60 protein-coding genes (1 of these 60 running past the window's edge) are annotated in these 57,671 nt (G+C 32.6%); 17 read left to right on the top strand and 43 right to left on the bottom strand.

Going from position 1 to position 57,671, the window contains the following annotated elements:
• The 3 genes in view from ABDW27_RS00655 to ABDW27_RS00645 are tightly spaced (at most 50 nt apart) and all read right to left on the bottom strand, a layout consistent with a single transcriptional unit that may run on beyond the window.
• Positions 1-910, bottom strand: partial view of an NAD(P)/FAD-dependent oxidoreductase gene (locus ABDW27_RS00655; protein ID WP_343694143.1) — the 5' portion only. The gene continues 221 nt to the left of window position 1, outside the view; 910 of the gene's 1,131 nt are visible here — the first part of the coding sequence; its start codon is at positions 908-910; its stop codon lies beyond the left edge, outside the window.
• 50 nt (positions 911-960) lie between these two features.
• A complete protein-coding gene (locus ABDW27_RS00650) occupies positions 961-1,725 on the bottom strand; it encodes an AraC family transcriptional regulator (RefSeq protein ID WP_343694142.1) in 765 nt (254 codons plus the stop codon).
• Between the two features lie 50 nt (positions 1,726-1,775).
• Positions 1,776-2,735 (bottom strand): AraC family transcriptional regulator, encoded by a 960-nt coding sequence (locus ABDW27_RS00645; protein ID WP_343694141.1) that lies wholly within the window; start codon positions 2,733-2,735, stop codon positions 1,776-1,778.
• 94 nt (positions 2,736-2,829) lie between these two features.
• Here ABDW27_RS00645 and ABDW27_RS00640 point away from each other — a divergent pair, with 94 nt between their 5' ends.
• A complete protein-coding gene (locus ABDW27_RS00640; protein ID WP_343694140.1) occupies positions 2,830-3,993 on the top strand; it encodes an NAD(P)/FAD-dependent oxidoreductase in 1,164 nt (387 codons plus the stop codon).
• A gap of 86 nt (positions 3,994-4,079) precedes the next feature.
• Here the strand turns inward: ABDW27_RS00640 and ABDW27_RS00635 are convergent, their stop codons facing one another.
• From ABDW27_RS00635 to ABDW27_RS00625, 3 genes are read right to left on the bottom strand one after another with little or no spacing between them, the layout of a single operon-like run.
• Positions 4,080-4,451, bottom strand: coding sequence for a DoxX family protein (locus ABDW27_RS00635; RefSeq protein ID WP_343694139.1), 372 nt, complete (start codon positions 4,449-4,451; stop codon positions 4,080-4,082).
• A 6-nt stretch (positions 4,452-4,457) separates the two neighbouring features.
• Entirely contained in the window at positions 4,458-4,925 is a 468-nt protein-coding gene (locus tag ABDW27_RS00630) for an SRPBCC domain-containing protein (RefSeq protein ID WP_343694138.1), read from the bottom strand.
• A 3-nt stretch (positions 4,926-4,928) separates the two neighbouring features.
• A complete protein-coding gene (locus ABDW27_RS00625) occupies positions 4,929-5,255 on the bottom strand; it encodes a metalloregulator ArsR/SmtB family transcription factor (protein ID WP_343694137.1) in 327 nt (108 codons plus the stop codon).
• 142 nt (positions 5,256-5,397) lie between these two features.
• On the opposite strand from ABDW27_RS00625, the gene ABDW27_RS00620 reads away from it, so the two are divergent.
• The gene (locus ABDW27_RS00620) at positions 5,398-5,748 is read left to right on the top strand and encodes a DUF2200 domain-containing protein (RefSeq protein WP_343694136.1); all 351 of its coding nucleotides are present in this window, start codon (positions 5,398-5,400) and stop codon (positions 5,746-5,748) included.
• 49 nt (positions 5,749-5,797) lie between these two features.
• Here the strand turns inward: ABDW27_RS00620 and ABDW27_RS00615 are convergent, their stop codons facing one another.
• The 10 genes from ABDW27_RS00615 to ABDW27_RS00570 all read right to left on the bottom strand — a co-directional run bounded on the left by ABDW27_RS00615 (position 5,798) and on the right by ABDW27_RS00570 (position 13,097).
• On the bottom strand, positions 5,798-6,853 hold the full coding sequence (locus ABDW27_RS00615) for a linear amide C-N hydrolase (protein WP_343694135.1): 1,056 nt from the start codon (positions 6,851-6,853) through the stop codon (positions 5,798-5,800).
• An 89-nt stretch (positions 6,854-6,942) separates the two neighbouring features.
• The gene (locus tag ABDW27_RS00610; RefSeq protein WP_343694134.1) at positions 6,943-7,314 is read right to left on the bottom strand and encodes a hypothetical protein; all 372 of its coding nucleotides are present in this window, start codon (positions 7,312-7,314) and stop codon (positions 6,943-6,945) included.
• A 127-nt stretch (positions 7,315-7,441) separates the two neighbouring features.
• Positions 7,442-8,374, bottom strand: a complete 933-nt coding sequence (locus tag ABDW27_RS00605) for a transglutaminase (protein ID WP_343694133.1) — start codon at positions 8,372-8,374, stop codon at positions 7,442-7,444.
• Positions 8,375-8,393: 19 nt separating this feature from the next.
• The gene (locus ABDW27_RS00600; RefSeq protein WP_343694132.1) at positions 8,394-9,245 is read right to left on the bottom strand and encodes a substrate-binding domain-containing protein; all 852 of its coding nucleotides are present in this window, start codon (positions 9,243-9,245) and stop codon (positions 8,394-8,396) included.
• Positions 9,246-9,297: 52 nt separating this feature from the next.
• Positions 9,298-9,771 carry a DUF4265 domain-containing protein gene (locus tag ABDW27_RS00595; protein ID WP_343694131.1) on the bottom strand — a complete coding sequence of 158 codons (474 nt, stop codon included), beginning with the start codon at positions 9,769-9,771 and terminating at the stop codon, positions 9,298-9,300.
• Positions 9,771-10,163 (bottom strand): VOC family protein, encoded by a 393-nt coding sequence (locus ABDW27_RS00590; RefSeq protein WP_343694130.1) that lies wholly within the window; start codon positions 10,161-10,163, stop codon positions 9,771-9,773. The genes ABDW27_RS00595 and ABDW27_RS00590 overlap by 1 nt, the downstream gene beginning before the upstream one ends.
• A 3-nt stretch (positions 10,164-10,166) precedes the next feature.
• Positions 10,167-10,607 (bottom strand): DinB family protein, encoded by a 441-nt coding sequence (locus ABDW27_RS00585; protein ID WP_343694129.1) that lies wholly within the window; start codon positions 10,605-10,607, stop codon positions 10,167-10,169.
• The gene (locus ABDW27_RS00580) at positions 10,608-11,477 is read right to left on the bottom strand and encodes a nucleoside phosphorylase (protein ID WP_343694128.1); all 870 of its coding nucleotides are present in this window, start codon (positions 11,475-11,477) and stop codon (positions 10,608-10,610) included.
• 233 nt (positions 11,478-11,710) lie between these two features.
• A complete protein-coding gene (locus ABDW27_RS00575) occupies positions 11,711-12,043 on the bottom strand; it encodes a translation initiation factor (RefSeq protein WP_343694127.1) in 333 nt (110 codons plus the stop codon).
• Positions 12,044-12,146: 103 nt separating this feature from the next.
• Entirely contained in the window at positions 12,147-13,097 is a 951-nt protein-coding gene (locus ABDW27_RS00570; RefSeq protein ID WP_343694126.1) for a 2-oxoglutarate and iron-dependent oxygenase domain-containing protein, read from the bottom strand.
• 366 nt (positions 13,098-13,463) lie between these two features.
• Between ABDW27_RS00570 and ABDW27_RS00565 the strand changes: the two genes are divergently transcribed.
• The gene (locus ABDW27_RS00565; protein ID WP_343694125.1) at positions 13,464-15,440 is read left to right on the top strand and encodes a dehydrogenase E1 component subunit alpha/beta; all 1,977 of its coding nucleotides are present in this window, start codon (positions 13,464-13,466) and stop codon (positions 15,438-15,440) included.
• Positions 15,441-15,600: 160 nt separating this feature from the next.
• Here ABDW27_RS00565 and ABDW27_RS00560 read toward each other — a convergent pair whose 3' ends face one another.
• The 4 genes from ABDW27_RS00560 to ABDW27_RS00545 all read right to left on the bottom strand — a co-directional run bounded on the left by ABDW27_RS00560 (position 15,601) and on the right by ABDW27_RS00545 (position 18,544).
• Positions 15,601-16,572 (bottom strand): zinc-binding alcohol dehydrogenase family protein, encoded by a 972-nt coding sequence (locus tag ABDW27_RS00560; protein WP_343695261.1) that lies wholly within the window; start codon positions 16,570-16,572, stop codon positions 15,601-15,603.
• Between the two features lie 87 nt (positions 16,573-16,659).
• Entirely contained in the window at positions 16,660-17,235 is a 576-nt protein-coding gene (locus ABDW27_RS00555; protein WP_343694124.1) for a Crp/Fnr family transcriptional regulator, read from the bottom strand.
• Between the two features lies 1 nt (position 17,236).
• On the bottom strand, positions 17,237-18,112 hold the full coding sequence (locus tag ABDW27_RS00550) for a DUF4238 domain-containing protein (protein WP_343694123.1): 876 nt from the start codon (positions 18,110-18,112) through the stop codon (positions 17,237-17,239).
• A 24-nt stretch (positions 18,113-18,136) separates the two neighbouring features.
• Positions 18,137-18,544: a glyoxalase gene (locus tag ABDW27_RS00545; RefSeq protein WP_343694122.1), complete on the bottom strand. Its 408-nt coding sequence runs from the start codon at positions 18,542-18,544 to the stop codon at positions 18,137-18,139.
• Between the two features lie 79 nt (positions 18,545-18,623).
• Between ABDW27_RS00545 and ABDW27_RS00540 the strand changes: the two genes are divergently transcribed.
• Together ABDW27_RS00540 and ABDW27_RS00535 are read left to right on the top strand one after the other, a co-directional pair.
• The gene (locus tag ABDW27_RS00540; protein ID WP_343694121.1) at positions 18,624-18,803 is read left to right on the top strand and encodes a hypothetical protein; all 180 of its coding nucleotides are present in this window, start codon (positions 18,624-18,626) and stop codon (positions 18,801-18,803) included.
• Positions 18,804-18,827: 24 nt separating this feature from the next.
• Positions 18,828-19,256 carry a hypothetical protein gene (locus ABDW27_RS00535; protein WP_343694120.1) on the top strand — a complete coding sequence of 143 codons (429 nt, stop codon included), beginning with the start codon at positions 18,828-18,830 and terminating at the stop codon, positions 19,254-19,256.
• Positions 19,257-19,459: 203 nt separating this feature from the next.
• On the opposite strand, the gene ABDW27_RS00530 is transcribed toward ABDW27_RS00535, so the two are convergent.
• Both ABDW27_RS00530 and ABDW27_RS00525 read right to left on the bottom strand, forming a co-directional pair.
• Positions 19,460-20,719 carry a mechanosensitive ion channel domain-containing protein gene (locus ABDW27_RS00530; RefSeq protein ID WP_343694119.1) on the bottom strand — a complete coding sequence of 420 codons (1,260 nt, stop codon included), beginning with the start codon at positions 20,717-20,719 and terminating at the stop codon, positions 19,460-19,462.
• A complete protein-coding gene (locus ABDW27_RS00525; protein ID WP_343694118.1) occupies positions 20,712-21,005 on the bottom strand; it encodes a DUF3817 domain-containing protein in 294 nt (97 codons plus the stop codon). Before ABDW27_RS00525 ends, ABDW27_RS00530 begins: the two co-directional genes overlap by 8 nt.
• Before the next feature lie 103 nt (positions 21,006-21,108).
• On the opposite strand from ABDW27_RS00525, the gene ABDW27_RS00520 reads away from it, so the two are divergent.
• The 5 genes from ABDW27_RS00520 to ABDW27_RS00500 all read left to right on the top strand — a co-directional run bounded on the left by ABDW27_RS00520 (position 21,109) and on the right by ABDW27_RS00500 (position 26,805).
• Positions 21,109-21,642 carry a DUF6155 family protein gene (locus ABDW27_RS00520; RefSeq protein WP_343694117.1) on the top strand — a complete coding sequence of 178 codons (534 nt, stop codon included), beginning with the start codon at positions 21,109-21,111 and terminating at the stop codon, positions 21,640-21,642.
• A 109-nt stretch (positions 21,643-21,751) separates the two neighbouring features.
• Positions 21,752-23,290, top strand: a complete 1,539-nt coding sequence (locus tag ABDW27_RS00515) for a DEAD/DEAH box helicase (protein WP_343694116.1) — start codon at positions 21,752-21,754, stop codon at positions 23,288-23,290.
• A gap of 201 nt (positions 23,291-23,491) precedes the next feature.
• Positions 23,492-24,826 carry a DEAD/DEAH box helicase gene (locus ABDW27_RS00510; protein WP_343694115.1) on the top strand — a complete coding sequence of 445 codons (1,335 nt, stop codon included), beginning with the start codon at positions 23,492-23,494 and terminating at the stop codon, positions 24,824-24,826.
• A 79-nt stretch (positions 24,827-24,905) separates the two neighbouring features.
• Positions 24,906-25,430: a GNAT family N-acetyltransferase gene (locus ABDW27_RS00505; protein WP_343694114.1), complete on the top strand. Its 525-nt coding sequence runs from the start codon at positions 24,906-24,908 to the stop codon at positions 25,428-25,430.
• A gap of 106 nt (positions 25,431-25,536) precedes the next feature.
• On the top strand, positions 25,537-26,805 hold the full coding sequence (locus ABDW27_RS00500) for an NAD(P)/FAD-dependent oxidoreductase (protein ID WP_343694113.1): 1,269 nt from the start codon (positions 25,537-25,539) through the stop codon (positions 26,803-26,805).
• A 125-nt stretch (positions 26,806-26,930) separates the two neighbouring features.
• On the opposite strand, the gene ABDW27_RS00495 is transcribed toward ABDW27_RS00500, so the two are convergent.
• A complete protein-coding gene (locus ABDW27_RS00495) occupies positions 26,931-28,160 on the bottom strand; it encodes a multidrug effflux MFS transporter (protein ID WP_343694112.1) in 1,230 nt (409 codons plus the stop codon).
• A gap of 115 nt (positions 28,161-28,275) precedes the next feature.
• Here ABDW27_RS00495 and ABDW27_RS00490 point away from each other — a divergent pair, with 115 nt between their 5' ends.
• A complete protein-coding gene (locus ABDW27_RS00490; protein ID WP_343694111.1) occupies positions 28,276-28,695 on the top strand; it encodes a hypothetical protein in 420 nt (139 codons plus the stop codon).
• Between the two features lie 92 nt (positions 28,696-28,787).
• Positions 28,788-29,171, top strand: a complete 384-nt coding sequence (locus ABDW27_RS00485; RefSeq protein ID WP_343694110.1) for a hypothetical protein — start codon at positions 28,788-28,790, stop codon at positions 29,169-29,171.
• Between the two features lie 180 nt (positions 29,172-29,351).
• Here ABDW27_RS00485 and ABDW27_RS00480 read toward each other — a convergent pair whose 3' ends face one another.
• Entirely contained in the window at positions 29,352-29,912 is a 561-nt protein-coding gene (locus tag ABDW27_RS00480; protein WP_343694109.1) for a hypothetical protein, read from the bottom strand.
• A 152-nt stretch (positions 29,913-30,064) separates the two neighbouring features.
• Between ABDW27_RS00480 and ABDW27_RS00475 the strand changes: the two genes are divergently transcribed.
• Complete coding sequence (locus tag ABDW27_RS00475; RefSeq protein ID WP_343694108.1) at positions 30,065-30,313, top strand: hypothetical protein; 249 nt, start codon at positions 30,065-30,067, stop codon at positions 30,311-30,313.
• A gap of 228 nt (positions 30,314-30,541) precedes the next feature.
• Here ABDW27_RS00475 and ABDW27_RS00470 read toward each other — a convergent pair whose 3' ends face one another.
• The 9 genes from ABDW27_RS00470 to ABDW27_RS00430 form a co-directional block, all read right to left on the bottom strand.
• Complete coding sequence (locus ABDW27_RS00470) at positions 30,542-31,393, bottom strand: hypothetical protein (protein WP_343694107.1); 852 nt, start codon at positions 31,391-31,393, stop codon at positions 30,542-30,544.
• A gap of 6 nt (positions 31,394-31,399) precedes the next feature.
• The gene (locus tag ABDW27_RS00465) at positions 31,400-31,921 is read right to left on the bottom strand and encodes a hypothetical protein (RefSeq protein WP_343694106.1); all 522 of its coding nucleotides are present in this window, start codon (positions 31,919-31,921) and stop codon (positions 31,400-31,402) included.
• Between the two features lie 157 nt (positions 31,922-32,078).
• The gene (locus ABDW27_RS00460; protein ID WP_343694105.1) at positions 32,079-32,633 is read right to left on the bottom strand and encodes a hypothetical protein; all 555 of its coding nucleotides are present in this window, start codon (positions 32,631-32,633) and stop codon (positions 32,079-32,081) included.
• Positions 32,626-32,802, bottom strand: coding sequence for a hypothetical protein (locus tag ABDW27_RS00455; RefSeq protein ID WP_343694104.1), 177 nt, complete (start codon positions 32,800-32,802; stop codon positions 32,626-32,628). Before ABDW27_RS00455 ends, ABDW27_RS00460 begins: the two co-directional genes overlap by 8 nt.
• A 103-nt stretch (positions 32,803-32,905) precedes the next feature.
• Entirely contained in the window at positions 32,906-33,298 is a 393-nt protein-coding gene (locus ABDW27_RS00450) for a hypothetical protein (protein ID WP_343694103.1), read from the bottom strand.
• Between the two features lie 114 nt (positions 33,299-33,412).
• Positions 33,413-33,919 carry a hypothetical protein gene (locus ABDW27_RS00445; RefSeq protein WP_343694102.1) on the bottom strand — a complete coding sequence of 169 codons (507 nt, stop codon included), beginning with the start codon at positions 33,917-33,919 and terminating at the stop codon, positions 33,413-33,415.
• A 3-nt stretch (positions 33,920-33,922) separates the two neighbouring features.
• The gene (locus ABDW27_RS00440) at positions 33,923-34,642 is read right to left on the bottom strand and encodes a hypothetical protein (RefSeq protein ID WP_343694101.1); all 720 of its coding nucleotides are present in this window, start codon (positions 34,640-34,642) and stop codon (positions 33,923-33,925) included.
• Positions 34,643-34,927: 285 nt separating this feature from the next.
• Entirely contained in the window at positions 34,928-36,121 is a 1,194-nt protein-coding gene (locus ABDW27_RS00435) for a hypothetical protein (protein WP_343694100.1), read from the bottom strand.
• Between the two features lie 83 nt (positions 36,122-36,204).
• On the bottom strand, positions 36,205-36,531 hold the full coding sequence (locus tag ABDW27_RS00430) for a hypothetical protein (RefSeq protein WP_166924145.1): 327 nt from the start codon (positions 36,529-36,531) through the stop codon (positions 36,205-36,207).
• Positions 36,532-37,227: 696 nt separating this feature from the next.
• Between ABDW27_RS00430 and ABDW27_RS00425 the strand changes: the two genes are divergently transcribed.
• Together ABDW27_RS00425 and ABDW27_RS00420 are read left to right on the top strand one after the other, a co-directional pair.
• Positions 37,228-39,141, top strand: coding sequence for a DUF294 nucleotidyltransferase-like domain-containing protein (locus ABDW27_RS00425; protein ID WP_343694099.1), 1,914 nt, complete (start codon positions 37,228-37,230; stop codon positions 39,139-39,141).
• Between the two features lie 2 nt (positions 39,142-39,143).
• On the top strand, positions 39,144-39,740 hold the full coding sequence (locus ABDW27_RS00420; protein WP_343694098.1) for a 3'-5' exonuclease: 597 nt from the start codon (positions 39,144-39,146) through the stop codon (positions 39,738-39,740).
• Between the two features lie 110 nt (positions 39,741-39,850).
• On the opposite strand, the gene acs is transcribed toward ABDW27_RS00420, so the two are convergent.
• The 7 genes from acs to ABDW27_RS00385 form a co-directional block, all read right to left on the bottom strand.
• Entirely contained in the window at positions 39,851-41,761 is a 1,911-nt protein-coding gene (gene acs, locus ABDW27_RS00415) for an acetate--CoA ligase (RefSeq protein WP_343694097.1), read from the bottom strand.
• Positions 41,762-42,266: 505 nt separating this feature from the next.
• Positions 42,267-43,736: a ketol-acid reductoisomerase gene (ilvC, locus tag ABDW27_RS00410; protein WP_343694096.1), complete on the bottom strand. Its 1,470-nt coding sequence runs from the start codon at positions 43,734-43,736 to the stop codon at positions 42,267-42,269.
• Positions 43,737-43,823: 87 nt separating this feature from the next.
• Complete coding sequence (gene ilvN / locus ABDW27_RS00405; protein ID WP_343694095.1) at positions 43,824-44,345, bottom strand: acetolactate synthase small subunit; 522 nt, start codon at positions 44,343-44,345, stop codon at positions 43,824-43,826.
• 118 nt (positions 44,346-44,463) lie between these two features.
• Complete coding sequence (ilvB, locus tag ABDW27_RS00400) at positions 44,464-46,158, bottom strand: biosynthetic-type acetolactate synthase large subunit (protein WP_343694094.1); 1,695 nt, start codon at positions 46,156-46,158, stop codon at positions 44,464-44,466.
• Positions 46,159-46,218: 60 nt separating this feature from the next.
• The gene (gene ilvD / locus ABDW27_RS00395; protein WP_343694093.1) at positions 46,219-47,892 is read right to left on the bottom strand and encodes a dihydroxy-acid dehydratase; all 1,674 of its coding nucleotides are present in this window, start codon (positions 47,890-47,892) and stop codon (positions 46,219-46,221) included.
• Between the two features lie 269 nt (positions 47,893-48,161).
• Complete coding sequence (leuB, locus tag ABDW27_RS00390; RefSeq protein ID WP_343694092.1) at positions 48,162-49,280, bottom strand: 3-isopropylmalate dehydrogenase; 1,119 nt, start codon at positions 49,278-49,280, stop codon at positions 48,162-48,164.
• Positions 49,281-49,355: 75 nt separating this feature from the next.
• Positions 49,356-50,531 carry a 2-isopropylmalate synthase gene (locus tag ABDW27_RS00385; RefSeq protein WP_343694091.1) on the bottom strand — a complete coding sequence of 392 codons (1,176 nt, stop codon included), beginning with the start codon at positions 50,529-50,531 and terminating at the stop codon, positions 49,356-49,358.
• 155 nt (positions 50,532-50,686) lie between these two features.
• Between ABDW27_RS00385 and ABDW27_RS00380 the strand changes: the two genes are divergently transcribed.
• Positions 50,687-52,231, top strand: coding sequence for a hypothetical protein (locus ABDW27_RS00380; RefSeq protein WP_073417315.1), 1,545 nt, complete (start codon positions 50,687-50,689; stop codon positions 52,229-52,231).
• Between the two features lie 358 nt (positions 52,232-52,589).
• On the opposite strand, the gene ABDW27_RS00375 is transcribed toward ABDW27_RS00380, so the two are convergent.
• Positions 52,590-54,245, bottom strand: coding sequence for a M1 family metallopeptidase (locus ABDW27_RS00375; protein WP_343694090.1), 1,656 nt, complete (start codon positions 54,243-54,245; stop codon positions 52,590-52,592).
• 142 nt (positions 54,246-54,387) lie between these two features.
• A complete protein-coding gene (locus ABDW27_RS00370) occupies positions 54,388-56,043 on the bottom strand; it encodes a M1 family metallopeptidase (protein WP_343694089.1) in 1,656 nt (551 codons plus the stop codon).
• 118 nt (positions 56,044-56,161) lie between these two features.
• Between ABDW27_RS00370 and ABDW27_RS00365 the strand changes: the two genes are divergently transcribed.
• The gene (locus tag ABDW27_RS00365; RefSeq protein WP_343694088.1) at positions 56,162-56,860 is read left to right on the top strand and encodes a carbohydrate-binding family 9-like protein; all 699 of its coding nucleotides are present in this window, start codon (positions 56,162-56,164) and stop codon (positions 56,858-56,860) included.
• Between the two features lie 27 nt (positions 56,861-56,887).
• Here ABDW27_RS00365 and ABDW27_RS00360 read toward each other — a convergent pair whose 3' ends face one another.
• Complete coding sequence (locus ABDW27_RS00360; RefSeq protein WP_343694087.1) at positions 56,888-57,466, bottom strand: hypothetical protein; 579 nt, start codon at positions 57,464-57,466, stop codon at positions 56,888-56,890.
• Positions 57,467-57,671: the final 205 nt, after the last annotated feature.

Here is a 57,671-nt window from a genome sequence, read left to right as displayed (position 1 = left end):
AATGCGCAGCGTCGCCAATAAGCGTAAGAGGCAAGGGGCGATTGTTCTTCCACGGTTCTTCAACAGAAATCTTTTTAGTAGGCAATCCGGCGTAGAAAGAAGTTGAACTGAATAAATCTTTATAAATTTCTCCCCAATTCGAGAATGTGTTCAGCAAAAATTGTGTTATACTTTCTGTATTTCTAAAATCCAGATTTATGTTTTCCGGCATTTTAAAAATTACATTATAGCTTAGAGCATTGTTATTTTTAGGATTTGCAACTAATGAACAGCCATTATGAGATGTCATAAGAATTTTTCCATCGCAAAATTGATAAAATTCCGGGTTATTTATTTGTGGTTTAGCAACTTCACCCTGAATCATATAAGTTCCCGTAAGTTCAACTTCGGCATTGGTAAGATATTTTCTAATAGCCGTCATTCCGCCGTTTGCGCCAATAACAAAATCAGCTGAAGCCGTATTTCCGTTTTCAAAATGCAAAAGCCATTCCTCATTTTGTGGCTCAATATCAATCAATTTTCGATCCCAAATAACCGTATCTTTTTCAAGACTGTGGATTAATAAAGTTCTCAAATCGTTTCGGTTAATTTCGGGACCGTCATAAATTTCTTCTGCCGAAATTTCCTTGCTAAATACTATATTTCCCTGAAAATCGGCCATGATTCTTCCCATCGGAATGGCTTTGTCATAATATTTTTGCAGTAATCCGGCTTTCTGCATTGCATTCTGACCAGAGCCTTTGTGTAAATCCAGAGTTCCGCCCCAAATTCTGGCTTCGGGATTTTGATCTCTTTCATAAACAGTGACATCAACGCCTTTTTGCTGTAATAATCTCGCCATTGTTAAACCAACAGGTCCAGCACCAATAATGGCAATTCTTTTATTTGTAAGTAACATAATTTTAGTCATTAAATTAGGTTACAAAATTGAGAAAGTCTTACAAGCAGAAATAGTAAAAATCAGTCGTTTTTTGAATTCGCTTTTATTATCGCGACAATATCCATAAAACGATTGTCTTTGTTTTTGCTTAATTCTTTTGGCGTAACGCCGGAGTATTTTTTGATTTGTTTTATGAAATGATTCTGGTCTGTAAAATTTTGTTCGGGATAAAGTTTTCCTTTGCTTATGTGTTTAAATGAAGAGCCAAAACGCAGAATATTACAATAGCCTTTTAGCGAAATCCCGAATTGCTGATTAAAGTAACGATTGATCTGACGACTGCTCCAAAACACATTTTCAGATAATTCCGTTACTGTTACAGAACCTTCTGCAGAATAAATCATTTCAAAGAGTTTCTTTTTTCGGATATCTATTTCTTCAATAAAAATACTTTTAATGATTTCTGCTGCTTTAAAACAAAAGTTTTCGAAAGTATCTAAATCTGATTTTTTGAACTGCCAGATTGTATCAGAAATAATTTTTCCGTCGTTTAAAACATCTTTAATAGAATCTCCAAATAAATATTCGACAGCCAATAATTTAAATCCTATAGAATACATTTTTGCATCAATAGGAATATTCACTTCACTGGGTACTGTATCTAAGCCTCTTATAGATATTTCCCAATTATCAGCATCAATATTCATGACAGCCAAATCGACCATTCCGTTTGGTAAAAGGGTAGACGGAATTTCTTTTCCAGTGTTGTTTTCCAACATCCAAAAGCTGTGAACAAAATGAGAAATCGCAATATCCGGTAAAGCTGACTGAATTATTAAACTCATTTTATGATCTATTTTTATTCAAGTTTCTTCTGTAAAATTAAATAATCAAACTAAGAGACTGAATATTTCTTAGGTTTTAACCCGATATGTTCTTCAAAAACTCTTGAAAAATGACTCAAATTGGTAAATCCTAACTGATATCCAACTTCTGAAACCGACAAATGTTTTTCTTTTAAAAGTCTTGCTGCTTCCTGAATTCTCATAAACTGATAATATTCAAAAATGCCTTTTCCGAATGTTTGTTTGAATAATTTTCGAAGTTTGGGTTCGCTCATTCCGGCCTCTTTTGCTAATGAAGCAATATTGGGCGCTTTATCAAGATTAGACTGCAAATGGAATTTTATAGCATAAAGTGATTTAATATCTTTTATATGAATTCCGCTTGCAGGCGTTTCTTCACGCTGCAATAACACAGCAAAAATATGACACAGCAGCTCTTCACATTTTAGTTTATGATAATGATTTTCTAAACTTTCGGGAACAGTTTGATTAATCATTTCGCTTGCCGTTGTAATCATAGCCGGAGAAACGCCAATTTCATAAACAAAATTATCTTTAGAAGAAATAATGTTCGCCGCGACAGGATGTTTTAATTCTCCAAACAACTCTTTTAAATAGGATCTTGACGCAGAAATAGTTATACTTCTAAAATAAGTATTTTCAGGCATTGCAATTACAGATGAAACGGATTGCATACCAATAAAAACGCTGGGCTGTTCGACTGAAATTTTTTCTTGTTCAATAGTACTATCAAAAATCCCGTTTAAAAAAAAGATGACATTTTCTTGTCCTTCAGGCAATTCGTTTTTACGTTCGAGTACAATTTCTTCATTGATATAATAATTCCGAATCATCATTCGCAAATCATTTCCCCAGGTAAATCCGGTCATATAACCTTCTCCCAGCTTTTCAGGAATATCAATAAAACGTCCGCGAACCGAGGCGCCAATAGCATCAGCAAACTTATGGAGAATTCCGGAACCGTTTTTATCTACAACTTCAATTTTCATTTACGACTATTTTAATATTAAAATAAGATATTTTACCTATAAAGATACCAATAATTTTGTAATGAAAATTTAAACAAATAAAAAAGAATAGATTATGTTACTAGATAATAAAAAAGTAGCCATTATTGGCGGCGGACCCGGCGGATTGACCTTAGCTCGTTTGTTGCAAGAAAAAGGCGTTGATGTAAAAGTGTATGAAAGGGACGAAAACCGAGAAGTTCGCCAGCAGGGTTCTACACTTGATTTGCATGATGATACAGGTTTAAAAGCCATAAATAAAGCCGGATTGATAGATGAATTTAAAAAATACTATCGCCCAGGAGCTGATACAATGAAAATTACAGATCGTGATATGAATATCGTTTACGACGATCACAAGGAAAAACCGGAAGAAGATTTTGGTAATGAACATTTTAGACCTGAAATTGATCGCGGTCCTTTGCGTGATTTGTTAATTGCTTCTTTAAAAGAAGAAAATGTAATCTGGGGTTCAAAATTTACTGAAATGAAACCTTGCGGAGAGGGCTGGGAAATTTTGTTTGAAAATGGAACTACGGCCTATGCTGATTTTGTAATTGCTTCAGATGGAGCTAATTCACGCGTTAGAAAATATATTACGGAGATTCAGCCTATATTTTCTGGAGTTACGGCTATTGAAATCAATGTTTACAATGCGGAAAAAAATGCGCCAAAACTCTGGAAATTGGTAAACGGAGGAAAAATTTTTGCTCTTGAACAAGGAAAAACGGTTTTGTTTAGTGCCAAAGGTGATGGAACTTTAACTGTTTTACTCGGATTAAAAACCGAACAAAACTGGCTGATAAACTCCGGAATTGATTTTAAAAACAAAAAATCGGTACTGGAATGGTTCAAAAAAGATTTTGCCGAATGGAGCAGAGACTGGCAGGAATTATTTAAAGGAGATGAAATTTCGATAATTCCGAGAACTATGTATCATTTTCCATTAAATCAATCGTGGAAACCGCTGCCAAATCTAACTATGATTGGTGATGCAGCGCATCGTATGCCTCCGTATGCAGGAGAAGGAGCGAATCAGGCTTTGGCAGATGCTTTAGAATTATATGAAGTTTTGACTTCTAATTTGTTTCAAAAAATGGAAGACGCAATTGGTTTCTTCGAGAAAAAAATGTGCGCAAGAACTTCAGAAATCACCGAAATTACGCTGCAGCAAACTGAAGCAATGCATGATGAAAATAATCTACAGCTTTTGTTAAATTTCTTTAATGAAGTTGTTTAAGTTTTCAGTCTCAGTTTTTAGTTTTCAGTCTCAGTTTACAGTTAATACTAATGTCGTAAACTGAGACTAAAAACTGTGACTGTAAACTAAACTACTCTACGTTCAGCTGGTCTAAAATACCATGAAAGCACTGTTAAAACCAATAATAACGAAGGTCCGAAATAGGCAATACCAGAATCTCCAACTGCTAAATGAGAAAAAACAGCGCCGCTCATGGCAAAAAAGAAACCAGCGTATGTCCACTCTTTTAATAAAGGATATTTCGGAATTAAAATAGCGATAACACCTAATATCTTCCAAACTCCTAAAATGGTTAAAAAATAAAGCGGATAACCTAAATGTGCCATCATTTCGGTTTCTTCTTTCATTTTTAAAATTTGCACAATTCCTGTTGAAGTCATTCCTAAAGCCAGCCAAATGGTAGCAATCCAGTAAATAATTTTGTTTCTTTTGCTCATGATGATTTATTTTAATTGTTTTACGATTTCTTCTAAACGATTGTGTGCCATATTCAACCCTTGCGAAAAAGGTAATTTTAACTGATAATCTCTATGTTCAACCGATTTATATATTGTCTGAATAGTTAATTTACTAGTTGAATCGGTTAACTTTTCAAATTCTAAAAACTCTAATTGAGGTGCAAAATTGGCATTGTCCATTTCAAATGTTCTCACAATTCTTTTATCGGGAACAAAATCATGAATGACACCATTAGCACTAAAAACTACATTTCCATTTGGATCTTTGGTTTCAAACTGCCAGCCTCCGTATTTTTTATTTTCTAATTTTAAAACTTTTGTTCCCATCCATTGTTCTACAATTTCGGCTTCGACATAAGCTTTAAAAAGCAATTCAAGCGGAATATCAAATTCTCTTGTAATCAGAATTTCCTGCTGGCCATTTTCGGCACTGATTTTTGTTTTACGTTCCATGGGTTAGTCGTTTTTTGGTTTATAATTTTTCATTATGCTTTCTAGTTTATTAAAGCGATCATCCCACATTTGGCGGAAAGGCTCAATAAAATCAGCAACTTCTTTTATTTTTTTTGCATTTATGTAATAATAAATCTCTCTGCCGTTTTGCTGCTGGTCAAGCAATTCACACTCAGTAAGAATCTTTATATGTTTTGAAATCGTTTGTCTCGACGAGTCAAAATTATCTGCTATTGTACCGGGTGTCATGGCTTGTATCGCAACCAGATTTAAAATAGCTCTTCGCGTTGGGTCGGCAATTGCCTGAAAAACATCTCTACGTATTTCCATTGTGCAGTTATTTGACTGCAAATATAATGCAGTTATTTGACTGCGCAATATTTTTTTGAAGAAAATTTTGATATTTTTTAAAATTCTGAGGAAATACGGACGATTTTTTATACTTTTAAATTCAACACAAAAAGAAGAAATCATGAATAATACAAAAGTTTTTGGGTATTCATTTGCAAGTATTTACAGATTGTACAAAGAAAAAGTAGAGAAGAAGGGACGTACCGCAGAAGAAGTAGATACTGTTATTCTTTGGCTTACGGGTTACAACGAAAAACAATTTAGAGACCAAATTGAAAAGAAAGCCGATTTACAGACATTTTTTAATGAAGCTCCTAATTTGAACCCAAATGCATCTAAAATTACGGGTGTGATCTGCGGATATAGAATCGAAGACATTGAAGATCCGATGATGCAAAAGATACGCTATATGGATAAATTGGTTGATGAGTTGGCGAAAGGAAAGAAAATGGAAAAAATTCTGCGTGAATAATACAAAACCCTCTAAATATAATCTTTTAGAGGGTTTAATATTTTAAGATTTAATCTAAACCGGCAAATACAAATGATGCTGTAGGTTTAAAATTCATAGACGATTCGCCAGAATAATTTTCATTATTTGAAAGGCTTAATTTTTTTATTTTTCCTTTTTCGCTAAAATCAAGTTTATTGAATTCAACCCAAACTACATTAGGATTCAGTACGTTATCAAAATAATACACTAAATTCTTTTGATCCGCAACAGTTCTCCATCGGGTAGAAGAGATGTTAGGTTCTGTTTCTGAAGAAATTCCAAGTGGAACAGAACAATTTCTGATTACTCCAAAAACGCTAGATAATGCAGTTCTAATATTATCCGTTTTCGGAATAGCATGAATATAATACGAAGCTCTCACAAAACGGTCGGCCGCGCGATTTGTTCCCGGCAGCATTATAGTTCCCGGAATACTTTCCCAATAGGTATTAATAGCCAGCTGATGATCGAAAATAGGAGAGTTGGTCATCGCGACATATTTTCTGTCATGATGAATTACCAAATTCCCGTCTATATATTCAAAAATGGCATTGTCGCCTGTAGAATCTGATAAAGACAAATGCACGGTGGCAAAAATATTCGTTCCCGGAATATGTGAAGAAGTTACCACAAAATCCTTTTTTTCAAGTGCACTTACAGCTTCGGCAACGGTAGCGTAATTATCTAAAACATATTGCAGCCATAAAGAAACGGCGAGACCTTTTACCGGGCCGTCTTTCACAAATTTTGGATAAGTAGATTCTACCAGCCATAAAAGATTACCAACGAGCCCTTTTTCGTTCATTCCGTCAGAAGAAGCAATATCCCAGGAACTCGTGATAACACTTCCGTATTTTGATTTCCATTTAACTGAATTACTCCCAGATTCTCCAAAACGATCAATTCCTCTGGGAAAAAGCCATAAATTAGCCGGAATTTCACCTCGCCAGTCCATCGAACGTGCTGTGATAATAGTTCCGTTTAAACCTTCATAAACAATTCTTGTACAAGGATTTGCTTTTTCAATGCATAATAAAATACCTGATAAAGCTAAAATTGCTGATAATCTCTTTTTTAATTTCATAATTAAAGGTATTAAAATTCAAAATTTGATTTAGTAAGAGTAAAAAAAAGCCGTTTTACTTTAAAAAACGGCTTTAAATTTATTTTATATTATTCTATTTTCTTGAGGGTTAATTTTACTTCTTTGCTATCAAGAATTAATTCATCATTTGTAATCGTACTTTCGCAAGGGTAAGGCGTTCCTACTTCATCTTTAATCACTAAACTTTTTCCACCTTTTGTTAATGCGTAAGTACCATTTGTTATTTCTCTCGTCAAATATCCGGTAACGTGACCATCTTTTGTAAACGTTAGAGTTCCATCGGTTAAAATCACAGTTTTTAGAGAGTCCGACATGGGAACTTTGGGTTCTACTGCCGTTATTTTCCAAGAGTTTATCAATTTATTTCTACCCTTAGAACATGAACCCATTAATAATGCTGCCAATGCAAGCCCGAAGATAAATAATTTAGAATTTTTCATGGTTATGTGATTAAATATTAGATAGGAAAAGGTACAAAAAAAAAGTATTACTCTTACAATATAGCCACAGAAAGTTAAAATAACGTATCTGATTACTAATAATTTAAGAAAATAACAATGTAGGAAATCAATTAAGTGTCAGCGCTCCCAGAATTTCTTCATACATGAATGGCCCGCCGGGATAAGTGGCCGTATAATCCAGATTCATCCATACCTGCCCGCGCTCATCAATATGATAGTGCAGTTGTTTGCGATAGGTTTCTTTAGTAAAAAGCACGTTTTTAATTAAATAGTTAACTTTCTCTAAATCAATCATTGAACCAATTAATATTTCGGGATAAATATGTCCTTTTGTATGAATAAGCCTTGGTGTTCCGCCAATAGAACGAATTGCGGCCGCCATTAAAATAGAATGATCGTCGCAGTCGCCTGAAAAATATTCTAACGATTCGCTGGCTGTAGCAATGTAATCTCCGTCTTTAGGGTCGTTTACATAATTCCAACGACTGTTTATTTCTTTAAAAACTGCAAAACACTGAATAATGGTTCTGTAATCTGAATATCCTTTAATACCTTTAAAATGCTTTGTGGTGGCCATAATAGCAAAATTTCGCACTTTGGGGTTTTGGTATTCGATTGCGTTTAAAATTTTTGATTTGTTTGGAAACGGCAGCAGTTTTGCAACCACTATATCCTGAGGAAATGGATTGTCTGACATGGTATAAATCATCGAGTTATAATCCTCTGAAATTTCACTAAAACCATAATTTCCAATAACTGATCCGTAAAATAAAATCAATAGATAAACAGCCACACATAAAATAATTATGGTGCGGAGAAGCATCAGCAGAAAGAAAATCGCAGCAAAAACAAAAATGAATATAAAAACCCTGTCGAGATTAAATGCCCATTCTAAATCGATTAGGTTTTGATGCAGTATGATAAATATCGGAATGGTTATCAAAAGACTCAACAGCGAAATAATAATCCTATCCCAAGGCGATTTTACCTGTAATTTGGATTTTAATTGCGGAAAGTCAATTTTAGGAAAATTTATCATAAGAATCAAAAAGCAATTTTTACAGCGCTTTTACCGTTTCAACAAAAGTACTTTTTTTATCAATAATTCCCAGATCAAATAATTGATTTTGAATTTTGACAAATGCTTTTTCACTTAAATGTTTTTGTGACCATTGTGTTAATTTCAGCCATTCCTGAATATCTTCTGCCTTTTGATTGAACAAATCAGCCAGCGTTTTATCTATATCCGGAATTTGCGCAAAATCATACGTGGTTTTATTGATGATTTCCAATACTTTTTCGACCACTTTGGGGTTCTTTTTAAGGAATTCGTCACGAACAGCAATTACAAATGACGGCCATGGAGTAGGACAGTCGCCAACACGTCTAAAAACACCCTGATCTACAAGAGGTTTAGTCATAAAACGTTCCCACATAAAATAATCAGCTGTGCCATTTGTAAGCGCTTCAACAGCACCATCAATAGTATTAATAATTTCAAATTGCAGGTTTTCGCTGTTCCAGCCTTGTTCATTTGCATTTACATAAGCCATTAATTGCGAACCTGAACCTATTCTTGAAATAGCTGCTTTTTTATTTTCGAGGTCTTTTACAGTTTCAAAATCTGATTTTGCGGCTACGTGAATTCCCCAAATCAAAGGCGACTGCACATAAATCTGAACTATTTTGCTGGGATTTCCTGCTGTAATATCTTTTACAATTCCTTCCGTTAAAATTACCGCCATATCAGTTTCGCCGTCGCGAAGCATCTGACACATTTTTCCGGTACCTTCGGGAATATTTTTCCATTGTAAATCTATATTTTCTGCTTCAAATTCGCCATTTTCAATGCATAAATGCCATGGCAAATTGAAGTGTTCCGGGACACCTGCAATTTTTACCGTTTTCATTATAGTCTAAGTTTAAGTTAAGTTTGGTATGCGTATTCTTAAGTTTGTCAGTTTAGTTTTTTAATAAATCTGCCCGGTGTTTGTCTGACAGGCAAGGTTCAGCGTATTCAATTATCTCATTAGATTCATATTCATTTAAAACGCTTCTTACTATCGAATAATCAACGTCTCTTACAACTTCCACAGAAATAAAATTATCATTCAGCCCTTCTGATAAACAGTTTATGGCTTTTAATTTTTCTCTGATAATTTCTTTATCATATCCTTTTTCTAATATGATAACCTGAACAATCGAATTTCCTGAATTTTCTATTGTTTCCTTATAAACAAGGCGTTTTTCATTTTCATCAAATTCGGCATAAAACAAATCGTCTGTAGCGATTAAAGGCCCAAAAAAAGGAATATTATCTAATTTAAAAAGTCCTTTTTCTAAATCTACAATTTCAGCCCACATGGTTTCTGTAACCGTTTCTTCTAAATAATCGCTATAATATTTAAAAACTATTTTTTTATGTGTTTCCTGCATTATTCTATTTCGCTTATTACAGCTTTTAATGGTGATATTACTATGCGATAACCATCCGGATCCTGAATCATTTTTCCATTCTCATTCCAAAAAGGATTGGCAGCTGTTATCGTTTCAATTTTATTATGTATAAGTTTGTTTATCAGAGTATCGTAATCTGAAATTGTTTTTGGATAAAGTACAATTACATCATCTTCATCAAATGAATGTTTGGCCTCTACATTTGATTTTGTGAATTCAAAATGCCAGTCCAGACCTGATTTCCCAATAAAAATTCCGTCATAATTATTGTGATTCTGAAAATTCCCCAATAATTCAAAGCCCAGAATATCTACGTAAAAATCTTCGATTTTTTTTAAATCATTGGTATGTCTGGCTACTCTTAAAAACATAACTTACGATTTTATTTGATTAATATGATGTTCTAAATGTTCTACATAATCTGTCATAAGAAACCTTAAATCTATTTCAGACTGATCACTTAGTATAATTTTATAATCCAAAGCTTCATCATAAACTGACTTCATGATTCTGACAATCTGTTTATTAACAACAAACCATAACTGAATCAGCTCGTCAATATCCATTTGCTGATATTGATTTAAATTTACTAAATCCATTTGATTATACGGCCTGTGCTGATAAGGTTTTTCTACATAATTTATTTCGGTAAAACGAACCAGATTATGAATTGCTGAATCTACCAAATGTCCTAATATTTCTTTTTTAGACCATTTTTCAGATACTTTAGCAGAAAAAACTTCACTTTTAATAGACGAAAAATGAATCAAATTTTCGTTAAGTAATTTTTCAAATTTTAAAATAGCGTCCTGCATTTATTTTAGAGCAAGTTTATTCAACGTATAAGCAATAAGTTCATCAACAGCTTTGTACGGATCTTCACTAAAAGTTCCCGAAGCACGGTTGGCAATAATAGCATTTAATGATAAAGCATTGTGGCCTAAAAGTGCCGAAAGCCCATAAATTGCAGCCGTTTCCATTTCTAAATTCGTGATTTTGCTATCATTAAAACTGAAATTATCCATTTTATTGTTTAGCTCTTCATCCTGAATATTCAATCTTAAAACGCGTCCCTGAGGTCCGTAGAAACCCCCAGCTGTAGCGGTTATTCCTTTGAAAATTTTATCAGATTCGATCAATTTTTCCAGTTTTTCAGAACAAGCTGTTACATAAGGCCTTCCTTTTCGGGCATCCCAATTAGTGTGTGCAATAAAAGCGTCTTCAAGCTCTTTGTTTGAAACATCGTCAATAATATAGGAGCGAAGCATATTATCTAATCCAAGCCCGAATTTAGACATTACAAAGCTGTCTACCGGAATATTTTCCTGCAGAGAACCAGAAGTTCCAATTCTAATAATATTTAAAGACGTTAAATTTTCTTTTGGCTGACGTGTTTTTAAATCGATGTTCACAAGCGCATCTAATTCATTTAAAACAATATCAATATTATCAGGACCAATTCCGGTTGACATAACAGAAATTCTTTTGCCTTTATAAATTCCGGTTTGGGTTTTAAATTCTCTTTTTTGTGCCGAATATTCAATAGAATCAAAAAACTGAGTAATTTTTTCAACTCTGTTTTGATCTCCAACAAATATAATGTCGTGTGCAATATGTTCAGGACGAAGGTTTAAGTGGTATACACTTCCGTCTGGATTAAGTATTAATTCTGATTGTTTTATCATTTTTTTTGAGGTTCTAAGGTTCTGAGATGCTAAGGTTTAAAGGTTTCCTTTACTGATGTTTAACTATGATTTTTTTTAAAATTCCAAATTCCAAATTCCAACTCAAATTCAAACAAAGCTTTGCGAACTTTACATTTTATAAAAAACTCAAAGTAAATATTCTTAGCGCACTTTGCGTTAAATTCATAACAGTTTGGAAATCTAAAATCTAAAATCAGAAATCTAAAATCACTTTACCCGCCAACTCTTTTAGTTTTAAATCCTTTATCTTTTAAAATAGCCATTATTTTATCTCGGTAATCTCCCTGAATGATTATTGAAGCATCTTTAAAAGTTCCGCCAACACTTAATTTTGTTTTAATTTCTTTGGCCAAAACTTTAAAGTCTTCATCACTGCCTTCATAACCTTCAATAATGGTTGTAGGTTTTCCTTTTCGCTTTTCAAATTTACAGATCATTGGTTCTTTTTGTACATAAAGAACATGATCCTGCTCCTGAATTTCCTCAGGCTCATTTGATTCTACATGATCCGGAAATAGATTTTTTAATTGATCTTTTAAGTCCATATTTTTATTAAATTCCAATATTTAAAAATACATAAAAATTAAATTCCAAATCCCAAAAAAATAGTTTTGGAATTTGGAATTTATAATATTGAAGTAAAAAAGGTTATTTTTTGATTAAACCTAATTCAACTAAACGTTCATGTAAAAATTCTCCTGCCGAAATATCTTCATATTTCTTAGGATTTTCTTCATCAATACAGTTTTCAAGGCAGTCTAAACGCATATCGCTTACAGGGTGCATAAAAAACGGAACTGAATAACGTGAAGTTCCCCATAATTCTCTTGGAGGGTTTACAACCTGATGAATTGTAGATTTTAATTTATTGTTAGTATGTCTTGACAACATATCTCCAACATTAATTACTAATTCATCATCAGCTGCAATAGCGTCGATCCATTCTCCGTCATGGTTTTGAACCTGAAGTCCTTTTCCTTGCGCTCCCATTAAAAGGGTAATTAAATTAATATCACCGTGAGCGGCTGCACGAATGGCATTTTCTGGCTCAGAAGTAATTGGAGGATAGTGAATTGGTCTTAAAATTGAATTTCCTTCTTTGGCATAGTTGTCAAAATAAAATTCATCTAAGCCAAGGTGTAATGCTAAAGCTCTTAAAACATACACTCCTGTTTTTTCAAGCATTTGGTACGCTTCTTTACCCACTTCATTAAAACGAGGAAGTTCTTTAACTTCTACGTTATCAGGGTATTCTGCTGCCCATTTTGATTCTTTGTCAACATACTGGCCAAAATGCCAGAATTCTTTCAAATCTCCCTCTTTACGGCCTTTAGCATGTTCTTTTCCAAAAGAAACATAACCTCTTTGTCCGCCAATTCCGGGAATTTCATAATTATGCTTAGTTTCTACTGGCAAGGCGAAAAACTTTCTAATTTCACCATAAAGTTCGTCTACCAGTTTGTCATCTAAGAAATGACCTTTTAAGGCAACGAAGCCAATGTTTTCAAATGCACTGCCGATTTCATTTACAAATTTTTGTTTACGTTTCGGGTCGTCCGAAAGGAAATCACGTAAGTCTACACTAGGAATGTTTTGCATACTTTACATTTTTATTTAAGAAAAAAGGTACCAAGACCTTTCAATAACAAAGGTAGATAATATTTTAGATTTGATTTTAGAAATGTGTTATAAAATTTAGGTTAATGTAATTTTTTACACAATTTCTAAACATTAATTCTCAAATATTCAAAAAAAGGTTTTTATTATTTGTAGCTAAAATAATACAAATAATTAGATTTAGATAAATTTTTACTTTTATATTTGCCAGCAAAATTTTAAAATAGAATCTATAATTATTTTTCTATTTTTATAAAAGTAATAACCAAACTCAGAAATTTTAATTATTTAACAAATAATAGCAAAATTGTTATATTTTTATATATTTGACTTAAAAAAATTAGCTCAATGATCTTTTACAAACAAAACCTTAGCGACGAAACTTTATTAGATTTATACAAGAAAATCTTAAAACCCCGTCTGATCGAAGAAAAAATGCTTATTCTAATCCGTCAGGGGAAAGTGTCAAAATGGTTTTCAGGAATAGGACAGGAAGCCATAGCAGTAGGAGTGACTTCTGTTTTAGACGATTCTGAATATATCCTGCCAATGCACCGAAATCTTGGTGTATTTACCACAAGAAATATTCCGCTAAACAGACTTTTTTCGCAATGGCAGGGAAAAGCGAATGGTTTTACTAAAGGTCGCGACAGAAGTTTCCATTTCGGAACTCAGGAATATAATATTATAGGAATGATTTCGCATTTAGGTCCGCAGCTTGGAATTGCTGACGGGATTGCTTTGGCTAATAAACTTCAGGATAATAAAAAAATTACAGCTGTTTTTACCGGTGAAGGTGCTACAAGCGAAGGTGATTTTCATGAAGCGCTTAATATTGCTGCTGTTTGGAAACTGCCTGTAATGTTTATCATCGAAAATAATGGTTACGGACTTTCTACACCAACTAATGAACAATATTTATGCGAAAACCTGGCTGATAAAGGTATTGGTTACGGTATTGAAAGCTGGATTATTAACGGAAATAATATTGTTGAAATTTACAATAAACTGTCGAAGTTAAAAGAAGAAATGATTGCTGATCCGCATCCGGTTTTATTAGAATTTAAAACTTTTAGAATGCGTGGTCATGAAGAGGCGAGTGGTACAAAATATGTTCCGCAGGAATTAATGGATGAATGGGAAGCCAAAGATCCTGTAAATAATTATAAAAAATACCTAAATGAACTTGGTATTCTTACCGATGAACTTGACGAAAAATTACGAAGTGAAATAAAGCAGGAAATTGATGAAAACTGGGCAATGGCAAATGCCGAACCAGAGATAGAACCTACTTACAGCGGAGAATTAGATGATGTTTATAAACCATTTCAATATGATGAATATACGCATAATTCTGAAACAACCAATATTCGATTTATTGATGCCATTCGCAACAGTTTAGAGCAATCTATGTGGCGTCATAGAAACCTGGTTATTATGGGGCAGGATATTGCAGAATATGGCGGCGCTTTTAAAATTACTGATGGTTTTGTTGACGCTTTTGGAAAAGGCAGAATACGAAATACGCCAATCTGTGAAAGTGCTGTTGTTTCTACTGGAATGGGACTATCTATAAATGGATATAAAGCAATTGTAGAAATGCAGTTTGCTGATTTCGTTTCTACAGGTTTTAACCCAATCGTAAATTTATTAGCCAAATCGCATTACCGCTGGGGCGAAAAAGCTGATGTTGTCGTGCGTATGCCTTGTGGCGGCGGAACTCAGGCAGGACCGTTCCATTCGCAGACAAATGAAGCGTGGTTTACCAAAACTCCGGGTTTAAAAGTGGTTTATCCGGCATTTCCGTATGATGCAAAAGGTTTATTGAATACGTCAATCAACGACCCGAATCCGGTATTATTTTTTGAACATAAACAATTATACAGAAGTGTTTATCAGGAAGTTCCAACAGATTACTACACGATTCCATTTGGAAAAGCTTCTTTAATTAAAGAAGGAAATGCAGTTACGATTATCTCTTTTGGAGCTCCGGTTCACTGGGCTTTAGAAACATTAGCCAAACATCCGGAAATTGAAGCTGATTTAATCGATTTAAGAACTTTACAGCCTCTTGATACGGAAACTATTTTTGCTTCGGTTAAAAAGACAGGAAAAGCTATTATCTATCAGGAAGATACTTTATTTGGTGGAATTGCCAGCGATATTTCGGCTTTGATTATGGAAAACTGTTTTGAATATCTGGATGCTCCCGTAAAAAGGGTTGCAAGCTTAGATTCGCCAATTCCTTTCACAAAAGCTCTTGAAGATCAGTTTTTAGCGAAAGATCGTTTCGAGGAATCGTTACTTGAATTATTGAAATATTAATACAAAATAAATATATTTAAACACATAGAAACATAGTTTTTAGAAACCGTAAAAGGCGTTTCACTTTTTATAAACACACATAGCTATGTGCTAGAAACTAGTTTCTTTTAGTATTCTTATATATAGAAATATAATCTATGCTTCTATGTGTTTAAAACAATTAAATTATCACAACTAATCGTTTTCCATCCGGAACTTCTGCATTCCACATTTTTTCAATATCGACTAAATTTACTTTTTCGATATTTACTTTTAATTTATTTTGAGAAGCCAGAAGAAACATTTCTGGAAGTATTTCAGAAAATAACAATTTCACTTCGTCTTTTGTCCAGCTTCCTAAACCAGAACCTGATAATTGTAAATCAACGCTTCGCAGGATTTGAGCCGATAGCTGAATTGTATCTCCAGACATAGAGCCAACAGAAACATAACGTGTTTTAGGTGTAAAATTTCCGTTACCTTTTAAAACAGAAAGAATTAATTCTGCCGAATGACCCCATAAATAATCTATAACAATATCAATAGGCGTGTTTTGGTGAATTCCTTTTAATTGGGAAACAAACGATTCATCATTATGCTTTAAAGAAACTATTTCATCAGCACCCAATTCCAGAAGACTTTGAAGCGTTTTTTCATTTCTTCCGGTAACGATTATTTTTTTAGCACCGTAATGTTTCGCAACCTGAATAGCCATTTGCCCTGTAAATCCTGTTGCCCCATTTATTAAAACAGTTTCTCCGGATTGTATTTTGGCTCTAAAACGAAGTGCCATTGCTGATCCTGCCACTGCATTAGGCAATGCCGCCGCCACAGCGCTGTCAATATTAACGGGCAATTTTACCATTCTGTTTTTCTCAACTAACGCTTTCTCTGCAATTGTTCCCGAAATACCACGAGCATAGACTAAAGTTCCATCTTCAAGCAATCCAACTCCGTCACTGCCTACAATAAATCCGTTTTGATTTTCATTTTCAGAAGAATAATGATCTCCGCTTGCAATTCCTTTATCGAGATTGGTAATGGCAACGGCCTGAACCGAAATTAAAACTTCATTTTCATTAGTAGAAATTGGTTCTTGGAATTCTGCATATTTTGGTGATTCACCTTTTTTATAAACTACTGCTGCTTTCATAATTTTCATAAATATTAAATTTTATGAAGCAAAATTAGAACGCCGTTTACGGGCAGACGATAACATTTGTTATCAAATGCAGTTTGATTATTTTTCGTGCAATAATTTACTTTTAATTCGGCTTAAATGTACTGTACTCACACCAAGATACGAAGCAATATAATGCTGTGGAACTCTTTGAACGATTTGAGGTTTTTCTTCAATTAAATTAAGGTAACGCTGAGCAGGGGAGTCTTTTATGAAAGAAAAAAAGTGTTTCATATAATCAAATGTTCGCTGAAAAAGCATATTGATTAATCGGTCTCGAAGTTCCGGAATTTCCTTTATTTCTTCCAGAATTATATCGACATCTTTTTTATGAATCCACCATAAGATAGAAGGTTCGATTGTTTCTACCACAACCGGACTGGGAAATTTTTTAATAAAACTTTCGATAGAAGCAACGCTTTGATTTTCGAAGAAAAACTGTGAAGTCAAATCTTTTCCGTTATTATTAAACCAAACTCTGATACAGCCTTTTTCGATAATAAAAAGCTTTTTAGAAATTTCGCCTTCTTCTATCAAAACTGTTTTAGCCGGAACTTCAATACGGTTAAAATAACCTGTATATTCATTCCATTTTTCATCTGATAATGGAAATTTATTTCGGAATTGGTTAAACATACTATTCGTTTAAATCATTTATTATATTGAAAACATAAGATTTTAATTTCTCTATACTATCATGTCTTTCAAATACCATATCTAGCATTCCAATATAATTTTCATCAGTACAACTAACATATTTTATGGCTTGCTTATAAACTAATGTATCAACAAGCATTCTTAAATATGGTGGGAAATCCTTTTTTCTTTTTCCTTTTACAAAAAGCCTATTTCCTGACAAAGGGAATAAATAGTCATCTTCGAAAACTTTTGGACGAAATTTTTTTTCAAAAATTACAGGATTATCAGAAGATAAATAAGGGAAATTTTCATGAGTTTCAATTATTGAAAAAGGTGTGTTACAATTAATCCCTCGAATTGTATCCAATAGAGAATTATAGTATTTAAAACTCTTTAAAAACTCAGTACTATTTTTAAATTTCTCTTCTAAAATTGTATTATCAATACCAATATTTGGAATTGAGATTCCTAAACTTTTTAAATCATTTTCTGAAATTATAGATTTTAGTTCTTTTTCTCGATGAGGAAGACGCCAATACATTAAACTAACAAAATGATTAAGAATAGGCATATCATCTTCATTAACATCATAACGAGTATTATGATCAGATGCATTGATTTTTGCAATCAATTTTGAAATCTTATCATCAAAATATGCATAATATTCAGTTTCCAAAACATCAATGCTTTGATCTCCAAATTCTAAAGTATTAGCATTTTTCTCAAAAAAATATGATTCAGGAGAGAATTCTTTTCCATTTTGAATAAACCGTTTATCATTAACATTATAAATTTTTAATTTCCCAGATTCTTTAGTAAAACCTTTTAAATAAAAAACAGGTAGGTAATGGTGTCTCCATGATATATTATTCATCTATTTTATCTTTGAAAAAATATTTCACTTCGAATCCGATTCCACTTCAAACAACTGCACCTGACTTTTCAATCGCTCAATCAATAAATTCATCATTCGTTTATTTAAACTTGAAGAATTCTGAATATAGGTTTCGTACTCTTCAAGCGTAAAAAGCGCCATTACAATTCCTTTTAGGGAATTTCTGAATTTAATATCTTTTTGAATGGAATTTTCGATAGCCATTAATTTCTTCTCTACAGAATAAGAAAAAAAGTCGGGTTTATTTTTGTTTACGTAATTTATAAAAACAGCAATAAACAAATCGTTTTGAAGTTTTAATATAGGCCTAATCGTTTGATTTTGAAAGATCTCATCCGAAGAAGATTGAGCACTTACGGTTCCTAAAGTTTCGCCTCTGAATTCTCTTAAAAAAGTATCTCTATCTGCCATGTTTTTTCTTTAAATTTAGAAAAATCTTTTAATAATTTTTATACATTTATTAAAATTTAATTCACTAAAAATCAACATTATGAAAAACAAATCAATTATACTGACGGTTATTCTTTTGATTATTGCTTCCGGAAATTATTTTAGAAACAATTCTGCTGCGAATATTCGTAATGTCGATTTCCTTTCTATTTTTGCTATTGGCGTTTTATTTGGCGTTCTTTTGGTTCAAATATTCCAATTGATTAAAACGAGACAATAAAATACATTTTACAATACTTTTTAAATGAACTTAAAATCTATTCTTTTCTCTTTTTTAATTTTAACTGTAGTTGTTTCCTGTAATTCTAAAGAAGAAAAAGACAAATACAATCGCATTTTATATCGCGCCGTAAACAATAAAGACACTGCAATTTTAGACATCAACATAAACGATAAACGTTTCTATGGACGTTATGAAATATCGTATTATGGAGTTGGAAAAGATTCCGGTGATGTAAGAGGGGATATAAAGAAAGATACTTTGAGAGGCGATTTTCATTATATTTCTAATGGTGGAAGCTGGAAAAGAATCCCTTTAGCTTTGCTAAAAAAAGATGACAAACTGATTTTAGGAAACGGCGTAGTTGGAACCTACATGAGCCTGCCGTGTTTTATTCCGGGAACATTGAATTATAAAGATCCGAAGTTTGTTTTTGTAAAAGTGAAGAAATAGTTTTTATTTGCGTTACGCTTAATTTAAACCGTAAAGAGCGCAAAGGTTTACATAAAGAACACTAAGATATTTTATTTGTGAGGTTTTAATATAAAACGAAAAGTTCGCAAAGCTTTGTAAAAAAACTTTGCGAACCTTGCGTAAACCTTAGCGCTCTTTGCGGTTAAACACACTTCAACAACTTGAAACCTGAAACTAAAAAACTACCTATCCAATCTTCCGATCTGCGAAGGAAGTTCAAAAATTTCGAGATCAAAATATATTACCGAGGCCATAACATGATCAAAAATATCCGACATGATATATTCGTAATTAGCCCAGCGTTTATCACTTGAAAAAACATAAATTTCTAACGGAACTCCGTGTGCTGTAGACTGCAGCTGACGACACATAATATGCATATTTTTATTCAATCCCGGATGGTCTAACAAATACTGCATGATATATTTTCGGAACATTCCTAAATTGGTCATATTACGTCCGTTAAGCAGTAATGATTTATCAATTCCTCTAAGGCTGTTGTACTTTTCAATTTCGGCCTGACGCGTTTCTATATAAGAAGTAATAAGCTGAATTCCTTTCATATGATTCAAATCGTCATTGTTAAGAAAACGAATACTGCTGCTTTTTATTAAAACGTGTCTTTTAATACGTCTTCCGTCAGATTTCTGCATGCCGCGCCAGTTCTGAAAAGAATCAGAGCTTAGAGCATAAGTTGGAATTGTCGTAATGGTATTATCAAAATTTCGAACTTTAACTGTTGTTAGATTAATTTCAATTACATCACCATCGGCACCAAATTTATCCATCGTAATCCAGTCACCAATTCGAACCATATCGTTAATGGCAACCTGAACGCTCGAAACAAATCCCAGAATAGTATCTCTGAAAATCAGGATAATAATTGCCGAAAGAGTTCCTAAAATGGTTAACAATTCACCTTGCTTTATTCCGAATAAAGTCGAAATAATCATCGCAACCCCAAAAATCCAAAGCACAATCATAATAACCTGAACGAAACTGTCGATTGGTTTGTCGCTGTATTCCGGTTTTTGCTTTAGATAATCCCGTAAAGCATTAAAAATCGTTCGGATAATCCATAAACTAATCAGAACGATATATATACCCACGATTTTTCCAAAAAGTAATTCCCAGTATTCATATTTGTCCAGAATAATAGGAACTGCTTTATAAATAAAGAAAAACGGAATTAAATAGGCGGTGTATTTTGTGGTTTTGTTGTGAATTAAATAATCATCAAATTTTGTTTTAGTACGCTGGGCAAAAATCGCCGTAAGCGTTACCAAAACAAACTTGGCGATATAATAAATTCCATAAGCCAGAACCAGCATTATGGCAATATTAAAGATAAGACTGATGTATGACGCAAAATTGCGACTCATACCCCAATCTCTAAAAATAGGGTATAAAAAATTGAATATTTTATCCAAAAGTTTATGCATTTGCTTTATTTTCTAAATATTTTTTCTCTATGTAAAAGGTTCCAAACGGAATAAGAGAAGCGATTAGTATAATAGCAAAAGTTTTTAAATCCCAGTTTTGAGATTTTTTTAATAAAAAAGCTAAAATGATATAACCAATAAACAGAATTCCGTGAGTCATTCCTAATGGTTTTAATAAGGTATGGTAAAGTTCAGGATTGTTAGTTTTAATGATTAACATATTGGCAAATAAAACTAAATAAGAGATTCCTTCTAAAATAGCAGTAACTTTAAAAATCTTAAGCATGTAATATATTTTTTTGAGATTATTAGCAAAATTAAGTATTATGGTTGGTTTTTGAGTTATGTGTCCTTAAAGTAATTTACTTTTGTAATCTTAAACTTTGATAATGAGTAAACGCGATTTAAAAAAATATTTAGCCGAACTGAGTAAAGAACAACTCGAAGAACAGCTTATCGAACTCTACGAAAAATTCAGTCCGGTAAAGGTGTATTATGATTTTGTTTTTAACCCAAAAGAAGACAAACTTTTACAGGAATCGAAGGTTAAAATTTCGCATGAATATTTTCCGGTAAAAAAGCCGAATGCAAAATGGCGTCCGAGAGCAAAAATGCGTCGTTCTGTTGCTCAAAAAATCATCAAACATTTTATTTCTCTGGGTGTAGATTCATTTATTATTGCCGATTTGATGCTTTACAATATCGAAATTGCGCAAACGTATTCGTCAAATAATTTAATTAAACAGGAATTGTTTTACAAAAGTATATTTAATTCGTTTGAACAAGCTGTAAATTTTGTGATTTCTAACGGAATTTTGACTGAATTTAAAGCAAGAATTGAGGCAGTTTACCAGCAGACTTTGCAGCAAAAATGGAAAAACAGGTATGATTTTGAAGCAATTCTGGAGAAAATCGACTTATAAAAACACTTCCTATAAAAAATCTTAGTTTAAAAAAAACATTTATTTTAGGTTAAAATAAGATGAATAACTGTTTTTTAGATGTATTTTTGCAAAAATCCAAAAATAAACAATGTCTCAAAACACTTTAGAAATAGAAAGAGAAGAGAAAAAAGAACTTTATGCATACCAAAAAGGCGATATTGATGCCATTTTTGACCGCTTAGATAATGCTCCTTCGAAACATCATTTATTGTATCAATTACCAACCGGAGGTGGTAAAACAGTAATATTCTCAGAAATTGTTCGTCGTTATTTATCTAATAACGATAAAAAAGTGGTTGTTTTAACACACCGAATCGAGCTTTGCAAACAAACTTCAAAAATGCTGAAGGGCTTTGGCGTAAGCAATAAAATAATTAACAGTAAGGTAAAAGAACTGCCGGACCAAAATGATTATTCATGTTTCGTTGCCATGGTTGAAACGCTTAAAAACCGTATCAACGACGAAAAATTACACCTTGATAATATTGGTTTGGTTATTATCGACGAGGCGCACTATAATTCATTCAGAAAATTATTAAACTCATTTAAAAATGCTTTTATTCTTGGAGTAACGGCAACGCCTTTGAGTTCAAATATAAAATTACCAATGCACCAAAGTTACGACGAGCTTATCGTAGGAGACACTATTGGTTCATTGATCGACAAAGGATTCCTTGCCAGAGCAACAACATACAGCTACGATGTAGGTTTGACTTCATTAAAAGTAGGTATCAACGGAGATTATACTGTAAAATCTTCTGATGATTTGTATACCAATTCTTTAATGCAGGAAAAACTGCTTCATGCTTACACAGAACGTTCTTTGGGTAAAAAGACTTTGATTTTCAATAACGGTATTCATACTTCATTATACGTTTATGATACTTTTAGAGAAGCAGGTTACGACATCAGACACCTTGATAACACAAGCAGCTCTGAAGAACGTAAAGATATTTTACAATGGTTTAAGAAAACACCGGATGCGATTTTAACTTCGGTTGGAATCTTAACTACCGGTTTTGATGAGCCAACGGTTGAAACTATTATTTTAAACAGAGCAACAAAATCGTTAACACTTTATTTCCAGATGATTGGTCGTGGATCTCGTAAATTACCTGGGAAAGATGAGTTTACCGTTATTGATTTGGGTAATAATGCCGCTCGTTTTGGTTTATGGAGCGATCCTGTAAACTGGCAGCATATCTTTAAATCTCCAGAATTCTATTTGGAAAACCTGAGAGACGATACCGAAATCGAAATGTATTTCAAGTACAGCATGCCGCCTGAATTACGAGCAAAATTCAGTAAAACAGCTGATGTTACTTTTGATGTTGATGAAGAACACAAACAGGCAATTAAGCAAAATTTACGTTCTAAAATTGTTTTAGATAAGTCATTAGAACAACACGCTGCCATGTGTGTAGATAATACAGAATTACTGCCGGAAGCCAAAGCACTTTCAAAAGAGCTGGAAGACGACATCGAAGATCGTATAAAACGTTTTGCTAAATGTTTAAGCCAATGTAGTAAAAACTACCGCGAATGGCTTTTAGACGATTACAAACAAAGACTGACGTTATTAATAGGTAAAAAATACCGCGAAAAAATCATGAACGAACCGGATTGATTTTTTTAAGTTAAATGTTAACTGTTAAAAGTTAGAAGTTTCAGCATTCAGTCACTTCGGAGAGGAGAAATTACACTAGAATTATACAGATTTTGTAGAATATAGGATGTAATTTCTCCTTTGTCAAAATAATAAAATCATTTAAATCTGAGTAATCTGTGGCAAATCTAAAATCAGAACTCTAAAATCTAAAATAAAAATATGTCTAAACAATTCTCAACATTAGGACTTTCAGAACCAATTTTAAAAGCATTAAGCGAATTAAATATTGTTGAACCAACTGAAATTCAGCAAAAAACAATTCCGCTTTTATTATCTGAAAACCATGATGTTATAGGTTTAGCCAAAACCGGAACCGGAAAAACTGCCGCTTTCGGACTGCCTTTATTACAATTAATTGACACTAAATCAACTGCTGTTCAGGCTGTGATTTTAGTTCCAACGAGAGAATTAGGTCTTCAGATTTTTAGAAACTTAGAAGATTTTTCAAAATATATTCCAAACATTTCAATTGCTGCGACTTGTGGCGGAATTCCAATTAAACCTCAAATTGAACGTCTTACATCGCCAACACACATTGTAGTTGCTACGCCGGGACGTTTAATCGATTTGATTCAGAGAAAAGCAATTGATTTAAAACAAACCCAATATTTAGTTTTAGACGAGGCCGATGAAATGGTTTCGATTCTAAAAGAAAGTCTGGATGAAATTTTAGCCGAAATTCCTAAAAAACACCGCACTTTATTATTTTCAGCAACTTTACCGGGAACTATCAAACAATTGGTTCAAAACTATCTGAATAAAAATGTAGTTCAGGTAAGTGCCAATATGGAAATTGTTGGTAACGAAGGAATTGATCACCAATATATTGTAGTAGATCCTATCGAAAAATTAGATGTTTTAATGCATTTTTTAAATTCAAGAGAAGGAGAACGCGGTATTATTTTCTGTAAAACAAAAGCAGCCGTAAACAAATTAGCTAAAAATCTGGCTATAAATCGTTTTTCGTCGGGCGCCATTCACGGAAGTCTTACGCAGGGAATTCGTGACAGAATTATGGAGCAATTCCGCGAAGGACATATTAATATACTCGTAGCAACTGATTTAGCGGCGAGAGGAATCGACGTAAAAGAAATATCTTATGTTGTAAACTATCATTTGCCGGATGCTTATGAAACGTATGTTCACAGAAGCGGAAGAACCGCAAGGGCAGGGGCAAAAGGACTTTCTTTAACTGTTTTACAGGAAGAAGAAGTTTTTGAAATTGCCGATTTTGAAAGAGAATTAGGTCTTACTTTTTCTAAATTCGAAAAGCCATCTGTATTAAGTATCGAAGAAAACAATACGCTTTTATGGGCGAAACAAATCTTTAAAACAAAACCAAATCACGATATTTCGGCAGATTTAAAAACAAAAGTAAAAACGGTTTTTCATCATCTTACCAAAGAAGAACTGATTGAAAAATTACTTGCCAATTATGTACTGCAAAACAAAATCGATGTAGTTGAAAAACCTGTTAAAAAATTCAAAAAGTAAGCCGTAACTCCAATAAAAATGCCAATTTATGTTGTAAATTTATAAGGAATTTTAACCCTAAATGACAACATAAATCAGAATGGCAGATATTCAAATAGAGAAGATTTCACTTAACGAAATTGACCAATTACAAAAAATTGGCCGACAGACTTTTCAGGAAACTTTTTCAGAAGTTAATTCTGAAGAAAACATGAAAAAATATTTAGAGGAAAGTTTTTCTGCAGAAAAATTGACCTCAGAATTATCCAATCCCGACTCCGAATTTTATTTTGCAGTTCTTGATGATAAAGTAATTGGCTATTTAAAAATAAACTTCGGAGATTCTCAAACTGAATTAAAAGACCAAAAATCCCTTGAAATTGAACGAATTTACGTTTCAAAAGAATTTCATGGCAAAAAAGTCGGGCAATTACTGTATGAGAAAGCTATAGAAATAGCAAAAATCAAAAAATCACATTACGTATGGCTGGGCGTCTGGGAAGAAAACCACAGAGCTTTAAGTTTTTATAAAAAAAATGGTTTTGTTGAATTTGACAAACATATTTTTAGATTAGGTAATGATGAACAAACTGATATTATGATGAAACTTAAAATCATAAATTAATTTTAAGCAGCTTAAAGAAAACCTTAAATGACTTTTTATTTAGAATTATAAATGTTAAATTTATACAGAGAGTTTTTCTCATAATACTACTAAACCCACAACATATATGAACATAGTCATAATTGGAGGTGGTTTTGCCGGAATTAATCTTGCAAAAGAACTTGTAAACCACCCAGACATACAAGTAACCCTTGTAGACAAGAATAATTACAATTTTTTTCCACCGCTTATATATCAGGTTGCAACTGCTTTCTTAGAACCTTCAAGTATTAGTTATCCTTTTAGAAAATTCTTTGCAGGTAAAAAAAACCTTCAGTTTCGTTTAGGCGAATTAATATCTGTAGTTCCTGCTGAAAACAAGATTATATTAAGTAATGGCGAATTATCATACGATAAATTAGTTTTTGCTACAGGTGCCGAAACAAGTTATTTTGGCATGGAAAACGTAATGAAAAACGCTATTCCGATGAAAACTTTAAATGATGCCATCGAAATGCGAAATGCATTGCTTAAAAACCTGGAAAAAGCTGCCATTTGCAAAGATATCCGCAAACGTCGTAAATTGTTAACGATCGTTGTTGCCGGTGGAGGACCAACAGGCGTGGAAGTTTCAGGAATGTTTGCCGAAATGAGAAAAAGTATTCTTTTAAAGGAATATCCGGAATTAGAAACATCTGCCAGCAATGTTTATTTAGTTGATGGCGGTGATGCACTTTTAGCACCAATGAGCAAGGAATCTCAAAAAGATACTCTTGATGCGCTTACAAAATTAGGCGTTGTAGTAAAATTGCATACTCGTGTTGTTGATTATGTTGATGATACTGTGCATTTTGAAAACGGAGAAACCATTAAAACGAAAAACTTAATTTGGGCTGCCGGAGTTTCTGCAAAACTTTTTGACGGAATTCCTAAAGAAAGCTACGGCCGCGGCCGCCGTATGGCAACAGATCAATATAATAAAGTAAACGGTTTAGAAAATATCTACGCAATTGGAGATACGGCTATTTTAGCCGGAGATAAAAATTTCCCTGACGGACACCCGCAAGTGGCTCAGGTTGCTATTCAGCAGGGATTAAATTTAGCTCATAACTTTAAAGCAATGGTTAAGAACAAAACACTTAAACCATTTGTATACAAAGATAAAGGTTCAATGGCAATTATTGGAAAAGCTAAAGCAGTAGTAGATCTACCAAGTCCAAAATGGCATTTTAAAGGATTCTTTGCCTGGATCATCTGGTTGTTTATTCACTTAATTTCTTTAATTACATACAGAAACAGATTAAACACTTTCTGGAACTGGATGGTGGCTTATTTTGCAAGAGATCAATCTCTTAGAATGATTATCAGACCTGATAAAAAACAACAAATGGAATAAAAAGATTAAGTTTCAATTTTTAAATTCCAAATTCCAATAAAAAAGCCAGAATCGAGATTCTGGCTTTTTTATATTCTATAACAAAAGTTGGAATTTGGAATTTAAATTTTGGAATTTCTTAAAATTTAATGTCCAACTACAGTATCATCATTTTCAGAAACTTCGACTTTATTTTTGATAAAACGTCTTCCGATATTTAAAACTATAAAAGCAATAATTGTTGTTACGGTCATAATTAAAACCATAGGCGCTACAGAATCTTTAACGAAAACCCCAACAGCAAACGAAGCCAACGCTCCCAAACCTAATTGAATTGCACCCATCAATGCAGATGCGCTTCCGGCATTTTTTGCAAAAGGCGCCATCGTTAATCCAGCCGTATTTGGATTTGAAATTCCCAAACAGCCTAAAAACAAAAACAACATTACAATTGTTTGATATAATCCTAATAAGTTGTTTACTGAAAGTACCAGAAAAACAATACTAATTACAGACTGCATAATCAAAGCCGTAAAAATCATTTGTTCGCTTGAAAATTTCTTTAGCAAAAGAGAATTTAGCTGACTTGAGCCAATAAAACTAACCGACATAAAGGCAAAAATCCATCCGTATGTTTTAGCGTCTACATGATAAATATTCATAAAAATAATAGGAGAGGCTGCTACATAAGTAAATAATCCAGAAAAAGCTATTGCACCCGTAAATGCATACGTATAAAACTGAGGCTCTTTCAGCACATTTAAAAAGTTGGTAATTATAGGTTTAGGTTTAAGCGAAATCGAACTATCCGGTTTATAACTATTAGGAAGACCAACTTGTGAAGCTATCAAAATAGCAGTTCCCATAAATAATAATATAACAAACACAGTATGCCAGCCATAATCTTCGGTTACATAACCGCCAATTGTAGGCGCCAGCATTGGTGAAAGCCCTAAAACAAGCATTAAAAGAGAAAATACTTTTGGGATATCTTTTACAGGAAATAAATCACGAACCATTGCTACAGAAGCAACCGTTGCGGCACAGCTTCCGATAGCCTGAACAAAACGTAAGAAAATAAAAGAATCAATATCTTTTACAAAAACACATCCTAAAGAAGCCAGAATATAGACCATCAATCCTAAAAATAAAGGTTTTTTGCGTCCAAAACGGTCTAATAATGGTCCATAAAGCAACTGTCCGGCAGAAATACCAATAAAATAACTGGATAAACTCATAGAAACTTTCGCAACAGATGTATTCAAATCTGCTGCAATATCAGAGAAACCAGGTAAATACATATCGATTGAAAAAGGGCCAAGTGCGGTTAAAGAACCTAAAATAAGGATAAGCTGAATGTATTTTTTTGTTGTCATTTTCTTAAAAAAGGGCATATAATTTCCTGCAAAGGTAAAGATTTCATATCTTGTAGTAGATATTTAATGCATTTATTATGTAAAATAGATCTTATTAACCTAAAAATTAGAAAATATGAAGAAATACATTTTATTATCAGCCCTTATTTTTACATCCATTTCATTTGCACAGACAGTTTCTTCAAAAAAAGAAGATGTCAGCGTTGAACAGTATCAATTGTTACAAAAAGTGAATCAGTATTATCCCGATATCACTTTAAATAAATCGATTACCAATTTTTATATTGATGGAAAAATTATTGATTCTCAACAGGAATTTGATTTATCAGGAACTAAATTTTCAAGCTATAAATTAGGTCTTGAACCAGACAACAAAAAATTGCTCTTTGAATATGTTTCTGATGAAACCGGAAAAGTTTACGGCGATATTACCGTTTTTAAAGGAAATGTTCTGCGTACAACTTTCTCTGATAAAACAAATCAGATTGAAGTTTCACTTAACGGAAAATCCGTTTATTTGAAAAAAATAAAATAAATTTTCAAATATGAGAAAAATGAAGCATCACAGATTTAGTTGTGATGCTTTTTTCGTTTATATTTGAGTAAAAATATATGCTTCTAAAAAATATGAAAAAATTCCTTTTATTATTGATTCTTATCAATTTTCAATCTTATTCACAAACCAATACATTTAGCGGCACATGGGGTTCAAAAAAATGCAAAGACTGTAAAAAGGAATATTTTTTTAAAATTACAATGGCTCAGTCAAATTATATGATTTCCGGAACTGCAGAAGTTATAAGCGATCATGCAGAATTAAATTCTGGAGTCCTGGATGTTACCGGATATGTTTATCCATTAGGCGACAGAGCTCAAATAAAACTTACAGACAAAGACGGATCGGGTTCAAGTGCAGTATTAATTATTGAAGACGGCGTTTTACAATTTACAAAACGTGGCGGAAATGATTTAGTACCAAAAGAGCTAATACTGAACAAATTATACGAATAACGCCCTTTTCTGGTGTATTCAATTTGAACTATAATTTATAGTATGATTTGCAGTATGTCCAAGAAGATGTTAACAACTTTATCAACATCAATTTTTAGCACTATTTTGTAGAAATCTAAAGGTATAAAAAAAATATGGACATAAAAAAACCCCGTTTTATTGGGGTTTATTTATTGATTTCTATCTATGCCTTTGCTTTGAAAAGTAAGGGTCGTTTGTTCCATTTGGCAAAGGTGTAGTAAGATTGTATAAGAAATTCAAATCATCACTATAGATTTCTAATATATCCAAACTTATTTTTTTACCTCTAGAAGAATTTGGAGCATCGACAGACATTTGAGAATTTGGAGGAACATTATTAAAAGTTACATCCTCAGTCTTGAAACATGTTCCATTATCGATAATATAACAAACAGTAACATAAACCACGTCTAACTTATATGGAGTATCATTAGTGCAAGTAATTTTTAAATTTTCAACACCACCAACTTCGTAATAAGTATAGTCATTAGTCTTAACACCAATATATTCTGTCCAAGAATTCCTTAACTGTCTGTTTTTAATAGTTAAATCATGAAGATATTTCTGTTTTGCATCATTTTGAAAAACAGAATCGATTCCTTTCTCAATTTTTAACTGTTCCTCGAAATCACGATGAGAATCAATAAATGACAATGAAACGAGAACTATAAGAACCGCCACTAATCCAATTAAAATTTTTAATAAAGTATTTTTTTTCATGTGGTTATATTTGTGAGTTTATAATTACTAAAGATTTTCAAATATAATGCCAATAATTTTAATTTCACTTTGTCAATTGCTATAAAAGAATAAATAATTATACCTTTAGTTTTTCTAATTCATTCTAATATTAATATTTATAAAAAAAGAAAATGAAAGGCATTATTGTAAATCAGATTGACCCTAAAGATTCAGGAAAAGCATTTCTAACTGCTGTAAAAAAAGCAAATCCAAATTATACCGTAAAGATTATTAATACTTACATGGTATTAATACCTCACATAACATGCTTAAAAGAACTAGATAATGGAACTTATTTAAGGTTGGCTTGTGGACTTGAATTGTATGTAATTGATAAATACATTGATATTATAGAAAAAATTAGCTTACTAGACAGATAAGCCTTTGTAAATTAATACAAAGGCCTATCTATTATATACTCATTAAAGTATTGTCTTGAAATATACTTACCAGTTTTACGGTTGTAAATATTAATATAATGATAATCAAATTTGATACTCTTACACCAGTTATGTAAGTAAAATATTGATTTACAAAACTCAATTTTAATAGGTCTTATAGATTTATCTTTATTAAAGATTGTACAGCTGTAAGGTGTTGGAGTAGTATTAGCCATAAACATTGCTGATTTGAATCTCTACATCTTGAAGTAGATTCTTAATTTTGAAACCACCGTTTACACAAACAAATGTTGAAATATCGAATTCAGCTTTTTTGATTAAGCTTGTGCCTTGTTCTACGTAATTAACAATAATCCAAAATTCATTTGTTCGAATATCTGTAAAAATGTAAATTCTCAAACCATAAGGATAGGAAGTTTTGTTTGTTGTCATTTTTACATAAAAATCACCAAATTGAATGATACTACCATTATTTTGAACTGGAAAACTATTAACTAAATTATATCCATTTTGAAGATAATTAACAGTTTGCCCTTGATAATAAATCGTATCTAAATGAGTATGATTTAAATAAGTATCATAACTATTTACATAAAATTTATTATCCGCCTGAATAGTACCAATATTAAGCATCGAATAAACCCTAGTATCAAATTGATAACCTGAACCCTGAGAAAATCTGCCATCTAATCTAAATTGAGGTAATTTATATTCTTTAAGATACCTTAACGGTTTTGTTTGAAAATCACTAAAATTTGAAATCTCTACACTAGCAGAATCGCCACCAAAAGGAATATTAAAATAAATTTCTGTAAAAGCGGTAGCAAAATAATTTTGAGGAATTACATTTAAATCTATATTACCTAAATCATTAATAACAGACAGCATAGGTAAACTATCATAATTGTTAAACTCCACACCAGTAACACGCTTATTACCAATAAAGACAGATAATATAAAAAATGGTGTTTGAATACCATTTATATAAAAACCTTCTGATGAATTAATCTCTTTTACCTTAACTGCGTAAGAATCATCTATATATTGAATAAAATTCATACTTGATTAATTAAATAACGGAACTTTTTTCAAGTCCGAAGTTGATAAATATTTTTTCAAATCAGCTTTTAAATCACGTCTTGTAATAACATAATAACAGCCAATTACTAAAGGAACAGTTGTAACTTGCTTTACTTTTAATAACTCATTAATTGTCTCTTTTTCATTTTCGAAATTCGACATTGGTTCAGTTATCCAAGTATACCAAGGAGCGTCTTTTGTTTGCTTATTTGTTCCCAACCAAACAGCTAAAGATTCTGCTATGTTATGAACTTCCTTACGAAGTGTAATTTTGTTCAATTCAATTTCTTTCGTCATTGGGTTAGAAACAGCAATTTTTAAATCTTTTTCCGCATCTTCCAAAGCTTTTTCTTCAGCATCTTGTGTGAATTTAGCATACCATTTTCTCAATAATGGATAACACACAATGATACCAACACATAAAAGCCAATATTTCTGCAGAAAATCAAAGAGCCAAACAGTATTGGCTTGGCTCTTTGTTCTATTAACTATCTCTCTTTGAGCCATAATTATTTTTTCTTAAATAATTTATAAGCTAAGAATCCTGCTAAAGCAACTAATACAACATTTGCAATAGTTTTATTGTTTGCGTAAAAAAGTTTGATTTTATCTAACATCTTGTTTAAATTTTGAATTAATAATTTTTATCGTTTTGGGCGTTTGTTTAGACTGTAACGCTGTAAACAGTATAAAAAAAAAGCAGTACGGGAATAATCAAATAATTAAATTTGAATTTCTTTTTAGCCGTTACCGTAACGTTATTAAGATTAAAAGTTCCGATAACATCAATCGCATCTTGTATGTCCGAATCCAAAACAAGAGAAGCATCTGTTCCAACCTCATGTTTGATTATTGCTCTAGCAATAGTTATTAAAAATACAGCATCGACATTTGTAATCTTTTCGTCAGGATGCAACCCAAGCGCCTTAGACACACCACTTATATAAGCTTTTGTATCATTTTCGAAAGGAGGTGCATAACGAGTAATTATCTTAGTAACAGTATCATTGCCTTTATCTATATTATTAATAACAACACGTAACATTGCACGAATACCATATTTGATTTCTGTAAACTGCTCAAAGGCTTTATCGGCATCCGTATTTTCTACGTAAGGTATTTTTCCAAGCCAATTATTAGACGCAACAAAACGTAAATTGCCCGGATTATTATTGCGGATACCCCTTGATTTATCCTTACGACCTAAAAAACTACTCATTTTCTTCTACAGTTTGAGGTTTAGCAGGTAATTGCGGTTCATCCTTTCCAAAATCAAGCTTACTTAATTCATCAGATACAACCTGAATACCTTTTAAAATTGCAGTTACAACCGCACCATATTTCACGATAATACCAATTATCGAAACAATTCCTTTCAAATTTTTCATAACTTATTTTGTTTTAATTGTTTTCTTTTTTCTAAATGTTCTTTGAGTAAATCAACTCCCTCATGAAGTATAAGAGGGAGGAACTTTAATATAAACCTAAACATTAGTTCGAACGGATAAACGTACCAGCGTAACCACCGTTTTTTGCACGTGGATTAATTACAAACGCCATACTGTCAATTACAACTTTACCGCCGTTTTTCTGCATTGTTCCCCAATGAAAAGACTGAACACCAGTTTTTGTGTTTGTAAAAGTGCATGCTACAGAACCGAACCAACCTTTATCTGAAAGATTTGATTTTGTTGTGGTTACGCACTTAATTGCAATTAATTCGCCTTTTGATAATCTCCAACCAGTTGTTAAGTGTTGTTCTACACCTTGATTAGGCCCCGAAACAGGAGTATAAGTGGTATACTTTGCTCCCGAATGCTTTACGCTTTGTTGTTTATTATTGTTGTAATTCTGATTATTAGAATTCTTTCTATTTTGTGCCATTACTTTATAATGTGTTTAATTAATAATATAATTTCAGTCAGTTTTTTTACTATGATTACTGCCGAATCTATCAGAAATACAATAAGATAGATTCGATAGTAATTTTTCGGCTTGCTATCTTTTTCGAGCAACTCTTCTGCCTGAATTATTGCGGTCACGTCTTAAAAACCAAATCAATGCAATAAGACCAGCGACAGCACCAATAACAATTTTCCAATTTCTTTCAAACCAAACTTTAATAGTTGAACTTACGACAGTAGCACCAATTTGCCCCGAAGCTTGTACAACACCATCTGACAAACCATCATTAACACCCTTTACCACTGATTTTGCAAACATATTTGAACCAGCATTTACTATTGCACCAGTACCATCTGCTAACTGTTGTTCTAATTGTTTTGCTTTAGCACTCCAAGCATCAGCTTCCGCTTGTTTACCTTCGGCTTCCGCACGTTTTTGCTGTTTTCTAGCCTCTACTGAATCAGTAACTTTTTCTATTGCCTGCTGAGCAATCCCACCAAAGCCAGGTACAAAACCAACGGCAGTAGTAGCAACCTTTACCAAGTTTTTAAAAGAGACGTTTTTCTTAATGGATTGACCAATTTTTTTAAAGAATCCCATATTTTACACAGTTTTTAAACATCTTACGACGAAATTAATAATTGAGCCTTGCGACTTATTGATTTCAATACCAACAACAGCCACTAAAGGCAAGGTTAATCTATCAGTTAAACCCTGAACAACTTTTCCGTCTGAAAGTACAGCTTGGATTGGGTCAATGTCACGGCTTAAAGTCTGCAATTCGAATGGCAGATATTTTACAACCTGACCATTTGAGTACTGGTAAGACAAATCACTTACTGAATCGTCAACAGTCATGACTGCCAAATCAAATCCCTGAACATCGATTTTTTTGTTGAACTCCTCAGAAGCAACAGATTTTTGTTCGAAGAAAAATAAATTGTTGGTTTGTTGCGGTTCTTCAATACCGTGTAAATCGTATCGTTTATCTGCAATCAAATCTTCAAGAGTAATTTTAATACTCTCTTTATCTGCAAGATAAATTGAACCTTCGTCTGCCAATTCACATAATGCAATCATAGCATTATCAGCATCCGATTGAGTGTTTTCAGTTCCGTAGGTACTTGCTAAAATGAAATCTTTAAGCAACACTTTGTTTGCTAAAATGACATTCGAGCCGTTTCCACGTTCAATGTAAATACTGATTTTTTCAGTAGTTAAAGCTGATAAAGCCACATCACTTGAAAGAATCAAAGCACCGATTGCTTTTGTTACTTGTAGTTCTGGCGATTTTGTAACGCCTGTAATAGTTGCAATTTTCATTTGTTATAAATTTTATTTGTTTAAATTTCTTTCACAAAGGTTATTGCAACTATTATTTGGCGCTTTCTAATTCTTTCTATTCCTTTCTAATTTTTTCTATTTTTTACCATTTTAAGAAAGAATTTTGTACTCAATTAAATCAGAAATCATTAAGTATTTCCTTTTTAGTGCAAGACTATCTAATATGATTTGATACTCTTTTCTTGCCGTCGGATAACTGACTTCAAGAATATGCATTAATTGAGTTTTGGTAACTTTTTGGCTTGTATTCTGTGTTTTCATGGCTTATAAAAATAAAAGTTGATGTTCGTGGAATAATTCAAAGTCAAAATCATTTACTAATTTTTCCTTTGTTCTAAACTCATGCATATAGAAATGCAATTTGTTTTTGAACCAATTTATAAGTGGTTTTTCGGTAATCATGTCTAAATCTTCAAGTAAAAGATTTAGAGCAACGATATAAGATATATCCTGATTGTTTGCGTAATATTCTCTAAATAGAGATTTTGCAAGACGTTTTTTAATGGTTGTAGAAGAAAGAACAACCTTTTTCAAGCGTTTGATTATAGGATTGAATTTGGTAATTTGGGATTGTAAAAAATCAAAATCAAACAAAACTATTTGCTTTTCTTTATTGATTTGACTTTTACCAGTATTCTCACGAAGTTCAAAAAAACCTTTATTTGCAATTTTTAACAACTCATAAAGATTTGCTTTATCAAAAATACCCCAAGTCATTGCCTGACTGATATTTAAATTTCCTTTCGAATGTTCGTTAAGACCTCTGAAAAACGCTGAATTTAACTGATATTCAAAACGCCAAACATTGTCATTTTTCAAACCATTATTTGCGTAATATTCGTTTATGTATGGCTTTTCAGTTAATTGCAAAGACAGAGTTTTATTATAGCATCGTATTATTTTGTCTGATGTTCTTTTTCCTATTTGGAAACCGTTAAGTATTGATTTTCCTTTGTACGTTTCAAAATAGCTTTGTAAATTTTTTGGACGACCTGAAATAAGGTAGTTACCTGCAACCACATTACTATATAAATTACGGTAAGAATTGTTGATATCAGACTTGTCAAGGCAAATATCCAGTCTATTAACAGACTTAAATAAGTAGTTCGTTTCATCGCAAAAAGCATTTATGACACCTTTTAAAGCGTCGTTAGATAATGTATAAAATAGATTGTTTTCAAATTGAAGCTGTGCAAATTGTTCGCTCATAATTGCAGAACGTGGTTTTGCTGTATAAATACCGATTTTTAAATCTTCATAATATAGGTCTGCTCTTAGCTCAAAAATCTTAGTTCCATATTCGTAAGGTTTTAAACGAAACTTTGAATGTTCAGGAAATTCTCCAAACGGTTGACCCTCTAAATTGATAATTAAGTAGTCAATATTTATAAGAGTAGGTTTTAAATTATTGTTTTTGAATTTGGTTTGGGCTTGATGCCTTTCTCTATATGAAATCATTGTTTTTAGTAGGTTTTGAGTGAGTTAGTTGCCGTTATACCCTACGGCAACAATTAAAAAATCGAAAGGGGAGTAGCAAAAAATTAATTTTCCGAATCCTGCCAAAGTGAATAATGATTTTTTGGTAAATCATGTATTGTAAATTCTTTCTTTGATATCGCCTCAGTTATTTTCTTTTCGACTTCAAAAAATTTCTGCTGATAATTTGAAATCTGAGAATTAAAAAAAACATTAATCTGCTGACCAACATTTTTAATTTCTCTCATTGTAAAATCATGCTGATACTTTAAACCAAGTAAATCGACAGTCTCTACAGGATTTTTTGAATACTCATTTAAATCATGATTTAATCCCGACAATTCCAAAAGCAAATTTTCTCGTTTTTGGATTAAAAGTAAAATTGTAGACATATATTAAGGTATTAGAAGATTATGTTTAAGGAGTTTTGAAATAAGCGTTTTCTGAGAATTGCAGTAAAAAATAAATTCGTGAACGCAAAAAGATTGAGTTACTATAAAGCAATCCGTACAAACTTTAATTGTAATTCCTATATTTGAACCACGGATTCTTAGAAATAATGTTTTGAACTTTAAATGTGAGGTTTTGCAAAATGGACGCATTTTTTTCAAAAATGTTTTTGCATTAAAGTTTGTGTGACGCATCTTGTTTAGTTCTACAAGTAATAGCGTGTAATTCTCTAAAGAGGAACGTTTTAAAGCCATTTGTAATAGTTAATAAGTTATATCACAAATGAACTATAATTTATATTATGTAAAATAGAAAATTATGAAATCCCGTACAATATTTGCTTCAGATATTCGATTATCATATTTCAATTTGGTCATACTCTCATATTTGAATTGGAATAAAAAAAATTAATTAAAAATGAACATTTTAGAATAATAAATCACCAGATAGAAAAACTTAAAATCATACAAATCAAATAATTATTCAAAATTGAAATAACAAAAAAACATTTTAAAGCCTTGAATTCAGTAATTCTTAACATTTCTTTAAAATAATCAGATTCTGATCAAGATGCTTTCATTGTAAGAGTTTATTTTATTATTTTTACATTGAATATTTTAAAAAATATTATCACTTATATGAATACAATTGCTGAGCATATTGCTGATTTTTTAAAAGAATACCCGCCGTTTGATAATTTAACTTTTCAGGAATTATCAGATATTGCTACCAATATTCGTGTCATTAATTTAGAAAAACATGCAGTATTGTTTCAAAATAATGATCCATTGCACGACAGCTTTTATGTTGTGGCCTCTGGTATCATTAATTTAACAACAATTGCTGATGCTGAGGAAACTATTATAAATAAATGCCACGAAGGAGATATTTTTGGTTTACGTCCGTTTTTTGCCAAAAATAACTATATGATGACAGCAAAAGCTCGCGAAGAAAGTATTGTATATGCAATTCCTATTGCTGTTTTCCGTCCTTTTGTAGCTAATAATTCAGATGTTTTAAACTTTTTATTGGAAAGTTTTGCCATGAATTCCAGACATACGAAAGATAATGCACGTTCTAACGGTAAATTAGATACGAATGGCACTTATATCGATCAGCAGTCTGAAATGCAGTACATACAATCGCTTGCCTATAATAATTCACCATTAACTACAGAATCTCAGCACATTATTAAAGATGTTGCGATTTTAATGACAGAATCGATGGTAGACAATATTATAGTTTGTGAAAAAAATCACCCGATTGGTATTGTAACACATGCCGATTTATCATCTAAAATTGCAACCGGTCGTTATCCTATTACCGAAACAATTGACAAAATCATGTCATCACCTGTTGTTACTGTCCTTGAAAATGTTTCTTTAGCCGAGGCCCAGCTTTTAATGCTAAAGCACAATGTTTCTCACTTATGCGTTACTAAAGACGGTACCAGCAAATCTTCTGTAAAAGGAATTATTTCTGAGCACGATCTTATTGTAGCTCAAGCCAGTAACCCTGGTGTCTTAATTAAAGAAATTAAGCGTTCACAGCTGCCAAAAGATTTAAAACAAATTCGCGATCGATTATCTGATTTGATTCAGAATTCGATTCAAAAAAATATTCCTATTTCTCATGTTAGCAATATTGCAAGTGAAATTAACCTTGCTATTATAAAACGTGCTGTAGAATTATCAATTTTAGATTTAGGCTCCCCTCCTGCCAGATTTGCATGGTTAAGTATTGGTAGTCAAGGACGTAAGGAACAGCTTTTACTGACAGATCAGGACAGTATTTTGGTTTTTGAAGATGTTGCTCCGGAAAAATACAGAGAAGTAAAAGATTATTTTTTAAGATTAGCAAAAAGAGCAACTGCAATCCTTGAAAAAGTAGGATATGACTATTGTCCAAACGGACATATGGGAAGCAATATGCTTTGGTGTAAATCATTGAGCGACTGGACAAAACAATACAACAGCTGGATGAATACTCCAGGTGAAAACAGTAACGATCTAAGCAGTATTTTCTTTGATTACGAGATTGTAATTGGTGAACCAAAAATCGAAGAAGTTATCGAAAATGTGGTATTTAAAAATGCTGTAAACAATACTTTATTCTTTGACTTTTTAGGAAATGATGCTTTGAGAAGAAATTCTCCTTTAAGTTTCTTTAAAAAATTCATTATCGAAGAAGAAGGTCCGCAGAAAGGCAAATTTGATATTAAAACACGTGCTTTAATGCCGCTTATTGACAGTGCACGTTTATTAATTTTGAGTGCCAATATTAAAGGAATTAAAAATACATATTTAAGATTCAAACAATTAGCAATCACCGACTCTAAAAACGCTGAAATATATTTAAGCTGTGCCGAAGCATTTTTAACGCTTTCTAAGTTTAGAACAGTTGAGGGTTTAAAAAATGACGATTCAGGGCAATATATCAATTTACGAGAAATGTCTAAAACAGATAAAGAGAAATTAAAAAATGCTTTATCTCCTATGAAAGACCTTGAAGAACTGATTAAGAGTAAATTTCAACTGACGCAATTCTCGTAAATATGCTAGACTGGATTAAAAACATTAATAAGGAATATCCGGAATTCTGGAAAGATTACTTAACAAAACTTGAAGCAAAACCAAACAAATTTGTGGTTTTGTCAACCGAAACTTCGGGTTTAAATCCTAACAAGGACGTTATTTTATCTTTGGGAGCCTTTGCTGTTATTGATGACAGTATTGTAATTAAGGAAAATTTCGAAGCTGTTTTGCTTCAATATAAATTTCTGGAAGAAAATGGAATTTCTAATGAATTTATTATTGAAAGCAAAATGAATAAAATGCCTGAAGCTGAAGCTTTGGAAGCATTTATTAATTTTATCGGAAATGCGGTTTTGGTTGGCCATCATATCAATTTTGATATTGAAATGCTAAACGCCGCCCTTGAAAGACTGGATTGTGGAAGATTAAAAAATGAAGCGCTTGATATTGATGTTATGTACCGCAAATTAACCGATATTAATGACAAACAGTTTTCATTAAACGATTTATGCGAAATTTACAAAATCCCAAAAAGCGATAGAAACTCTTCTGCAGAAGATGCTTATAAAATTGGGCTTTTGTTTTTGAAATTGAAATCTCGTTTGGGAATTAAATAGACTCTGTAAAACTTTGTCATAGTTCAAAACTTTGACAAAGTTGATTATAACAACAATAAAAATGCCTCTTAAAAATAAGAGGCATTTTTTATTACTATTTATTTCCAAAATTAAGCAATCCTGTCTTTACTAATTTCATCAACAATTTCCGGATTTAACAAAGTTGTAGTGTCTCCAAAGTTAGAGAAATCTCCTTCTGCGATTTTACGCAAAATTCTACGCATAATTTTTCCTGAACGTGTTTTTGGTAAACCAGATACGAATTGGATTTTATCTAATTTTGCAATTGGCCCAATGTGATCTGCAATGTATTGGTTAATCTCTTTAGATAAATTCTCTTTATTTCTAACTTCTCCGGTTTCTTTCAAAATAACATAACCGTATAAAGCGTTTCCTTTAATATCGTGAGGGAATCCAACAATTGCAGATTCTGCAACAGCAGGATGTTCGTTGATAGCATCTTCAATCGGCGCTGTACCTAAATTATGTCCTGAAACAATTACAACATCATCAACTCTACCCGTAATTCTGTAATACCCAACTTCATCACGTAATGCACCATCTCCTGTGAAGTATTTTCCTGGGAAAGCAGAGAAATAGGTTTCTTTGTAACGGTCATGATCATTCCAGATAGTTCTGGCGATTCCAGGCCAAGGGAATTTAATACATAAACTTCCCACAACTTGATTTCCTTCAATTTCATTACGTTTTTCATCCATTAAAACCGGCTGAATTCCCGGTAATGGTAAAGTGGCATAAGTTGGTTTTGTTGGTGTTACGAAAGCAATTGGCGAAATCATGATTCCACCTGTTTCTGTCTGCCACCAAGTATCTACAACCGGACATCTCTTATCTCCTACGTGGTCGTTGAACCAGTGCCAAGCTTCTTCGTTGATTGGTTCTCCAACTGATCCAATAACTTTAAGAGATTTTAAAGGATATTTTTGAATGTAATCTAAACTTTCTTTTGCTAATGAACGAATTGCTGTTGGTGCTGTATAAAATTGTGTGATTTTATGTTTTTCGATAATATCCCAGAAACGGCTAAAATCAGGATAAGACGGAACTCCTTCAAAAATTACGGTTGTAGCACCATTTAATAATGGTCCGTATAAAATATATGAGTGTCCGGTAATCCATCCGATATCAGCAGTACACCAGAAAATATCATTTTCTTCGTAACTGAAAACATTTTTGAATGTATATGCTGTGTATACCATGTAACCAGCTGTTGTATGAACCATTCCTTTTGGTTTTCCTGTTGATCCTGAAGTATATAAAATAAACAACGGATCTTCGGCATCCATAATTTCTGCAACACTATTATCAAGAGCTGCGTCTAATAAAGGCTGTAACCAAATGTCACGTCCTTCTTTCATTGCAACTTCAGTTTTAGTTCTTTTTACAACTAGAACTTTAGAAACTGACGGACACGTATCCAAAGCTTCATCAACAATTCCTTTTAAATCAATTGTTTTGTTTCCTCTGTAACCTCCATCAGAAGTAATTACCATTTTACATTCGCTGTCGATAATTCTCGCAGAAACTGCAGAAGCAGAAAATCCGGCAAAAACTACTGAGTGAATTGCCCCAATTCTGGCGCAGGCCAAAACAGAAACTGCCAATTCCGGAATCATTGGTAAATAAATACAAACGCGGTCGCCTTTACGAACTCCCTGCTCGCGCAAAACGTTTGCCATTTTGGATACTCGTTCGTATAATTCGTTATAACTTATATGTAAAGCGCTTTCAGATGGATCATTTGGTTCAAAAATAATAGCCGTTTTTTCTCCTCTTTTGCTTAAGTGTCTATCGATACAGTTTTTTGTAATGTTAACCTTTGCATCTGTAAACCATTTTACTTCTGCATCGGCCATATTAAAATCAACAACTTTTTCCCACTGTTGGTACCAAGTAAAATTTTCTTCGGCAATTTTTCCCCAAAATTTTCTTGGCTCTCTTATTGACTTATTGTAATGTTTAAAATATTGTTCTAAATTTTCAATTTTATAATAACTCATAGTTTTGTGGAATTTTTTTTTATAAATGTATTAAATCTGCGTCTATTCTTAAAATTATTTAATTCATAAATTTTGTATAAAAAAAACATATAATAAATAAAATATACGTTTTTTTTAAAGTTATTCTAAAAAAAGACGATTTAGAAAAAAATCTAAATCGCAAAAAAGGTATGACAAAGAATTATCATACCTTTTTATTTAACAAATTTCAATAACAATTAATTTCGTAATTCTGCATTACAATACTTTACCTATTTTGAAAATAGCAGCATCTTTATTAATTAAAATAGAAATTTCAACAAGTATATTTTTTTTAAGTAAAAAATATACCCCATTTTCGGGATCAGCTTCACTTAACTTCACCATCTCACTAAGTTAAGTGAATGCAATATGCATCTATATCTATTTTTCTTAATAAGTGCTTACTAATTCAAAATATTAATTTAAAACATTGATACAGAGCAAAATCCATCACATTCGGAATGTGTGGAAATTCCCAAATTTATTATACAATTTTTTTCATCGCCGTCATAGACTCTCTTAACCAAGCTCCTACTTCTTCGATTGGATGCTGACGAATTTCTTTGTTTACAGCAATTAAAACATTATTATCTACTCCATTTGAAGTTGAAAATGGTTTACCAATAATATTTGTTTCTACTTTTTTCATGAATTCTGTCAACAATGGCTTACATGCGTGATCGAATAAATAACATCCGTACTCAGCTGTATCAGAAATTACGCGGTTCATTTCGAATAATTTCTTTCTTGCGATTGTGTTTGCAATTAATGGCAATTCGTGTAATGACTCATAATAAGCTGATTCTTCGATGATTCCTGCCTCTGTCATTGTTTCAAAAGCCAATTCAACACCAGCTTTTACCATAGCAATCATTAAAACTCCATTATCAAAATATTCCTGCTCTGAGATTGGAGCTTCCTGTGGAGCTGTTTTTTCGAAGTTAGTTTCTCCCGTTGCAGCTCTCCATTTCAATAAATTAACATCATCATTTGCCCAGTCAATCATCATAGTTCTAGAGAATTCTCCAGAAATAATATCATCCTGGTGTTTTTGGAATAACGGACGCATGATGTCTTTCAATTCTTCTGCCAATTCGTAAGCTTCAATTTTAGAAGGATTATTTAAACGATCCATCATGTTGGTGATTCCACCGTGTTTTAAAGCCTCAGTGATAGTTTCCCATCCGTATTGAATTAATTTTGAAGCGTATGCAGGATCGATTCCTTTTTCAACCATTTTATCAAAACATAAAATAGATCCAGTTTGCAACAATCCGCAAAGGATAGTCTGCTCACCCATTAAATCTGATTTTACTTCAGCTACGAAAGATGATCTTAAAACTCCTGCTTTGTGTCCTCCAGTTGCTACAGCGTAAGCTTTTGCCTGATCTAAACCAAATCCGTTTGGATCGTTTTCCGGGTGAACTGCAATAAGTGTTGGCACACCAAAACCTCTTTTATATTCTTCACGAACCTCAGAACCTGGACATTTAGGAGCACACATAATAACTGTAAGGTCTTCACGAATCTGCATTCCTTCTTCAACAATGTTAAAACCGTGAGAATAAGCTAAAGTAGCATCTTTTTTCATTAATGGCATAATAGCATTTACTACAGATGTGTGTTGTTTGTCCGGAGTAAGATTACAAACTAAATCAGCTGTTGGAATCAACTCTTCATAAGTACCTACTTTAAATCCATTTTCAGTTGCATTTTTATATGAAGCTCTCTTTTCAGCAATTGCATCTGCACGCAATGCGTAAGAAATATCTAAACCTGAATCTCTCATGTTTAAACCTTGATTCAAACCTTGTGCACCACAGCCTACAATGACAACTTTTTTTCCTGCTAATGCTGAAATTCCGTCTGCAAACTCTGACTGCTCCATAAATTCGCAAACTCCAAGTTGCTCTAATTGTAATCTAAGTGGTAATGTGTTGAAATAATTTGCCATTTTGTTTTAAAATATTTAATGAAATGAAATTTAGTAATTAATTTATTTATAATTGATTGTGATGATGTAATATCACATATTAATTGTTTATTTGAAGGTTTCTAACAATGACGAAATCTCCATTTTTTCTTTTGAAACTGAAATTCTTCCGGAACGTACAAACTGCATAATTCCGTATGGTTTGAATTTTTCGTATAATTCTTCAATTTCAGAACGTCTTCCTGATTTTGAAATCACGAAGAAATCTCTTGAAACTGTTACAATCGTCGATTGACTTTCTTTGATGATATTCTGAATTTGTTTTTCATCAAACAACAAACTCGAAGCAATTTTGAATAATGCATTTTCAAGATAAATTGTTTCTTCATCTGTATGATAAAATGCTTTTATAACTTCAATTTGTTTTTCAATTTGTCCTACAATATTCTGAACCCATTTTTCAGTTGTATTTACTACAATGATAAATCTTGAAACATTTTCTATTTCTGATTCAGAAACATTTAGACTTAATATATTAATGTGACGCTTTAAGAATATTCCTGATATTCTATTTAATAAACCCACGTTATTTTCTGAGTATACCGATATGGTGAATGTTTTATCTTCCATGTAATTTTTGTTTAAAGTTTATTTTGTTTCAGGTTTGCTTTGCCAGTTCGGCTTTCAGCCTCGTGTCACGTTCCAATCTTTAACTTGAAACTTTTAACCTGAAACTTGAAACTTCCTATTAGCTTAATCTAATTTCTGAAACGCATGCTCCGGTTGGAATCATTGGGAAAACATTGTTTTCTTTTTCCACCATAACTTCTAAGAAGTAAGAATCTTTTGAAGCCAGCATTTCTGCAACAGCAGCATCAAGATCTTCACGCTGTGTTACTTTTTTAGATTTAATATGATATCCTTCGGCAATGGCAACAAAATTTGGATTAATCATTTTTGTTGATGCATATCTGTTATCAAAGAATAATTCCTGCCATTGACGTACCATCCCTAAAAATTCATTATTCAGAATTACAATTTTTACTGGAACCTGAGTCTGGAAAATCGTTCCTAATTCCTGAATGGTCATCTGGAATCCTCCATCACCAATAATAGCTACCACTTCTCGGTCTGGTTTTCCCATTTTAGCCCCAATGGCTGCCGGAAGTGCAAATCCCATTGTTCCTAATCCGCCAGAAGTAATATTACTTTTTGTTGAATTAAATTTAGCGTAACGACACGCAAACATCTGGTGCTGACCAACATCTGAAACGATAATTGCATCTCCTTTTGAATGTTTGTTGATCATTTCGATAGTTTCACCCATTGAAAGTCCAGCCGTTGATGGATTTAATTCGTCTTTAATTACTGATTCGTATTCTACTTTGGCTAATTCTTTAAACTCATTGTGCCATAAATCATGAGATTTTGCATCCAATAATGGTAATAAAGCCGCTAAAGATTCTTTTACATCTCCTAAAACAGCAATTTCTGTTTTAACGTTTTTATCAATTTCCGCAGGATCAATTTCGAAGTGAATAACTTTTGCCTGTTTTGCATAAGTGCTTAATTTCCCTGTAACACGGTCGTCAAAACGCATTCCGAAGGCAATTAAAACATCACATTCATTTGTTAGCAAATTTGGCGCATAATTTCCGTGCATTCCTAACATTCCCACATTTAAAGGATGATCTGTTGGCAAAGCCGAAAGTCCTAAAATAGTCCATGCTGCCGGAATTCCTGATTTTTCAAGAACTGCTTTAAATTCAGCTTCAGCCTGACCTAAAATAATTCCTTGTCCGAAAACGATAAGCGGTTTTTTAGCGCTATTGATTAAAGCAGCAGCCTCGGCAACTTTATCTAAATTTAATTTTGGTACCGGATTGTAACTTCTGATTCCTGTACATTTTTCATAACTAAAATCTAACTCATCAAACTGAGCGTTTTTAGTAATATCGATCAATACAGGTCCCGGACGTCCGGAACGAGCAATATAAAATGCTTTTGCAATGATTTCCGGAATTTGAGAAGCCTCAGTTACCTGAAAATTCCATTTTGTAACCGGAGTCGAAATTCCAATAATATCCGTTTCCTGAAAAGCATCAGATCCTAATAAATGTCTTCCAACTTGTCCGGTAATACAAACCATTGGAGTTGAATCGATTTGAGCATCGGCAATCCCTGTAACAAGATTTGTTGCTCCCGGTCCAGAAGTAGCAATGGCTACCCCTACCTTTCCTGTTGCTCTTGCATATCCCTGAGCAGCGTGAGTTGCTCCTTGTTCGTGACGAACTAAAACGTGGTGCAGCTGATCCTGAAATTTATATAATTCATCGTAAACCGGCATTATAGCTCCTCCCGGATAACCATAAATTAAGTCTACTCCTTCTTCTAATAAACATCTTATAATGGCTTCGGCGCCTGATATTCTAATTGTTCCCATTTGGTGATTTTATTGTTTAGAATTTGAAATCATATATCTCAAATTCATAATTTTTGTCGATTAATTATCGGTAACACAGCCTGTTGAAGCACTAGAAACCGATCTTGCGTATTTAAGCAAAACTCCTCTGTCAACTTTTAGCGCTGGCTGAACCCAAGCCGCTTTACGAGCTGCAAATTCTTCGTCAGATATTTTCAGGTCGATTGTATTTTTCACAGCATCAATGGCGATTATATCTCCATCTTTTACCAGTGCAATACCACCACCATCATAAGCCTCTGGTGTAACGTGTCCTACCACGAATCCGTGTGAACCTCCGGAGAATCTACCGTCTGTGATAAGAGCACAGGTGCTTCCTAATCCGGCTCCAATGATCGCAGATGTAGGTTTTAGCATCTCAGGCATTCCCGGACCACCTTTTGGTCCACAACCTCTGATGACGACTACATTACCCGGTTTAATTTTTCCGGCCTGTAAACCTGGGATTACTTCAAATTCTCCTTCAAAAACTACAGCTGGCCCTTCAAAATATTCTCCTTCTTTTCCGCTGATTTTTGCTACAGCGCCTTCAGAAGCAAGATTTCCGTATAAAACCTGAATATTTCCTGTTGGTTTTAATGCTTTTTGAATTTCGTGAATTACTTCTTGTCCGTCTTGTAAATCCGGGGTTGAAGCTAAGTTTTCAGCAACTGTTTTTCCTGTTACTGTTAAACAGTCTCCGTGAATCAATCCAACTTTTAATAAATATTTCATTACTGACGGAATTCCTCCTACTTCATGAATATCTTCCATCATGTATTTCCCACTTGGTTTCATGTCAGCTAACACAGGAGTTCTATCGTTAATAGCCTGAAAATCATCTAGAGTAATCGTAATACCAACTGAGTGAGCCATTGCAATTAAGTGCATAACTGCATTTGTAGAACCTCCTAAAACTGCTACAATTGTAATAGCATTTTCAAAAGCTTTACGAGTCATAATGTCTCTTGGCTTAATATCTTTTTCTAATAAAATTTTCATTGCAGCTCCCGCAGCAACACATTCCTCTCTTTTTTCCTTACTTAAAGCAGGGTTTGAAGAACTGTATGGTAAACTCATTCCTAATGCTTCAATTGCAGAAGACATTGTGTTTGCAGTATACATACCACCGCAGGCACCAGCGCCCGGGCAGGCATTTTGAATTACACCTTTAAAATCTTCCGGAGTAATTTCGCCTTTTACTTTTTTTCCTAAAGCCTCAAAAGCAGAAACAATGTTTAGAGATTCACCTTTCCATTTTCCTGAGTGAATTGAACCTCCGTAAACCATCATCGAAGGACGATTTAATCTTCCCATTGCGATTAACGCTCCAGGCATATTTTTGTCACAGCCAGGAATTGCAATAACACCATCGTACCACTGCGCTCCTACAACTGTTTCGATAGAATCTGCAATAACGTCACGAGAAACTAATGAATAGCGCATTCCTTCTGTTCCGTTTGAAATTCCGTCACTTACACCAATGGTATTAAAAATAAGTCCGACCAGATCAGCATCCCAAACACCTTTTTTAACATCTTTTGCTAAGTCGTTCAGGTGCATGTTGCAAGTGTTACCATCGTAACCCATGCTCACAATACCTACTTGTGCTTTTTTCAAATCTTCTTCAGTTAAACCAATACCGTACAACATCGCTTGTGCCGCTGGCTGAGTTTGATCTTGAGTGATGGTTTTGCTGTACTTATTTAATTCCATTATTGCTTGTTTTGTTTTAATTTTTATTCAAAAAAAAACCTTCCAGTATTTGGAAGGTTTGTAATATAGTTTTTCAATTATATTTATACCATTCCCGATGCAGATGTGCTAAACACATTGACAACAACGACAGAAGTAATAATAATTGAGATTTGCATCGCTTTATTTTTTTAGTGTTACAAAAGTACGGAAACTTTAAGAACTAAAAAAATAAAATCTCAACATTTTCAATACTTCTTGTTATTTAATTCATAATTTTAATAAATTATTTAAACTATTGTCGATTGTCCGATATGAACATTATCATTTCTGAAATACAATAGGTCATCTTTGCTGAAAATAACATTTGAAACAAACTCCCCTACTTCATTCGTACCGAATTTTGAATCTGGTTTTAAATCAACTGTAACGACTTTATATTCAATTGCTTTTTCAATAGCTTTATAAATCATATTCGCTTCTGTAAATAATCCGAAATGTTCTAATAACATTGCTGCTGATAAAATAGAAGCAATTGGATTGGCAATGTTTTTTCCTTTTGCCTGAGGATAAGATCCATGGATTGGTTCAAAAAGCGCATTTTTTTCTCCCAAAGATGCCGAAGCCAATAAACCAATTGAACCTGTAATCACACTTGCTTCATCTGATAAAATATCTCCAAATAAATTTTCTGTCAAAATCACATCAAATTGTTTTGGATTTAAGATGATTTGCATGGCTGCGTTATCTACAAATAAAAAGTCTAAAAGAACATCAGGATAACTTTCACCAACTTTCTGAACTACTTTTCTCCATAATCTTGAAGTTTCCAAAACATTTGCTTTGTCAACCATTGTTAACTTTTTGCGTCGGTTTTGTGCCGATTTAAAAGCTAAATGTGCGATTCTTGTAATTTCTTCTTCTGAATATTCACATAAATCCGAAGCATGTGTTCCTTCTTCATTTAATGTTTTTGCTCCAAAATAAGCTCCGCCTGTTAATTCTCTGAAAATAGTAAAATCTGCACCTTCAATAATTTCTCTTTTTAAAGGAGATGCTTCAACCAATGCTTTATAAGGTTTTATTGGGCGGATGTTGGCAAACAATCCTAATTCTTTACGCAATTTCAATAATCCCTGCTCCGGACGAACTTTTGCATTTGGATTATTATCGTATTTAGGATCTCCAATTGCGCCAAATAAAACAGCATCAGTATTTAAACAAAGATTTAAAGTCTGTTCCGGCAGCGGGTTTCCTGTTTTGTCAATGGCGATAGCACCCATAAGCGCTTCCTCAAAAACAAATTCATGATTGTAAACTTCACCAATTGCGTGTAAAGCTTTTTTAGCCTGTGCAATAACCTCTGGTCCAATTCCGTCTCCCGGTAAAACTGCTATTTTCAAATTCATAACGTCTCGTTCTTTATGTATTTAAATCTTTATTTTCTCTTTGTTCTATCTTCTTTCTTCTATTCTCTTTTTTGACTAGCTTCTGATTAATTCGCCTTCAATTTTAGAAGCTTCGATAATCTGATGAATATCAGCATCTACCACTTCTTTTTTAATATCAGCAAATTTTAAAAACTCAATATATACAGTATCTAATTGTGTTTTTGTCAATTCGTAACCTACTTTTTTAGCACGGTAAGCTAATGCTGCTCTTCCGCTTCTTGCAGTTAAAATGATTGAAGATTCGTTTACACCAACATCAAGCGGATCCATAATTTCGTAAGTTGCTCTGTTTTTGATAACACCATCCTGATGAATTCCTGAGCTGTGTGCAAAAGCATTTGCTCCTACTATAGCTTTATTTGGCTGTACAATCATTCCCATACTTTCAGAAACTAAACGACTCATTTCGTTTAATTCTCTAGTATTAATGTTTGTATCTAAATTTAAGTACGGATGTTGTTTGAAAATCATAACCACTTCTTCAAGTGCTGTATTTCCTGCTCTTTCTCCAATACCATTAATAGTACATTCGATTTGTCTTGCTCCATTTATAGCTCCTGCGATTGAGTTTGCGGTTGCCATTCCTAAATCATTATGACAGTGACATGAAAGGATTACGTTTTCGATTCCTTTTACGTTTTCTTTTAAATATTTAATTTTTGCTCCGTATTCTTCCGGAAGGCAATATCCTGTTGTATCAGGAATATTTAATACCGTTGCGCCAGATTTAATTACTTCTTCGCAAACTTTTGCAAGGAAAGCATTGTCTGTTCTACCAGCATCTTCTGCGTAGAATTCAACATCTTCTACATACGTTTTTGCGTGAGCTACTGCAAATTTTGCTCTTGCAATAATATCTTCCGGGGTGGTATTTAATTTATGGAGGATATGAGATTCTGAAGTTCCGATTCCGGTATGGATTCTAGGTCTTTTAGCGTGCTTTAAAGCAGCTGCAGCAACATCAATGTCGTTTTTTACGGCTCTCGTAAGTCCGCAGACGGTTGCGTTTTCTACAATTTTACAAATCTCAGAGACCGATAAAAAATCGCCCGGACTTGACACAGGAAAACCTGCTTCGATAATATCAACTCCCATTTTGTCTAGTCGCTCTGCGATAACTAATTTTTGCTTAGTATCTAACTTGCATCCTGGAACTTGTTCACCGTCGCGTAAAGTGGTGTCAAAAATTTGAACTTTCTCTCTATTCATATTCATTTATTTAATGTAATTTCACATCTTGATAACAAATATATATTGTACAATTGCAGTACGAAATTCATTTTAATGAAATTATACTGTTTATAACGCAATTTATAACGAGTTAAGCATTTAATAATCAACAAGTTATATTATTATTTTTTACAATGGCTAACCATCAAAAAGATTTCTTATTTGTTCTGATAAAATCACTTTCCAAATCTGAAAAAAGGCAGTTTAAAATTTTTGCAAGCCGATTAGAAACAAGTTCGAACACTAAATTCATTGAATTATTTAATATTTTAGATAAATCTGAAACGTATGATGAAAAGCTGATTTTAAAGAGCGGAAGTATTAAAAAAGTACAGTTATCTAACTTAAAATCATACTTGTATAAACAAATTCTGGTAAGTATTCGCTTGAATATTCCGAGCCAGAACATTCGTTATCAACTGCGCGAACAAATTGATTTTGCTGTTATTCTATATAATAAAGGTTTGTATAAACAGAGTTTAAAAATTCTGGACAAGACTAAACAGCAGGCTTTAGAAAATGACGAAAAATATATGGCGTATGAAATCGTTGAGTTCGAAAAACTGATAGAATCGCAATATATTACCCGAAGTATTCAGGGCCGCGCCGACGAATTGGTTGTTCAGGCCAAAGAATTAAATTACAGAAATACTATTTCGAGTAAATTATCAAACCTTTCGCTTCAATTATACGGAATCATGCTGAAAACCGGTTACGTAAAAAATGATGAAGAGTACCGATATATTGATGATTATTTCAACAAACATATTTCTAAACTAGACGAAACTAAGTTTGGTTTTAGAGAAAAATACTGGTTTTACAATGCTAATTTATGGCGAAGCTTTCTGGTTCAGGACTTTTTAGCGAGTTATAAATTTGCGTACAAATGGGTTCAGCTTTTTTATGATAATCCAAATATGATTTATCTGAATCCGGTATTTTTTCTAAAAGGAAACCATTATTTTCTGGAATCGTTGTATATGCTGAAATATACTTCGAATTTCAAAAAATACCTTTCACTGCTTGAAGAAACAATTGAAGATCCGAGATTTCCTGTAAATGACAATCTTGCTTCTTTGTCATTTTTATATTTATATAACAACAAACTGAACCTGCATATTCTTGAAGGTACTTTTGCTGAAAGTGAATATTTGATTCCTGAAATTTTAGAAAAACTAAAACAACACAGCGATCATCTTGACGAACACCACGAAATGTTGTTTTTCTATAAAATCGCTTCTATATATTTCGGAAATGAAAAATACAACGAATGCATCAATTACCTGGATAAAATCATCAATAACAAGAACTTAACAATGCGCGAAGATTTGATGTGCTTTGCGAGACTTTTATCTTTGATTGCACATTATGAGTTAGGGAAAGATTATTATCTGGAAAATCATCTTAAAAACACGTATAAATTCTTATTGAAAATGAACGACTTACATGAAGTTCAAAAAGAAATCATTAAATTTTTAAGAAACCTGAATAACTTTTATCCTGCCGATATTAAAAAGGAATTCAAGAAAATGCATGCCCGTTTTGTTGAACTTGAAAAGAATACTTACGAAAAAAGAGCTTTCTTGTATCTAGATATTATTTCATGGCTTGAAAGCAAAATCGAGAATAGAAAAATTGCGGATATTATTAAGGAAAAGGCTAAACTTAACAGTCGTTGATTTAAATTCCAATTTTTTAAATTCCAAATTCCAAACTATTTACGGTACAACCTTTGTCAAAGTTTAAAACTTTGACAAAGGTTTTGCGCATATACAACAAACCCGACAGGTTTTTAAAACCTGTCGGGTTTACTAAGTTTTCATCGTACAGTTTGTCATCCTGAGGAATGAAGGATCTTAATTAGTAGCTCTACAAAGATTATCTATTTTGTTTTTTAGCAGATTTGATTTTGATTGTCGAGTTTCTAGCGAAGATCCTTCGTTCCTCAGGATGACATACTTTATCTCCTAAACATAAAAAAATCCCAAACTCCATAATTGGAATTTGGGATTTTTAATTTTGAAATTTTAAAAAACTTTATTCAACAATATTCGAAGTCGTTACATAAAAATCTTTATCAACTTCTACTTTTCTGTCTTCATTAGTTGTTTTTTCAGACTGCCATTCTGTTGTTGGTTTCAGCCAGGTTTCAACACCGTTTAGTTTTACTCTAACCGGCATATCGAATTTAGCTACGCAGTTTGTCCAGTGATAACCGAAAGTTCCGTTTTTAAACATATATTCAAAAACAGGAATTTGAGTTGTCGTTAAATATTGTGCATAAACTCTGTTGAAATTAATTCCGGATTGTTCGTTGATATAATCCTGAATTTGTTTCCCAGTAACTGTTTGGTGATAGAACGTTTTATTCATTCCTCTCAAAATCGATTTCCATTTTGCATCGTCATTAATTACCTGACGAATCATGTGCAGCATCGAAGCTCCTTTAGGGTACATATCTCCAGAGCCTTCATTGTTTACATCATAATGTCCGATGATTGGCGTATCATTCTGAATGTTTTTTCTGCATCCAATAATATATTCAGCAGCGGCATCTTTTCCATAGTAATATTCTAAAAATAAGCTTTCAGAATAATTAGTGAAACTCTCATGCACCCACATATCAGCAATATCTTTATAGGTGATATTGTTTGCATACCATTCGTGCCCAGATTCGTGAATGATGATAAAATCAAATTTTAATCCCCAGCCGGTTCCGCTTAAATCACGTCCTAAATAACCATTTTTATATTGATTTCCATAGGTAACAGAACTTTGGTGCTCCATTCCTAAATACGGAACTTCAACCAGTTTATAGCTGTCTTCGTAGAATGGATAAGGTCCGAACCAGTTTTCAAAAGCTTTTAGCATTTTTGGAGCATCTTTAAACTGCTCTTTTGCCACAGCTAAATTGTCTCTTAAAACATAGTAATTACAGTCTAAATTTCCTTTTTCTCCTTTAAATACTTCAGAAAAATTAACATAATCTCCAATATTGATATTTACTCCGTAATTATTAATTGGGTTCGAAACATACCAGTTGAAAGTTTTGGTTCCGTCTTTTTCTTTTTTAACGCTTTGTAATCTTCCATTAGAAACTTCCGTTAAATCTCCCGGAACATTCACGCTGATTAACATGTTTTCAACTTCATCGTACATATGATCTTTACACGGCCACCAAACGCTCGCACCTAAACCCTGACAAGATGTAGCAATGAAATCTTTTCCGTTTTTATCTTTTTTCCATGAAAAACCACCGTCCCACGGCGCTCTTACCGCTTCTTTTGGTTTTCCTTCATAATACACTATGATTTCTTTTGTATCGCCAACTTTCTGTTTTTCAGTTAAAGTAATGAAGAAAGCATTTCCGTCTCTTTCAAATTTTAATTCTTTACCATTCTGCGTTACTTTGGTAATTTTCATTGGCTCCTGCAAATCGATCTGCATTTTGTTATTCTCTGTTAAAACAGTATAACGAATAGTGTTTGAACCCGAAATCGCTTTTTCTTTTGGATTAACTTTTACATCAAGATGATAGTATTTTAAATCCCACCATGCTCTTTCTTTTGTAATGCTTCCGCGAAGAGTATCCTGATGTGTAAAAACGGTTTCTCCTTTATTAAGAAGACCTTGAGCATTGGCACTAAAACCAATTAAAAAAGCAGTTAAAATGCTTCCAAAGTAATTTTTCATTAGTCAATAGGTATTATATGAAATCAATCTGCAACAAATGTAAACATTCAAATCAAGTTTTCTAAAATTTTATGATTTATTCCTAAAAAACAAACCCAATAAATAAGAATTTTATTGGGTTTTAGTTTTAACATTGTAAAATTTAATTGGTAATATTAAATTCGGTTATATAAAAGTTTTTATCCGTTACAAGGCTTGGATTTTCTCCTTTAGCATCCATCGCCTGCCAGTCGGTTGTTGGTTTTAACCATGTTTCAACACCATTTAAAGTTACTTTTAAAGGAAGATTGAAATTTTCTACACTGTTTATCCAATGGAAAACCAGTTTTTGGTTTTTAAAATAATATTCAAAAGTAGGAACCTGAGTTGTTCTTAAATATTGATTAAAAACCGGACTAAAATCAATTCCGGATTCTTTACTTATATAATCTTCAATTTGCTTTGTAGTAACCGTTTGATGGTAAAAGGTTTTGTTCATTCCTCTCAAAATTGATTTGAATTTGGCATCATCATTTATAACCTGACGAATCGTATGAATTATATTCGCCCCTTTTGGATACATATCGCCAGATCCTTCAACATTTACATCATAATAACCAATAATCGGTTTTTTATTGGTAATCACTTTTCTAATTCCTCTTATATATTCATTTGCAGCCTCTTTTCCGTAATAATACTCAATAAAAAGCGACTCAGAATAAGTTGTAAAACTCTCATGAATCCACATATCAGCAATGTCTTTATAGGTAATATTATTTGCAAACCATTCGTGTCCAGACTCGTGAATAATAATATAATCGAATTTTAATCCCCAGCCGGTTCCGCTCATATCATTTCCTTTATAACCTTTTTGAAAGTCATTTCCGTAAGTAACAGAACTTTGGTGTTCCATTCCTAAATACGGAACTTCAACCAGTTTGTAGCTGTCTTCATAAAACGGATAAGGTCCAAACCAGTTTTCAAAAGCTTTTAGCATTTTTGGCGCATCCTGAAAATGTTTTTTAGCAATTTCAAGATTATCTCTCAAAACGTAGTAATTGCAGTCTAAATCACCTTTTTCTCCTTTAAATTTTTCAGAGAAATTAACGTAATCTCCAATATTAATATTTACACCATAATTATTAATTGGGTTCGAAACATACCAGTTGAAGGTTTTAGTTCCGTCTTTTTCTTTTTTAACACTTTGTAATCTTCCGTTTGAAACATCCATTAAATCTCCCGGAACATTCACGCTGATTAACATGTTTTCAACTTCATCATACATATGGTCTTTACACGGCCACCAAACGCTCGCGCCTAAACCCTGACATGATGTGGCGATAAAATCCTTTCCTTTTTTATCTTTTCCCCATGAAAAACCTCCGTCCCACGGCGCTCTCACGGCTTCTTTTGGTTTTCCTTCATAATACACTATGAGTTCTTTAGTATCGCCAACTTTCTGATTTTCAGTCAACGTAATAAAGAACGTATTTCCGTCTCTTTCAAACTTTAAGTCTTTTCCGTTTTGCGTCACTTTTGTAATATTCATCGGTTCCTGCAAATCAATCTGCATTTTATTATTCTCTGTTAAAACAGTATAACGCACAGTATTTGAACCAGATATAAATTTCTCTTTTGGATTTACTTTTACATCAAGATGATAATATTTTAAATCCCACCAGGCTCTTTCTTTTGTAATGCTTCCGCGTAAAGTATCCTGATGTGTAAAAACGGTTTCTGATTTATTCATAAGTCCCTGAGCATTGGCAGTAAAGCCAATAAAAACAGCTGTTATAACACTTCCAAAGTATTTTTTCATTATTTATAAATTAAGTTTTGAATTAGTTATAATATTAGTATATATTTTTATTTTTTGTTACAATATTTGTATTCTTATATAGTATTGTTTTCTATTTTAGCTAAAATTTTCCTATTTTATGAAATTTAGCACGTTTATATACCTTTTTACTTTCCTATTTTCAATTCATAATTATTCCCAGACTTTCCCTATTCCAAAAACTTCTGAAAAATTAATTATCGACGGTGATTTAAGTGATTGGAAAACGCCGTTTTTAGGTCCGTTTGTAATTCATAATTCCGGAGAAAAAGCAACACAAAATACAATGGTTTCACTTTCGTGGAATGACGAAAATCTTTATATAGCTTATCACTCTGTAGATTCTAAAATTGTTGGAAAACCACAGAAAAAAGATTCTGAAATCTATAAAACAGATGATTTGGTGGAAATGTTTATTGACCCTGACGGAGACGGAAAAAATTATATTGAAATTGGTGTAAACGCCTTTTCAGCCAATTACGATATGCTTTTAAAATGTATTTCGCCAGAATGCGGCGGCTGGAAAACGGCAATTGATTTTAATATTGAAGGATTAGAAGCTATTAGTAAAATAACTCCTGAAGGTTATGATACTGAAATTAAAATCCCTTTTTCAAGCTTAGAAAAAATTGAAAACGGAAATTTTATAAAACCAAAAATTGGTACAAAATGGAAAGCCAATACTTTTAGAATTGATTACGGTAACACAACCAAATATCTTGCATTACAGCCTTATAAAAGTTTAAAATTTGGATTTCATCAGCCAAAAGAGTTTGCTGTTTTTGAGTTTGTGGAGTGATTTTTATTTGTTTAACCGTTTATTTGGTTAATTGTTTAATCGATAGCTTAGCGATAATTCGTTTGTTACATATTTCCCAATTTCATTCTGGATTAAAAATTTAAAAACCTGATTATTTTCTGTCAATTTATATATCTCAAAAATAGATTTATTGGAAGCAAAATATACGTTTTGTAAAAACCTATCATTTAAGTCTCCATAAACAGTAAAGTTTTGAACAAACATCGATATCCCTTTTTTTAAAATTGTAGGATTAGAAAATTCTTTAGGAAGAAATATATCTATAAAAGTATCATTATCAACGTATATTTCTCCAGTACTGTCATTAATCGGAGTAAAAATACCAGAAGCTGTCTTTTCTAAAAACAAAATTAATCGCTGTCCAGCTTTTAATTCTTTTATTCTTGGATCACAAATCCATTCTTTCCAAATTGAAACTTTAATTTTTGAACCTGATTTTCCCTTTATAAATTGACTTATAGTGAATTCATATTCATTTTTTGAAACTTTTGAAATTGTTCCATCAACAATTAAATCTGCTTTTGAAATAACAATTGAATATGGCAATATATGCTTTTTGAATCCATAATTTGATGCTGAAATCAAAAATAAAAAGAGACACAAGAACTGTTTCATAAGAATTATTTTTCTAACTAAAATAATACTTTTTTGTCAGACTGAGCGAAGTCGAAGTCCCGTTTGCTGAATCACTTTGCGGGACTTCGACTTCGCTCAGTCTGACACTCTTAAGTTTTAAATTTAAGATGTTTATTTCTGACGTTTCTTTAAAACTTCTACAACATCATTTAAC

Source organism: Flavobacterium sp., assembly GCF_039595935.1.
In the GTDB taxonomy this organism is placed as follows: domain Bacteria; phylum Bacteroidota; class Bacteroidia; order Flavobacteriales; family Flavobacteriaceae; genus Flavobacterium.
Note: the sequence above shows the minus strand (reverse complement) of the source record. Positions and strands in the feature narration are given on the sequence as shown.

Bases quoted from the DNA above. Each gene is read 5' to 3' on its own strand.
- ABDW27_RS00650 (WP_343694142.1), bottom strand. From the start codon at position 1,725: ATGAGTTTAATAATTCAGTCAGCTTTACCGGATATTGCGATTTCTCAT.
- ABDW27_RS00645 (WP_343694141.1), bottom strand. From the start codon at position 2,735: ATGAAAATTGAAGTTGTAGATAAAAACGGTTCCGGAATTCTCCATAAG.
- ABDW27_RS00640 (WP_343694140.1), top strand. From the start codon at position 2,830: ATGTTACTAGATAATAAAAAAGTAGCCATTATTGGCGGCGGACCCGGC.
- ABDW27_RS00635 (WP_343694139.1), bottom strand. From the start codon at position 4,451: ATGAGCAAAAGAAACAAAATTATTTACTGGATTGCTACCATTTGGCTG.
- ABDW27_RS00630 (WP_343694138.1), bottom strand. From the start codon at position 4,925: ATGGAACGTAAAACAAAAATCAGTGCCGAAAATGGCCAGCAGGAAATT.
- ABDW27_RS00625 (WP_343694137.1), bottom strand. From the start codon at position 5,255: ATGGAAATACGTAGAGATGTTTTTCAGGCAATTGCCGACCCAACGCGA.
- ABDW27_RS00620 (WP_343694136.1), top strand. From the start codon at position 5,398: ATGAATAATACAAAAGTTTTTGGGTATTCATTTGCAAGTATTTACAGA.
- ABDW27_RS00615 (WP_343694135.1), bottom strand. From the start codon at position 6,853: ATGAAATTAAAAAAGAGATTATCAGCAATTTTAGCTTTATCAGGTATT.
- ABDW27_RS00610 (WP_343694134.1), bottom strand. From the start codon at position 7,314: ATGAAAAATTCTAAATTATTTATCTTCGGGCTTGCATTGGCAGCATTA.
- ABDW27_RS00605 (WP_343694133.1), bottom strand. From the start codon at position 8,374: ATGATAAATTTTCCTAAAATTGACTTTCCGCAATTAAAATCCAAATTA.
- ABDW27_RS00600 (WP_343694132.1), bottom strand. From the start codon at position 9,245: ATGAAAACGGTAAAAATTGCAGGTGTCCCGGAACACTTCAATTTGCCA.
- ABDW27_RS00595 (WP_343694131.1), bottom strand. From the start codon at position 9,771: ATGCAGGAAACACATAAAAAAATAGTTTTTAAATATTATAGCGATTAT.
- ABDW27_RS00590 (WP_343694130.1), bottom strand. From the start codon at position 10,163: ATGTTTTTAAGAGTAGCCAGACATACCAATGATTTAAAAAAAATCGAA.
- ABDW27_RS00585 (WP_343694129.1), bottom strand. From the start codon at position 10,607: ATGCAGGACGCTATTTTAAAATTTGAAAAATTACTTAACGAAAATTTG.
- ABDW27_RS00580 (WP_343694128.1), bottom strand. From the start codon at position 11,477: ATGATAAAACAATCAGAATTAATACTTAATCCAGACGGAAGTGTATAC.
- ABDW27_RS00575 (WP_343694127.1), bottom strand. From the start codon at position 12,043: ATGGACTTAAAAGATCAATTAAAAAATCTATTTCCGGATCATGTAGAA.
- ABDW27_RS00570 (WP_343694126.1), bottom strand. From the start codon at position 13,097: ATGCAAAACATTCCTAGTGTAGACTTACGTGATTTCCTTTCGGACGAC.
- ABDW27_RS00565 (WP_343694125.1), top strand. From the start codon at position 13,464: ATGATCTTTTACAAACAAAACCTTAGCGACGAAACTTTATTAGATTTA.
- ABDW27_RS00560 (WP_343695261.1), bottom strand. From the start codon at position 16,572: ATGAAAGCAGCAGTAGTTTATAAAAAAGGTGAATCACCAAAATATGCA.
- ABDW27_RS00555 (WP_343694124.1), bottom strand. From the start codon at position 17,235: ATGTTTAACCAATTCCGAAATAAATTTCCATTATCAGATGAAAAATGG.
- ABDW27_RS00550 (WP_343694123.1), bottom strand. From the start codon at position 18,112: ATGAATAATATATCATGGAGACACCATTACCTACCTGTTTTTTATTTA.
- ABDW27_RS00545 (WP_343694122.1), bottom strand. From the start codon at position 18,544: ATGGCAGATAGAGATACTTTTTTAAGAGAATTCAGAGGCGAAACTTTA.
- ABDW27_RS00540 (WP_343694121.1), top strand. From the start codon at position 18,624: ATGAAAAACAAATCAATTATACTGACGGTTATTCTTTTGATTATTGCT.
- ABDW27_RS00535 (WP_343694120.1), top strand. From the start codon at position 18,828: ATGAACTTAAAATCTATTCTTTTCTCTTTTTTAATTTTAACTGTAGTT.
- ABDW27_RS00530 (WP_343694119.1), bottom strand. From the start codon at position 20,719: ATGCATAAACTTTTGGATAAAATATTCAATTTTTTATACCCTATTTTT.
- ABDW27_RS00525 (WP_343694118.1), bottom strand. From the start codon at position 21,005: ATGCTTAAGATTTTTAAAGTTACTGCTATTTTAGAAGGAATCTCTTAT.
- ABDW27_RS00520 (WP_343694117.1), top strand. From the start codon at position 21,109: ATGAGTAAACGCGATTTAAAAAAATATTTAGCCGAACTGAGTAAAGAA.
- ABDW27_RS00515 (WP_343694116.1), top strand. From the start codon at position 21,752: ATGTCTCAAAACACTTTAGAAATAGAAAGAGAAGAGAAAAAAGAACTT.
- ABDW27_RS00510 (WP_343694115.1), top strand. From the start codon at position 23,492: ATGTCTAAACAATTCTCAACATTAGGACTTTCAGAACCAATTTTAAAA.
- ABDW27_RS00505 (WP_343694114.1), top strand. From the start codon at position 24,906: ATGGCAGATATTCAAATAGAGAAGATTTCACTTAACGAAATTGACCAA.
- ABDW27_RS00500 (WP_343694113.1), top strand. From the start codon at position 25,537: ATGAACATAGTCATAATTGGAGGTGGTTTTGCCGGAATTAATCTTGCA.
- ABDW27_RS00495 (WP_343694112.1), bottom strand. From the start codon at position 28,160: ATGACAACAAAAAAATACATTCAGCTTATCCTTATTTTAGGTTCTTTA.
- ABDW27_RS00490 (WP_343694111.1), top strand. From the start codon at position 28,276: ATGAAGAAATACATTTTATTATCAGCCCTTATTTTTACATCCATTTCA.
- ABDW27_RS00485 (WP_343694110.1), top strand. From the start codon at position 28,788: ATGAAAAAATTCCTTTTATTATTGATTCTTATCAATTTTCAATCTTAT.
- ABDW27_RS00480 (WP_343694109.1), bottom strand. From the start codon at position 29,912: ATGAAAAAAAATACTTTATTAAAAATTTTAATTGGATTAGTGGCGGTT.
- ABDW27_RS00475 (WP_343694108.1), top strand. From the start codon at position 30,065: ATGAAAGGCATTATTGTAAATCAGATTGACCCTAAAGATTCAGGAAAA.
- ABDW27_RS00470 (WP_343694107.1), bottom strand. From the start codon at position 31,393: ATGAATTTTATTCAATATATAGATGATTCTTACGCAGTTAAGGTAAAA.
- ABDW27_RS00465 (WP_343694106.1), bottom strand. From the start codon at position 31,921: ATGGCTCAAAGAGAGATAGTTAATAGAACAAAGAGCCAAGCCAATACT.
- ABDW27_RS00460 (WP_343694105.1), bottom strand. From the start codon at position 32,633: ATGAGTAGTTTTTTAGGTCGTAAGGATAAATCAAGGGGTATCCGCAAT.
- ABDW27_RS00455 (WP_343694104.1), bottom strand. From the start codon at position 32,802: ATGAAAAATTTGAAAGGAATTGTTTCGATAATTGGTATTATCGTGAAA.
- ABDW27_RS00450 (WP_343694103.1), bottom strand. From the start codon at position 33,298: ATGGCACAAAATAGAAAGAATTCTAATAATCAGAATTACAACAATAAT.
- ABDW27_RS00445 (WP_343694102.1), bottom strand. From the start codon at position 33,919: ATGGGATTCTTTAAAAAAATTGGTCAATCCATTAAGAAAAACGTCTCT.
- ABDW27_RS00440 (WP_343694101.1), bottom strand. From the start codon at position 34,642: ATGAAAATTGCAACTATTACAGGCGTTACAAAATCGCCAGAACTACAA.
- ABDW27_RS00435 (WP_343694100.1), bottom strand. From the start codon at position 36,121: ATGATTTCATATAGAGAAAGGCATCAAGCCCAAACCAAATTCAAAAAC.
- ABDW27_RS00430 (WP_166924145.1), bottom strand. From the start codon at position 36,531: ATGTCTACAATTTTACTTTTAATCCAAAAACGAGAAAATTTGCTTTTG.
- ABDW27_RS00425 (WP_343694099.1), top strand. From the start codon at position 37,228: ATGAATACAATTGCTGAGCATATTGCTGATTTTTTAAAAGAATACCCG.
- ABDW27_RS00420 (WP_343694098.1), top strand. From the start codon at position 39,144: ATGCTAGACTGGATTAAAAACATTAATAAGGAATATCCGGAATTCTGG.
- acs (WP_343694097.1), bottom strand. From the start codon at position 41,761: ATGAGTTATTATAAAATTGAAAATTTAGAACAATATTTTAAACATTAC.
- ilvC (WP_343694096.1), bottom strand. From the start codon at position 43,736: ATGGCAAATTATTTCAACACATTACCACTTAGATTACAATTAGAGCAA.
- ilvN (WP_343694095.1), bottom strand. From the start codon at position 44,345: ATGGAAGATAAAACATTCACCATATCGGTATACTCAGAAAATAACGTG.
- ilvB (WP_343694094.1), bottom strand. From the start codon at position 46,158: ATGGGAACAATTAGAATATCAGGCGCCGAAGCCATTATAAGATGTTTA.
- ilvD (WP_343694093.1), bottom strand. From the start codon at position 47,892: ATGGAATTAAATAAGTACAGCAAAACCATCACTCAAGATCAAACTCAG.
- leuB (WP_343694092.1), bottom strand. From the start codon at position 49,280: ATGAATTTGAAAATAGCAGTTTTACCGGGAGACGGAATTGGACCAGAG.
- ABDW27_RS00385 (WP_343694091.1), bottom strand. From the start codon at position 50,531: ATGAATAGAGAGAAAGTTCAAATTTTTGACACCACTTTACGCGACGGT.
- ABDW27_RS00380 (WP_073417315.1), top strand. From the start codon at position 50,687: ATGGCTAACCATCAAAAAGATTTCTTATTTGTTCTGATAAAATCACTT.
- ABDW27_RS00375 (WP_343694090.1), bottom strand. From the start codon at position 54,245: ATGAAAAATTACTTTGGAAGCATTTTAACTGCTTTTTTAATTGGTTTT.
- ABDW27_RS00370 (WP_343694089.1), bottom strand. From the start codon at position 56,043: ATGAAAAAATACTTTGGAAGTGTTATAACAGCTGTTTTTATTGGCTTT.
- ABDW27_RS00365 (WP_343694088.1), top strand. From the start codon at position 56,162: ATGAAATTTAGCACGTTTATATACCTTTTTACTTTCCTATTTTCAATT.